At 68.5% G+C, this 57671-nt stretch carries 52 protein-coding genes (2 of these 52 cut by a window edge); 16 read left to right on the top strand and 36 right to left on the bottom strand.

The annotated features are described in order from the left end of the window. The 5 genes in view from BEP68_RS12940 to BEP68_RS12920 are tightly spaced (at most 52 nt apart) and all read left to right on the top strand, a layout consistent with a single transcriptional unit that may run on beyond the window. A protein-coding gene (locus tag BEP68_RS12940) for a glycosyltransferase (protein ID WP_187250239.1) crosses the window boundary here: on the top strand, window positions 1-650 show its 3' portion. Its footprint begins 451 nt before the window's first position; only the last 650 of its 1101 coding nucleotides appear in the window; the start codon falls outside the window, past its left edge; its stop codon occupies window positions 648-650. Further along, entirely contained in the window at window positions 647-1786 is a 1140-nt protein-coding gene (locus BEP68_RS12935) for a glycosyltransferase (RefSeq protein WP_187250238.1), read from the top strand. The genes BEP68_RS12940 and BEP68_RS12935 overlap by 4 nt, the downstream gene beginning before the upstream one ends. Then, entirely contained in the window at window positions 1783-2790 is a 1008-nt protein-coding gene (locus tag BEP68_RS12930) for a glycosyltransferase (RefSeq protein WP_187250237.1), read from the top strand. The genes BEP68_RS12935 and BEP68_RS12930 overlap by 4 nt, the downstream gene beginning before the upstream one ends. Continuing rightward, the gene (locus BEP68_RS12925) at window positions 2790-3632 is read left to right on the top strand and encodes a galactosyltransferase-related protein (RefSeq protein WP_187250236.1); all 843 of its coding nucleotides are present in this window, start codon (window positions 2790-2792) and stop codon (window positions 3630-3632) included. The genes BEP68_RS12930 and BEP68_RS12925 overlap by 1 nt, the downstream gene beginning before the upstream one ends. A gap of 52 nt (window positions 3633-3684) precedes the next feature. Then, window positions 3685-4212: a hypothetical protein gene (locus BEP68_RS12920; protein WP_233277240.1), complete on the top strand. Its 528-nt coding sequence runs from the start codon at window positions 3685-3687 to the stop codon at window positions 4210-4212. Window positions 4213-4219: 7 nt separating this feature from the next. Here BEP68_RS12920 and BEP68_RS12915 read toward each other — a convergent pair whose 3' ends face one another. Further along, a complete protein-coding gene (locus tag BEP68_RS12915) occupies window positions 4220-4822 on the bottom strand; it encodes a TetR/AcrR family transcriptional regulator (RefSeq protein WP_053097652.1) in 603 nt (200 codons plus the stop codon). Window positions 4823-4976: 154 nt separating this feature from the next. Here BEP68_RS12915 and BEP68_RS12910 point away from each other — a divergent pair, with 154 nt between their 5' ends. Beyond that, on the top strand, window positions 4977-5693 hold the full coding sequence (locus tag BEP68_RS12910) for an SDR family oxidoreductase (protein ID WP_187250235.1): 717 nt from the start codon (window positions 4977-4979) through the stop codon (window positions 5691-5693). Window positions 5694-5773: 80 nt separating this feature from the next. On the opposite strand, the gene BEP68_RS12905 is transcribed toward BEP68_RS12910, so the two are convergent. The 3 genes from BEP68_RS12905 to BEP68_RS12895 form a co-directional block, all read right to left on the bottom strand. Further along, window positions 5774-6769, bottom strand: a complete 996-nt coding sequence (locus tag BEP68_RS12905; protein WP_187250234.1) for an NADP-dependent oxidoreductase — start codon at window positions 6767-6769, stop codon at window positions 5774-5776. A gap of 87 nt (window positions 6770-6856) precedes the next feature. Beyond that, complete coding sequence (locus BEP68_RS12900) at window positions 6857-7477, bottom strand: cyclodeaminase/cyclohydrolase family protein (protein WP_053097655.1); 621 nt, start codon at window positions 7475-7477, stop codon at window positions 6857-6859. 17 nt (window positions 7478-7494) lie between these two features. Beyond that, window positions 7495-7887, bottom strand: a complete 393-nt coding sequence (locus BEP68_RS12895; RefSeq protein WP_187250233.1) for a hypothetical protein — start codon at window positions 7885-7887, stop codon at window positions 7495-7497. 109 nt (window positions 7888-7996) lie between these two features. On the opposite strand from BEP68_RS12895, the gene BEP68_RS12890 reads away from it, so the two are divergent. From BEP68_RS12890 to BEP68_RS12880, 3 genes are read left to right on the top strand one after another with little or no spacing between them, the layout of a single operon-like run. Further along, complete coding sequence (locus BEP68_RS12890; RefSeq protein WP_053097657.1) at window positions 7997-8266, top strand: hypothetical protein; 270 nt, start codon at window positions 7997-7999, stop codon at window positions 8264-8266. A 1-nt stretch (window position 8267) separates the two neighbouring features. Next, window positions 8268-8996, top strand: coding sequence for a histidine phosphatase family protein (locus BEP68_RS12885; protein ID WP_072591776.1), 729 nt, complete (start codon window positions 8268-8270; stop codon window positions 8994-8996). Beyond that, window positions 8980-9840 carry an NAD(P)H-hydrate dehydratase gene (locus BEP68_RS12880; protein WP_187250232.1) on the top strand — a complete coding sequence of 287 codons (861 nt, stop codon included), beginning with the start codon at window positions 8980-8982 and terminating at the stop codon, window positions 9838-9840. Before BEP68_RS12885 ends, BEP68_RS12880 begins: the two co-directional genes overlap by 17 nt. 36 nt (window positions 9841-9876) lie before the next feature. Here BEP68_RS12880 and BEP68_RS12875 read toward each other — a convergent pair whose 3' ends face one another. From BEP68_RS12875 to BEP68_RS12830, 10 genes are all read right to left on the bottom strand, one after another. Beyond that, window positions 9877-10677 carry an SDR family NAD(P)-dependent oxidoreductase gene (locus BEP68_RS12875; protein ID WP_187250231.1) on the bottom strand — a complete coding sequence of 267 codons (801 nt, stop codon included), beginning with the start codon at window positions 10675-10677 and terminating at the stop codon, window positions 9877-9879. A gap of 33 nt (window positions 10678-10710) precedes the next feature. Further along, entirely contained in the window at window positions 10711-11682 is a 972-nt protein-coding gene (locus BEP68_RS12870; protein ID WP_187250230.1) for a Gfo/Idh/MocA family protein, read from the bottom strand. After that, the gene (locus BEP68_RS12865; RefSeq protein ID WP_187250229.1) at window positions 11675-13114 is read right to left on the bottom strand and encodes an MFS transporter; all 1440 of its coding nucleotides are present in this window, start codon (window positions 13112-13114) and stop codon (window positions 11675-11677) included. Before BEP68_RS12865 ends, BEP68_RS12870 begins: the two co-directional genes overlap by 8 nt. A 146-nt stretch (window positions 13115-13260) precedes the next feature. Beyond that, window positions 13261-14298, bottom strand: a complete 1038-nt coding sequence (locus BEP68_RS12860) for a LacI family DNA-binding transcriptional regulator (RefSeq protein WP_187250228.1) — start codon at window positions 14296-14298, stop codon at window positions 13261-13263. Window positions 14299-14321: 23 nt separating this feature from the next. After that, a complete protein-coding gene (locus tag BEP68_RS12855; RefSeq protein ID WP_285364553.1) occupies window positions 14322-14837 on the bottom strand; it encodes a gluconokinase in 516 nt (171 codons plus the stop codon). Continuing rightward, window positions 14834-16072: a D-mannonate dehydratase ManD gene (gene manD, locus BEP68_RS12850; protein ID WP_072591781.1), complete on the bottom strand. Its 1239-nt coding sequence runs from the start codon at window positions 16070-16072 to the stop codon at window positions 14834-14836. The genes BEP68_RS12855 and manD overlap by 4 nt, the downstream gene beginning before the upstream one ends. Window positions 16073-16101: 29 nt before the next feature. Continuing rightward, a complete protein-coding gene (gene uidA, locus BEP68_RS12845; RefSeq protein WP_187250227.1) occupies window positions 16102-17895 on the bottom strand; it encodes a beta-glucuronidase in 1794 nt (597 codons plus the stop codon). A 78-nt stretch (window positions 17896-17973) separates the two neighbouring features. After that, a complete protein-coding gene (locus BEP68_RS12840; RefSeq protein WP_187250226.1) occupies window positions 17974-18801 on the bottom strand; it encodes an SDR family NAD(P)-dependent oxidoreductase in 828 nt (275 codons plus the stop codon). A gap of 27 nt (window positions 18802-18828) precedes the next feature. Continuing rightward, window positions 18829-20190 (bottom strand): MFS transporter, encoded by a 1362-nt coding sequence (locus BEP68_RS12835; protein ID WP_187250225.1) that lies wholly within the window; start codon window positions 20188-20190, stop codon window positions 18829-18831. Between the two features lie 27 nt (window positions 20191-20217). Further along, on the bottom strand, window positions 20218-21462 hold the full coding sequence (locus BEP68_RS12830; RefSeq protein ID WP_187250224.1) for a glycoside hydrolase family 1 protein: 1245 nt from the start codon (window positions 21460-21462) through the stop codon (window positions 20218-20220). A gap of 99 nt (window positions 21463-21561) precedes the next feature. Between BEP68_RS12830 and BEP68_RS12825 the strand changes: the two genes are divergently transcribed. Beyond that, window positions 21562-22176 (top strand): TetR/AcrR family transcriptional regulator, encoded by a 615-nt coding sequence (locus tag BEP68_RS12825; protein ID WP_187250223.1) that lies wholly within the window; start codon window positions 21562-21564, stop codon window positions 22174-22176. On the opposite strand, the gene BEP68_RS12820 is transcribed toward BEP68_RS12825, so the two are convergent. From BEP68_RS12820 to uxaC, 7 genes are all read right to left on the bottom strand, one after another. After that, a complete protein-coding gene (locus tag BEP68_RS12820) occupies window positions 22177-23643 on the bottom strand; it encodes a glycoside hydrolase family 43 protein (protein WP_187250222.1) in 1467 nt (488 codons plus the stop codon). After that, complete coding sequence (locus tag BEP68_RS12815) at window positions 23640-24464, bottom strand: ATP-binding cassette domain-containing protein (RefSeq protein WP_187250221.1); 825 nt, start codon at window positions 24462-24464, stop codon at window positions 23640-23642. Before BEP68_RS12815 ends, BEP68_RS12820 begins: the two co-directional genes overlap by 4 nt. Further along, the gene (locus BEP68_RS12810; protein ID WP_261987845.1) at window positions 24461-26284 is read right to left on the bottom strand and encodes a dipeptide/oligopeptide/nickel ABC transporter permease/ATP-binding protein; all 1824 of its coding nucleotides are present in this window, start codon (window positions 26282-26284) and stop codon (window positions 24461-24463) included. Before BEP68_RS12810 ends, BEP68_RS12815 begins: the two co-directional genes overlap by 4 nt. Then, on the bottom strand, window positions 26281-27222 hold the full coding sequence (locus tag BEP68_RS12805) for an ABC transporter permease (RefSeq protein WP_072591787.1): 942 nt from the start codon (window positions 27220-27222) through the stop codon (window positions 26281-26283). Before BEP68_RS12805 ends, BEP68_RS12810 begins: the two co-directional genes overlap by 4 nt. Window positions 27223-27277: 55 nt before the next feature. Continuing rightward, a complete protein-coding gene (locus BEP68_RS12800; RefSeq protein WP_187250220.1) occupies window positions 27278-28801 on the bottom strand; it encodes an ABC transporter substrate-binding protein in 1524 nt (507 codons plus the stop codon). A gap of 161 nt (window positions 28802-28962) precedes the next feature. Continuing rightward, the gene (locus BEP68_RS18385; RefSeq protein WP_187250219.1) at window positions 28963-30240 is read right to left on the bottom strand and encodes a mannitol dehydrogenase family protein; all 1278 of its coding nucleotides are present in this window, start codon (window positions 30238-30240) and stop codon (window positions 28963-28965) included. Window positions 30241-30257: 17 nt separating this feature from the next. Then, entirely contained in the window at window positions 30258-31655 is a 1398-nt protein-coding gene (gene uxaC, locus BEP68_RS12790; RefSeq protein ID WP_187250218.1) for a glucuronate isomerase, read from the bottom strand. A 141-nt stretch (window positions 31656-31796) separates the two neighbouring features. Here uxaC and BEP68_RS12785 point away from each other — a divergent pair, with 141 nt between their 5' ends. Next, window positions 31797-32840, top strand: coding sequence for a LacI family DNA-binding transcriptional regulator (locus BEP68_RS12785; RefSeq protein WP_187250217.1), 1044 nt, complete (start codon window positions 31797-31799; stop codon window positions 32838-32840). A 49-nt stretch (window positions 32841-32889) separates the two neighbouring features. Here BEP68_RS12785 and BEP68_RS12780 read toward each other — a convergent pair whose 3' ends face one another. Further along, window positions 32890-33942: an SMP-30/gluconolactonase/LRE family protein gene (locus tag BEP68_RS12780; RefSeq protein ID WP_187250216.1), complete on the bottom strand. Its 1053-nt coding sequence runs from the start codon at window positions 33940-33942 to the stop codon at window positions 32890-32892. Further along, a complete protein-coding gene (locus BEP68_RS12775) occupies window positions 33903-35747 on the bottom strand; it encodes a flavin-containing monooxygenase (RefSeq protein WP_187250215.1) in 1845 nt (614 codons plus the stop codon). Before BEP68_RS12775 ends, BEP68_RS12780 begins: the two co-directional genes overlap by 40 nt. 163 nt (window positions 35748-35910) lie before the next feature. On the opposite strand from BEP68_RS12775, the gene BEP68_RS12770 reads away from it, so the two are divergent. Continuing rightward, window positions 35911-36372, top strand: a complete 462-nt coding sequence (locus BEP68_RS12770; RefSeq protein ID WP_187250214.1) for a MarR family winged helix-turn-helix transcriptional regulator — start codon at window positions 35911-35913, stop codon at window positions 36370-36372. Window positions 36373-36381: 9 nt separating this feature from the next. Here the strand turns inward: BEP68_RS12770 and BEP68_RS12765 are convergent, their stop codons facing one another. Continuing rightward, the gene (locus tag BEP68_RS12765) at window positions 36382-39063 is read right to left on the bottom strand and encodes a family 78 glycoside hydrolase catalytic domain (RefSeq protein WP_222839406.1); all 2682 of its coding nucleotides are present in this window, start codon (window positions 39061-39063) and stop codon (window positions 36382-36384) included. 1 nt (window position 39064) lies between these two features. Then, window positions 39065-40417: an MFS transporter gene (locus BEP68_RS12760; protein ID WP_315985311.1), complete on the bottom strand. Its 1353-nt coding sequence runs from the start codon at window positions 40415-40417 to the stop codon at window positions 39065-39067. A gap of 149 nt (window positions 40418-40566) precedes the next feature. Here BEP68_RS12760 and BEP68_RS12755 point away from each other — a divergent pair, with 149 nt between their 5' ends. Further along, window positions 40567-41181: a TetR/AcrR family transcriptional regulator gene (locus BEP68_RS12755; RefSeq protein ID WP_187250213.1), complete on the top strand. Its 615-nt coding sequence runs from the start codon at window positions 40567-40569 to the stop codon at window positions 41179-41181. 3 nt (window positions 41182-41184) lie between these two features. Here BEP68_RS12755 and BEP68_RS12750 read toward each other — a convergent pair whose 3' ends face one another. The 6 genes from BEP68_RS12750 to BEP68_RS12725 form a co-directional block, all read right to left on the bottom strand. After that, entirely contained in the window at window positions 41185-42849 is a 1665-nt protein-coding gene (locus tag BEP68_RS12750; protein WP_187250212.1) for an alpha-amylase family protein, read from the bottom strand. Beyond that, window positions 42846-43811: a TIGR03885 family FMN-dependent LLM class oxidoreductase gene (locus BEP68_RS12745; protein ID WP_187250211.1), complete on the bottom strand. Its 966-nt coding sequence runs from the start codon at window positions 43809-43811 to the stop codon at window positions 42846-42848. The genes BEP68_RS12750 and BEP68_RS12745 overlap by 4 nt, the downstream gene beginning before the upstream one ends. Window positions 43812-43904: 93 nt before the next feature. Continuing rightward, the gene (locus tag BEP68_RS12740; RefSeq protein ID WP_187250210.1) at window positions 43905-44591 is read right to left on the bottom strand and encodes a response regulator; all 687 of its coding nucleotides are present in this window, start codon (window positions 44589-44591) and stop codon (window positions 43905-43907) included. After that, window positions 44588-45778 (bottom strand): sensor histidine kinase, encoded by a 1191-nt coding sequence (locus tag BEP68_RS12735; RefSeq protein ID WP_187250209.1) that lies wholly within the window; start codon window positions 45776-45778, stop codon window positions 44588-44590. The genes BEP68_RS12740 and BEP68_RS12735 overlap by 4 nt, the downstream gene beginning before the upstream one ends. After that, a complete protein-coding gene (locus tag BEP68_RS12730) occupies window positions 45775-46617 on the bottom strand; it encodes a hypothetical protein (protein WP_072591801.1) in 843 nt (280 codons plus the stop codon). Before BEP68_RS12730 ends, BEP68_RS12735 begins: the two co-directional genes overlap by 4 nt. Beyond that, window positions 46614-47546 (bottom strand): ATP-binding cassette domain-containing protein, encoded by a 933-nt coding sequence (locus tag BEP68_RS12725; RefSeq protein WP_187250208.1) that lies wholly within the window; start codon window positions 47544-47546, stop codon window positions 46614-46616. The genes BEP68_RS12730 and BEP68_RS12725 overlap by 4 nt, the downstream gene beginning before the upstream one ends. 257 nt (window positions 47547-47803) lie before the next feature. On the opposite strand from BEP68_RS12725, the gene BEP68_RS12720 reads away from it, so the two are divergent. The 3 genes from BEP68_RS12720 to BEP68_RS12710 are packed head-to-tail and all read left to right on the top strand — an operon-like array spanning window position 47804 to window position 51617. After that, complete coding sequence (locus tag BEP68_RS12720; RefSeq protein WP_187250207.1) at window positions 47804-49270, top strand: DUF2252 domain-containing protein; 1467 nt, start codon at window positions 47804-47806, stop codon at window positions 49268-49270. Then, window positions 49267-50001 carry an ion channel gene (locus tag BEP68_RS12715; RefSeq protein WP_187250206.1) on the top strand — a complete coding sequence of 245 codons (735 nt, stop codon included), beginning with the start codon at window positions 49267-49269 and terminating at the stop codon, window positions 49999-50001. Before BEP68_RS12720 ends, BEP68_RS12715 begins: the two co-directional genes overlap by 4 nt. After that, entirely contained in the window at window positions 49998-51617 is a 1620-nt protein-coding gene (locus BEP68_RS12710) for an MFS transporter (protein WP_187250205.1), read from the top strand. The genes BEP68_RS12715 and BEP68_RS12710 overlap by 4 nt, the downstream gene beginning before the upstream one ends. Window positions 51618-51654: 37 nt before the next feature. Here BEP68_RS12710 and BEP68_RS12705 read toward each other — a convergent pair whose 3' ends face one another. The 5 genes from BEP68_RS12705 to BEP68_RS12685 form a co-directional block, all read right to left on the bottom strand. Next, window positions 51655-53235: a GMC oxidoreductase gene (locus BEP68_RS12705; RefSeq protein ID WP_187250204.1), complete on the bottom strand. Its 1581-nt coding sequence runs from the start codon at window positions 53233-53235 to the stop codon at window positions 51655-51657. A gap of 25 nt (window positions 53236-53260) precedes the next feature. Next, window positions 53261-54751, bottom strand: a complete 1491-nt coding sequence (locus BEP68_RS12700; protein WP_187250203.1) for an MFS transporter — start codon at window positions 54749-54751, stop codon at window positions 53261-53263. Between the two features lie 129 nt (window positions 54752-54880). Then, window positions 54881-55858: a fumarylacetoacetate hydrolase family protein gene (locus BEP68_RS12695; protein ID WP_187250202.1), complete on the bottom strand. Its 978-nt coding sequence runs from the start codon at window positions 55856-55858 to the stop codon at window positions 54881-54883. Next, complete coding sequence (locus tag BEP68_RS12690; protein WP_187250201.1) at window positions 55855-56859, bottom strand: amidohydrolase family protein; 1005 nt, start codon at window positions 56857-56859, stop codon at window positions 55855-55857. The genes BEP68_RS12695 and BEP68_RS12690 overlap by 4 nt, the downstream gene beginning before the upstream one ends. Then, a protein-coding gene (locus BEP68_RS12685; protein ID WP_187250200.1) for an FAD-dependent monooxygenase crosses the window boundary here: on the bottom strand, window positions 56856-57671 show its 3' portion. Its footprint extends 321 nt past the window's final position; 816 of the gene's 1137 nt are visible here — the last part of the coding sequence; its start codon lies off the right edge, out of view; its stop codon occupies window positions 56856-56858. The genes BEP68_RS12690 and BEP68_RS12685 overlap by 4 nt, the downstream gene beginning before the upstream one ends.

Here is a 57671-nt window from a genome sequence, read left to right as displayed (position 1 = left end):
ACCGGAGCAGCGAGGTGCTGGCGCACCCCACTCTGCTCGACGATGCGCCGGTGATCGTGCGCTCGGGCGACGCGACCGTGCGGGTCGGCATCCACCTGCGCGACCTGCGTCCCAACATCGACGCGGAGCGTGCGGTCCGCACGGCTGTCGACGCGGCCGGACAGCTCGCCGAGGCGGGTCGCGCCGTCGACTTCGAGATCCTGCTGAACGAGCGCACGCGGGATGACGAGGCGGCAGCCCGCGTGGTCGCCGCCGCGGCCGACCACCCGTCCGTGCACGTGCGGCGCACCCCGCGGCTGAGCGACGCGGACATCGCCGCGTGGATCGGCGGCCTCGACCTCTTCGTCCTGCCGTACCTGCACGGAACCCACTCGGGATGGGTCGAGCTCTGCCACGACCTGGGGGTCCCCGTGGCCGGGACCGAGGTGGGGCACATCGGCTCGCAGCATCCCGACGACTTCTTCGTCATCGAGCTCGACGACGCGCGGACGCTGGCAGCGGCCGTGTCGCGCGCGTCGGACGCGCCGCCCCGGCCGCCGATGGACACGCGCAGGTCCGAGAGGCTGGCCGAGCGGCAGGCGGTGCGCACCGCCCATGCGCGGCTGTACGCCGAGGCATGTGCGCGCGTCACCGAGGGGGTCCGCGCATGATCGGTCGCGAGCAGCTGCGGGTGCTGGTCGTGGCGCCCGAACGTCATCCTCTTCGCCAACCGCACGCGGGCGGGCTGGAGGCCGTGGTCTGGAACCGCGTGCGCTGGCTGCGCAGCCGCGGCCACCATGTGGAGCTGTGCGCGGCGGAGGGATCGGACTTCCTCGACGCCGACACCGACCTGCACCTGCCGAGTCCGCGGTGGCACCGGGCGCGGGATGCGTCCGACACCGACTTCCCCGAGGGGCACCGCCGTCTCATGACCGACGCCTTCGCGCGGGTACGCGATCGGCTCGACGCGCCGGAGACTCGCGTCGATGTCGTCGACAATCACAGCCTCCACGGCGATCCGATCCTGTGGAGCCGCGAGATCGGGGTTCCGGTCGTCACCACGCTGCATACCCCTCCCCTCGCCGACATGGTGATCGCGTCGAATGCTCTCGACGGCTCGTCGCCGCACAGGTTCCTCGCGGTCAGCCAGTACACGGCGCGCGCGTGGTCGGCCGAGGGCGTCGAGGCGTTCGTCTTCACCAACGGCGTCGACACCGCCCAGTGGAGTCTGGGACCTGGCGGAGGGGACTGGGTGTGGTTCGGCCGGATCGTGCCCGAGAAGGCACCCCATCTCGCCATCGATGCCGCTCGACGCGCCGGCGCGCAGCTGAAGCTCGCGGGCCGCGTCGGCGACGCCGCCTATTTCGACCGCGAGGTGCGCCCGCGTCTCGGCCGGGGCATCGACTATGTCGGCGCGCTGCGACAGCCCGAGCTCGCCGCGCTCGTCGGGGCCTCATCGGTCGCCCTCGTGACACCGGTGTGGTCGGAGCCCTTCGGGCTGGTGATGGCCGAGGCGCTCATGACCGGCACGCCCGTCGCCGCGTTCGACTCGGGAGGCACCAGTGAGGTGCTCGCCGGAATCCCCGGCACCGCCGTGGTGCCGTCCGCCGACACCGAGGCGCTCGCGCGCGCCGCGACGAACCTGGTCGCGCAGTCGCGCAGCGGACTGCGCCGACGGGATGTGCGCGACGCCGCCTCCGCGCGGCATTCGCTCGACCATCGGCATCGCGAGATCGAACGGGTCCTCACCGTCGCCGCTCAGAGCGCGATGCCCGCCCACGAGTTCGTGGAGGCGGTCGGAGCATGATCGCCTGGTACGTGCACCATCACGGGTGGGGCCACCTGACGCGGATGCAGGCGATCCGCCCGCACCTCGCCGACGAGGTCACGGTGTTCTCGAGCCTGCCTGAGCCCGAGTCCCTGGCACCGCGGACGACATGGGTTCAGCTGCCCTCCGACTCCGACCCGGTCGTCGGGGCCGACGGAGTGCGCCGAGAGGCGCACGAGCTCGGCGATGTCACCGCGAACGGCAGCCTGCACTGGGCACCCCTCGGGCATCCCGGGCATCAGGCTCGCCTCTCGGTGATCGCCGACTGGGTGGCCGTCCACCCGACCGCGGCCTTCGTCGTCGACGTCAGCGTCGAGATCACGATGCTCGCCCGCCTGATGGGCGTGCCGACGATCGTCTTCGCTCAACCGGGCGAGCGCACCGACGCCCCGCACCGGCTCGGATACGACCTCGCCGACCTCATCCTGACGCCGTGGCCGCAGGGAACCATCGAGGCGACGGCGCTCGTCGGCCGCGAGCGCGTGCGAGCGGTCGGCGGCGTGTCTCGCTATGACGGCCGAGCCCGCGTCGACACCGGCGACGAGCACCCTCGTCGCGTGCTGTTCCTCGGCCGCGCTCTCGACCGTGACGCGCTCTCGGAGACCGTCGAGCTGCTCAGAGCGGACGGGTGGGACGTCGAGACCGCCGGTGTGAACGGCGACGACCGGGTCGACGACGTCTGGCCCCTGCTCTGCCGTGCCACGGTCGTGGTGAGCGCGGCGGGCCAGAACAGCATCGCCGACCTCGCCGCCGCCGATGCCCGCGCCGTCGTGATCGCCCAGGAGAGGCCCTTCGGCGAGCAGGAGGACATGGCCCGCGTGCTCGCCGCACAGGGCTTCGCCCAGAGTCTTCCGGTCGATGCGGAGCCCTCCCAGGTCGTGGACGGCATCCGCCGAGCTGCTGAGACCGCTCCCCGCTGGCACGCGTGGCAGGTGCACGGGGCTGCCGCCCGCGCCGCGAGCGCGATCGAGGAGGTGGCGTGATGAGCGTCCGCGTCGCCGTCATCACGCCGGCTTCGGTCAACCGTCTCGACCATCTGCAGCGTCAGCGGCGGTTCCTCGACGAGGTGAGCACGCCCGGCGTCGAGATCGTCCGCATCGAGGCGTGGCTGGATGCGGAGGCCCCGCCCGTGCAGCCCCCGGCCCTGTTCGTGCATGTGCCGCCGGGCGACCACGGCATGCGCGTCGGCGCGGCGCGGAACGCGGCGGCCTCGCTCGCGCTCGCTCGGGACGTCGACCTGCTGGTGTTCCTCGATGTCGACTGCCTGCCGGGACCGGGACTCGTCGAGCGATATATCGGTGCCGCGCGAACGCACCCGCAGGACCTCCTCTGCGGCCCGGTGACCTATCTCCACAGTGTGCAGCGCCCGTCGACACCGCACGATCTCGGCATCCTGACCCGTCCGCACCCCGCTCGCCCACTGCCCGCGGGCGACGCCGTCGTCGCGGCGACCGATGACGAGTTCGACCTGTTCTGGTCGCTCTCGTTCGCGGTGACCCCCGAGACCTGGACGCGTCTCGGCGGATTCGACGAGGTGTACGAGGGCTACGGCGCCGAAGACACCGACCTGGGTCGACGCGCACGGGCGCGTGGCATCGGTCTGCGCTGGGTCGGCGGCGCGCATGCCTACCACCAGTGGCATCCGGCCGGCTCTCCGCCCTGGCGCCACCTCGACGACATCCTGCGCAACGGCGCTCTGTTCGCCGAGCGATGGGGCGAGTGGCCGATGCGCGGCTGGATAGACAGCTTCATCGAGGGCGGTGCCGTGGAACCTCACGGTGACGGCTTCCGCCGCGTCGATCGCGCGAGCGCATCCCGTCGCTGAACCGCTCGACGGGAGGTTCGGATGCCGGGGAATCCGCACTACGCTCGGCAGCATGACGGCGTCTTCCCCCGATGAGCACCCGCTGCTTCGCGCGCACCGCACCCTGCGTCCGGGATTCGGCACCGAAGCGGCGGTCTACGGAACGATCCTCGTGAGCGGACTGATCGCCGTCTCGTCCGCACACGGAGAGACGTCTGCCGCGGTGCTCCTGTCGGTCGGAGTGACCGTCATCGTCTTCTGGGCGGCGCATGTCTACGCGGGTGCCGTCGCCCGGCTCGGCCGAGACGATCCCGAGCAGATGGGCGTGCGCACGGCCATCGGCCGCTCGGTGCGCCATTCACTCGGGATGCTGAGCTCGGCCGGGATCCCCGCGCTCATCCTCGTCGCCGGCACGACGCGGGTCATTCCCGACGATGCCGCGAACGACGTCGCCCTGTGGTCAGGAACCGTCATCCTGGCCTTCCTCGGCTACGTGGCCTTCCTCCGTCGGGGCAGCTCCATCCCCGTCCGCATCCTCGGGGCGCTGAGCACAGCGCTGTTCGGGGTGGCCTTCGTCGTGCTGAAGGCGTTCGTGCACTGACGTCCGGTCAGGCCGGCAGGATCACTCTGATCTGCGCGGCGACCTCGTCGACGATCTGCTCGACCGAGTGAGCGATGTTGATCGTGGCGGACATGGTCAGGAACATGACGGCCGAGACGATGCGGGCGAGCGCCGCGGCCTCGTCGGCCGAGACCCGCGTATCACGGGCGATGACGTCGGCGACCAGCTGCTCGGTCTGCCCGGTGAGGGCGAGCGCCTCACCGTGATGCGGTTCTTCGGGGTCGCCGAACACGATCTCACGCAGGTAGGTGCGGCCGTTGTCGATCTGGGTGCGGTTGCATTCGATGACCGGCCGGATCACCGCCAGCACACCCTCGAGAACACCGTCCGCGTCGGCGGCGGCGGCGCGTCCGCGCTCGAGCGCCTCGGCGTACATCGAGTTCTGCACGAGCAGCAGCAGCTCGCCCTTGGTCTTGGCGTAGAGGAAGAGCGTTCCCGTGCCGATGTCGGCGCGATCGGCGATCTCCTGCGTCGTGACGTCGTCCACCCCTCGCTCGGCGAAGAGCTCGCCGGCAGCGGTCGTGATGCGCTCGAGCTTGTCGAGCTTGTTGCGCTCACGTCGACCGAGAGGGCGGGAGTCGACAGTCATGACGTCCTTCGGAATAAATAATGATCACGCTCAGTTCTGATCATAGTCACCAGGGCGTGGGCTCGGTCCGCCCATTCTCCCACGAGCGCCTCATCGATCCACGGTGAAGCCGTGACGGCATCCGTTCGATCCCTCCCACAGAAAGCCCACCCTCATGCCTTCTCTCTCTGGAGCAGTAGTCCTCGTCACCGGCGCGAACGGAGGGATCGGCACGCACTTCGTCCGCGAGGCCCTCGCACGCGGCGCCGCGAAGGTCTACGCCTCCGCACGCACGCCCCGCGAGTGGGACGACGAGCGCATCGTGCCGCTCGCCCTCGACGTCACCGATCCGGCATCGATCGCCGCAGCCGTCGCGGCCGCACCCGACGTCACGGTGCTCATCAACAACGCCGGCGCCTCGCCCTCGAGCCCCGGCATCCTCTCGCACAGCGACGAGGAGATCCGCGCGAACGTCGAGACCAACTTCCTCGGCCCGCTGTTCCTCGCTCGCGCCTTCGCGCCGATCCTCTCGGCCCAGCCGCAGTCGGCGCTCATCGACATCCACTCGGCCTTGAGCTGGTACGCCGTCGCCGGCATCTACAGCGCGACCAAGGCGGCGCTGTGGTCGGCGACGAACTCGCTGCGCCTCGAGCTCGCCCCGGCCGGAGTGCACGTCGTCGGGGTGCACGTCGGATACGTCGACACGGCCATGGCGGCGAACGTCACCGACCCGAAGCTCGACCCGGCCGTGCTCGTGACCACAGTGCTGGATGCCACGGAGGCGGGCGAGTACGAGGTGCTCGCCGACGACACCTCGGTGCAGGTCAGGGCCGCCCTGAGCGCCCCGCTCGAGGCGCTCTACCCGCAGCTGGCGCGCACCTCGGAGCAGTAGTCCACACGGCGAAGGCCCCGGGAGCGATCGGATCGCTCCCGGGGCCTTCGTGCGTCCGGATGCTCTGCAGCGATCAGGACTCAGGCTCCCCTGATCACGACCTTGCCGCGGATTCCGCCCCGGGTCAGCGACGCGATGCCGTCGGCGGCCTCCTCGAACGGGAGCACGCGACCGACGATCGGGCGGATGGCTCCCGCGTCGACGAGTTCTGCGATTTGGCGCAGCTGTTCGCCGCTCGCCCGCATGAAGAGGAACGTGTAGGCGACGCCCAGGCGCTTCGCCTGGGCCCGGACCTTGCGGCTGAGCACAGCCATGGCCAGTCGGAGCAGTGGATTGAGGCCGGTTGCGCGGGCGAACTCGGGTGTGGGCGGACCCGAGATCCCGACCGCCCTGCCTCCCGGCCGCAGGATGCGCAGCGACTTCTCGAGGTTCTCGCCGCCGAGGCTGTCGAGCACGACGTCGTATCCACTGAGGACCTCCTCGAAGTCCTCAGACCGGTAGTCGACGACATGGTCGGCGCCGAGCATCCTCGCGAAGTCGGCGTTCGCGCCGCTCGCGGTCGTCGCCACCTCCGCGCCCAGGTGCTTCGCGAGCTGGATCGCGATCGATCCGACGCCGCCGGCTCCCGCATGGATCAGCACCTTGTGGCCCGGCCGCACCTCGCCGATCTCGACCAGGGCCTGCCAGGCCGTCAGCGCGACGAGCGGCAGCGACCCCGCCTCGTCCATCGTGATCGACGCGGGCTTCAGCGCCACGTCGCTCTCGTCGACCGCGATCCGCTCGGCGAAGGTCCCGATGCGACGATCGCGCGGACGCGCGTAGACCTCGTCGCCGATCGCGAAACGGCTCACGCCGGCGCCGACGCGGATGACCGTGCCCGCGACGTCATGCCCGAGGACGATCGGCAGACGGTACGGCAGGATCGCTCTGAACTCGCCGGCGCGGATCTTCTCATCCAGCTGGTTGACACCCGCCGCCTGCACGCGGACGAGCACGTCGCGCTCGCCCACGGAGGGCTCGGGCACGTCGGCCGCGTGCACGGCGGTGTCGTACTTCGAGAGGACGAAAGCTCTCATGCGTGATCTCCGGAATCCGTCGCAGAATAACGACTGAACTCTATTATGAGCGCACTCAGTTTTCTTGTCAACCGCGGCGAAATGTTCTCAGTCGAGTCGAGAGGACAGCTCCTCGATGATCTGCGCGACCTCGCGTCGCGCATCCGCCAACCGTTCGATCTCCGCGTCGAGGCCGGCGAGCGCGGTGTCGGACGATCCGTGACGGCGTGCGATCTGCAGGTTCGCCCGGATGTTCAGCGACGCCCCCGACAATCCGGCGCCCAGGGCCTCTGCGGCGACGGCGAGATCAACGGCGATGTGAGGGTTGCCCGCCTCGACGAGCACCCGCACGTCGCGCAGCATCCGCACGCCGATGCCACCGACCTGCGCCGCGGACTCGGCCGCCTCGACGGCCGCCTCGCGGACGCGCTCGTCGCGGGACGGGTCGTCGCTCGGCAGTGCGAGGGCAGCTCCGAAGCGTGCCGAGACGACGCCGTCCGCCTCGACCGCCCGCAGCGCCTCGACGCGTCGCCCGGTGAGCGGATCGAGGCGCTCCGATGCTCGAGGGTCGTCATCGGAGTACCCGCCCACCATGCTCATCAGCGAGGCGGCGATCGCGAGCATCACTCCCGACGCGGCGCCTCCCCCGGGAGAACCGGTCGGACGACTCAGCGCGTCGAACCAGTCGTCCATCGGGGTGGATGCGGGGATGTCGGCGGAGTCCTCCATGACCGTCACCCTACGAGCTACGACCAGAGCAGCGGGAGCAGCGACACCACGAGACCCACGAACCCGACGCCGGCGAACACGATCCCGAGGGTGAGGACGACGCGGCGTGCGTGCGGCGGCTCCCCCACCCGCGCGTGGGAGGGGTTGTTCGCGCTGACCACTCCGTCGGCCCAGCCGGCCTCCGCGGTCGCCGATTCCTGCCGGCTCAGCGGTCGCTCGTGGAAGTCTCCGCCGGCGAACCAGCGGGCGAGCAAAGCCCCGTCACGCTCGATGATGGCGATCTCTGCGGGCAGCCACGGCCCCTCGATCGTCCGGATGAGGACGCCGATCAGCAGCATCGGCAGACCGAGCCCGAGACCGACCCACGACAGCACCTCGCCGACGAGCGCGAGGGTGTCGAGCATCTGCATGATCTCATCGTAGAGAGTTCGGTTAACCCTCGTCGGCCTCTGACGCAAGGCCCTCGGCACACTCGCTTCGATCGCCTAGCGTCGGCCACACGAGAGGGAGGAGCGCACAATGAGCACGAACATCGAGATCGACGGCCGGAATTTCGTGCTGCGTGACGATCGCCCTCTGAGGCAGGTGATGGACGAGATCGAGGCCGCCGCATCCGCAGCGCCGACCTTCATCACCCTGTCGGGCGACGACCGCAGCATCAGCGTGCTCATCCGCCCCACGACGCGCGTGGTGATCTCGGTCGAGAAGGCCGCGCACGTCGATACGACCGGACGCATCGAACCGGACCACGCCTCCTGGGACCTCCCGTTCGAAGACTGGGAGATGTGACGTGCAGGAGCTGTGGCTCGTCAGGCACGGAGAGAGTGTCGGCAACGTCGCCGCGACAGCCGCGGAGACCGCCCGCGCCGAGGTGATCGACCTCGCGACCCGAGACGCCGATGTGCCGTTGTCGACCACCGGTGCCGAGCAGGCGCGAGCGCTGGCGGCCGCGTTGCATGGCGGCCCTGTCACGCCCCAGGTCGCCTGGTTGTCGCCGTACGTGCGGGCGCAGCAGACGTTCGCGCTCAGCATGGAGGGCGTGGAGGGCGTCGCCGGCGTCGAGCGGGTGCTCACCGACGAACGGCTGCGCGACAGAGAGCTCGGCATCCTCGATCTGCTGACCCGGTGGGGCGTCGCCGCCCGGCATCCCGAAGAGGCCGACCGTCGGGCGCGACTGGGCAAGTACTACCACCGGCCGCCCGGAGGAGAGTCGTGGGCCGATGTGTCCCTGCGCCTGCGGTCGTTCCTGCGAGATGCACTGGCCGACGACGCCCGCGTCGGTCTCGTCGTCGCGCATGACGCGGTCGTGATGCTGCTGGTCGCACTGCTGACCGGGATGGACGAGACGCGCCTCATGCAGTTCGCCTCGACGAACCCGGTGCTCAACGCCTCGGTGACGCGGCTGCGCCTGGACGGCCGGCAGTGGCAGCTCGAGGACTTCTCCGACGTGCGCCACCTCGCACAGCTGGGCGCCGACATCACCGTGCACCCGGGAAGCCCCGATGTCGGCCCGGGATGAGCCGACGCGGGTGACGCCGCAGCTGCTGCAGGAGTGGGGTCTGCCCGACCCCGGCGACTCGAAGAAATCCCGCGGCACGGCGATGATCATCGGCGGCTCGCCTCTCTCGGCCGGCGCGGTCGTGCTGGGCGGAGAGGCCATGCTGCGCGTCGGAGCGGGCAAGGTCGCGGTCACGACCGACGCCTCGGTCGCGGATGTCGTGCGGATCGCGTTCCCCGAGGCCGGGGTCTACGAATCGCCCGATCCGGGCGAACCGATGACCGACGACCTGCGCAGCGCCTGCGAGGGAGCGGATGCGGTGCTGGTCGGGCCCGGGCTGGACGACCCCGAGGATGCCCTCGGGTGGCTGCGGCGGCTGGCGGGCCACGACATCTCCTGCCTCGTGGTCGACGCCTTCGCCGTCGGTGCACTGCGCGATGTGCCGCGCTCGGATCTTCCGGCGTCCCTGATCGTCAACGCCAATCTCGACGAGGCCGAGCTCCTGCTGGGCCGCCCCGTCGACGACCTCTTCTCGGAGCTGCCGGGACTCGCTCAGGAGCTCGACGCCGTGATCCACTGCTACTCCGCCGTGGTCTCACCCTCGGGCGCCGCATGGCAACTCGACGACGGCGGCCCCGGCCTCGGCACGGCCGGATCGGGCGACGTCGTCGCGGGCGCCATCACCGGCTTCGCCGCCCGAGGACTCGCCCCGGAACGCGCCGCCGTCTGGGGAGCATGGGCGCACGCCCGCGCAGGAGACCGACTCGCCGAGCGCAGGGGTCTCGGCTACCTCGCCCGCGAGCTGGTGCGCGAACTCCCCGCCGCCGTGCTCGACGTCGACGGGGCTCGAGGCGGCGTCGACTGACGGCATCACCACGGCTGGGTCCCGTCGACCGGATGCTCAGGCGAGAAGACCGCTCATCTGCTTCGCGATCATGGTCGTCGCGAACTTGGGGTTGAGGCGCGACAGGCGATCCATGGCCGCAGCATCCGAACCGATGGTCGCTCGGAAGCGGTCCTTGCGGATCGCGTCGACGATCACCCGGCCGGCCTCTTGCGGCGTGGTCGTCTTGTACGCGCTGGTCTCGGCCGACGCATCGCCCCCGAGATCGACGCCCGAGTTCGCGGCGATGCCGGTGCTGATCGCGCCCGGGAAGATAACGGTGACGTGCACGTTCGTGTCGAGCAGCTCGGCGTAGAGCGCTTCGGTGAGGAGCTTCACCGCGGCTTTCGAGGCGCCGTAGACGGCCTGACCGGGCACCGGGGCATACGATCCCATGCTCGCGACGTTGAGCAGCGATGCCTGCGGCCGGGCGAGGAGATGGGGCAGGAATGCCTTGCACACGTTCATCACGCCCCAGAAGTTGACATTCATGACCTTCTCGATCTCGGAGAACGGCAGGTCGTTGACCTTGACGAACTTCTGGATCACACCGGCGATGTTCGCGACGCCGTCGACCTGGCCGTGAGCCGCGATCACGGCGCCGGGAAGCGCGTCGATCGCATTCCGGTCGGTGATGTTCACCGCGTGCTGAGTGAATCGCGTGCCGACAGCCGCGAGTGCTGCGGTCGCTTCGAGGCCTGCGGCGTTCAGGTCGACGCCGGCAACCGAGGCGCCACCGGCAAGCAGACGCAGCGTCACCTCGCGTCCGATGCCGTTTCCTGCGCCCGTGACGACGAAGACCTTGCCTGAGATGTCCATGCTGTTCCTTCTGTGAATGGGCTCCGAGCGCGATCAGCGCGACTCGGAGGAGAAGTCCGCGAGGATGCGGTCGAGGGTGTGGGTGATCGAGATCGTCGTCGCGGCGTCATGCCAGGGGTGCTCGCGCAGACCGGATTCGATCGCGACAGTCACAGCCTCGAGCATCGGGCCGTATCCGTTGCCGACCCGCGGATGCCGCACCTGCTCCGGCTCGCGGAAGATGCGCTCCGCCGACCCTGCATGAACTCGGGCGTCGCTGCCCGCCCAGAACATGGGATCGAGCGTGATCCAGCCTCGCTCGCCGCTGATCGCCGCCGAGAGATCGAGAAAGTCCACTCCTGACCACGCGAGCTGCGCGAAGGCCCCACCGGAGTGTTCGAGCGTCGCATGCCCCGACAGGTCCACTCCGTCTGAGATGACGCCACGGGCGTCGAGAGCGCGCGGCTCGCCGAGGAACCAATGGGCCAGCGTGACCGGGTAGATCCCCCTGTCGCGCAGGATGCTTCCGCCGTCTTCCGGCCGCTCTTTGCCCGGGCGCGGGAAGAACGGGGTGCCGAAGCTCGCCCGCACGTTTCCGATCGCGCCGAGCTCTCCCGCGGCGATCCGGTCGATGATCTCGACGTGCAGCGGGTTGAACCGCATCCACATCGCCTCCATGAGAAATCGGTCCACCTGAGCCGCGCGGGCGAAGAGCAATTCGGCGTCAGCGGCCGAGGTCGCGATCGGCTTCTCGACCAGCACATGCTTACCCGCGTCGAGGGCTTCGAGCGTGATCGCCATATGCGTGACGGCAGGGGTGGCGATGTAGACGACGTCGACGTCGTCGCGAGCGAACAGCGCTGCCCGATCGTCGGTCGACGTCGGGATGCCGTGCCGCGTCGCGAAGTCGGACGCGCGCTCGGCGGTTCGCCCCCAGACGGCTGAGATGTCACCGCCGATGGCGAGCAGATCGGAGACGAGGCGATCGGAGATGTCGCCGGTGCCGACGATGCCCCATCTAAGCATCGGTGGCCGTCCGCTCGCGGATCGGCGCCACGGTGAGCGTCGCGAGGGCGACGAGCACGAGTGCGGCTCCCCAGACGAGCTGATACCCGCCGGTCGCTGAGACCACGACCGCAGCGAGCGCCGGTGCCAGCGCCTGACCGAGGTTCATGGCGACGATCGCGAGACCGAGATCCCGCCCTGCGCGCGCCGGATCAGGGAGCACGTCGATGAACATCGCGTTGTCGACCGGCAGGTAGATGCCGAAGGCGAGGCCAGTGATGATCACCTGGGCGAAGAGGGCCGGGAGCGTCGGCGAGATCAGCGGGATCGCCATCGACACCGCCATGAGCAGCGACGCAACGACGATGAAGGGCTTGCGACGGCCGACACGGTCGGAGAGCCGCCCCGAGATCGCCACGGCGATGAGCGTGAAGGGGATGCCCGCGAGCCCGAGGATCGGCACCATCGCCGATGCCTCGGCGGCGCTCAGCGCGGGGCGCACGTAGCTCTGCAGCATGTAGAGATTGAGCACCGTCGACGTGCTGTAGCCGAAGAAGAAGAGCACGCGCGAGATCCACAGCCACCGGTAGTTGCGGGCTTTGAGAGCACTCGCGTAGCCGAGCAGGAACGGCTTCCAGGCGAAGGGCTCACGCTCGACATCGACGGATGACGCGTCACGGTTCCGGGTGACGAAGAGCACTGTGGCGATCGCCACGAGCAGGCCGAGGATCAGATAGAAGTCCAGCCCGACGAGTCCGAACAGTGCACCGGCGCCGATTCCACCCAGGATTCCGCCGATGATCGAGCCCATGCTCGTCCACGACGTCACGCGGCCGCGTCGGTCGCGCGGCACTCTGTCGGCGACCGTGGCCTGCAGCGGGTTTCCTGCGACGTTCAGCGCGAGTTCGGCGGCAGACCACAGCACGACGAGCACCACGAGCGAAGGCGCGTACCGGACAGCGACCAACAGAACGGCGCCGATCAGTCCGGCGTAGAGGATCCACGGCGCCCGGCGTCCGAGGCGGGAGCGTGTACGGTCGGACAGCACGCCGATCACCGGCTGGAGGATCATCACGATGATGGCGCTGGTCGTCGTGACGAGCGCCAGCCCGTTCGCTCGCGCTGCTTCGAAGTCAGAGAGCAGGGCGAGCTGTCTGGTCTGATCCGTCGTAGGAGTGACCTCGCCGGCAGCGACGGCGCGACCCAACTCGGTGAGAGCCTGCAGGTCGACGCCGGCGTCTGCCCCATTGAAGAAGGATCCGAACTCCAGCAGTTGGATCTTGTTCGGCATGAGGATGCCGTTCGTCGCCGCCCACACTGCCGAGACAGCCAGCGAGAGCAGCAGGTACCAGCGGATGTATCGGGAGAGCGGCTTCTTCGCGTCGTAGTGCACACCGATGTTCGAGGTCCACCGGGATTCCTCCCCGGTGCGATGCGTGATCTGCTCGCTCATGATCGCGGCTTCCCCAGCTGTGCTTTCGTCATCGAAGTCTCCAGACCGTCTCACTGTTGAGACAGTTACATCAAATCAGAGATCGATGGTTTCGGCAACCGATTGCCACACGTCCACAGAAAGACGCGCAGCGCAGCGCACGGCACTCAGCTCCGAGCAGCGCGCCCTGTACTTCCCCGCACCACCAGGGTCGTCGCGAGAGGATCGTCGCTGACCGGTTCGGTCGCATCGCCCAGAGCTTCGAGGACCTTACCGACCGCGCGCTCCCCTGCGAGCTGCAACTGGGCGCGCACGGTGGTCAGCGCAGGCACGATGAGTTCGCTGCCGAAGATGTCGTCGAACCCCGCGATGCTCAGTCCGTCGGGCACGAGGATGCCGGCGGCGGACGCAGCCTGGATCAGGCCGATCGCCATGAGGTCGTTGAACGCGATGACGGCGGTCGCCCGCGATGCCTGCACTCGACGAAGAGCTTCGCGACCGCCGTCGATCGTCGGCATGTGCGGGCCGATCTCGACGACTGCCAGGCCGAGGCGCTCGGCGGCGTCGAGCATAGCTTCCCACCGTCGTCGGCTGATCCACGATGTCTCGGGGCCGGAGAGATACGCGATCGACCGGTGACCGAGGTCGGCGAGATGGGCGACGAGGTCCGCGACACCCTGCTCCACCTCGGGGAGGACGCCGACCACGCCGTCGACCTGCCGGTTGATCAGGATGACGGGCTTGCGCTCCGCCAGCCGCAGGATCCGCTCGTCAGCCAGACGGGTGGTCGCCAGGATCAGCCCGTCGACGCTCGGCAGCAGCCGCGAGACCGCCTCGGCCTCCGCTTCACCGGACTCCTGCGATTCGGCGATCACCAGCGTGTATCCGGCCGCGGCTGCCGTGTGCTCCGCGCCGCGGACGATGCCGAAGATCACGGGGTTGGTGATGTCCGCGACCATCAACCCGATCGTGTGGCTGCGTCCGGTCGGCAGGGCACGCGCCATCGGGTTGAACTGGAAGTCCAGGCGGTCGGCGGCGAGACGGATCCTCTCCTCCGTCTTCTTGCTGATGCGACCGGGCTTGCTGAGCGCGCGCGACACCGTCGACGGGTTCACACCCGCGAGTTCCGCGATGTCGTAGATGGTCGCGGCGCCGCCGCGACGCCGGATGCGCTCCGCGAGTTCACCGGGCAGATCGTCGTCCATGGTTCCTCCCAGCTCCCAGCGTGTCATGACCGGTGCGATTCGAGCCATTCGACGGCGGCGCGGGCGAGTTCCGCGGGCGGGCGACCGACGTCGACGACGACCGCGACCTCGTCGGCGTCGAGCGCTTCGAGGGTGTCGAGTTGCGATCGAAGCAGGGAAGGAGGCATGAAGTGATCGGTTCGGCCGGCCGCGCGCTCGGCGAGCAGCTCGTCGCTGCCGTGCAGGTGCACGAACACGACACCCGGCACCCGCTCGCGGATCCGATCCCGATAGACCCGCCGGAGCGCCGAGCACGCGATCACTGACCCCGATGCCGACCGTGCGGCGAGTTCATCGCTGACGCGGTCGAGCCACGGCATCCGGTCCTCATCCGTCAACGGTGTGCCCGCGCTCATCTTCGCCCGGTTGGATGCGGGATGCAGGTCGTCCGCGTCGAGGAACTCGACGCCCAGATCGGTCGCGAGCAGGCGCCCCACTGTCGACTTGCCGGCGGCCGAGACCCCCATCACCACGACCGGGGGCGATGCGTGTGCGCTCACCAGTCGTGGACGGTGCCGTCGAGCAGCCGGTTGTAGGGCAGGTAGGCCTGCTCGTACGGGTACTTGCCCGCCTCGTCGACGTCGAGGTCGACACCCAGACCGGGCTTGTCGCCGGGGTGCAGGTAGCCGTCGGTCCAGGTGAACGACTGCTGGAACACCTGGTCGGTGCGCGACCCGTGCTGCATGTACTCCTGGATGCCGAAGTTGTGGATCGCGAGACCGAGGTGCATCGCCGCCGCCATGCCCACCGGCGAGATGTCGGTCGGCCCGTGCATGCCCGACTTGATCTGGTACATCGCCGCGTAGTCGAGAGTCTTCTTCAGGGCGCTGATGCCACCCATGTGGGTGACGGCTCCACGCACGTAGTCGATGAGCTGATCGCGGATGATGTCCTTGAAATCCCAGACCGTGTTGAAGATCTCGCCGATCGCCAGCGGCGTCGTGGTGTGCTGGCGCACGAGGCGCAGCGCCTCCTGGTTCTCGGCCGGAGTGCAGTCCTCGAGCCAGAACAGGTCGTAGGGCTCGAGGTCCTTGCCGAGGCGTGCGGCCTGGATCGGCGTCATCCGGTGGTGGCCGTCGTGCAGCAGCGGGATGTCAGGGCCGAACTCGTTGCGCACGGCTTCGAAGACACCCGGCAGGTGATTCAGGTAGGCGCGCGTGTCCCAGTCCTCCTCTACGGGCTTCGCGCCTCGACGCGCCGGCTCGTGGTCGTACCGGACGCTGGCATCGCCGACGTCCGCACCTTGCGCGGCGATGCCGTAGATCGCCTTGAGGGTCGGCACCCCGGTCTGCACCCGGATCGCCTTATATCCCTGTGCCTGATGCGCGCGGATCGAGTCGAACAGCTCGGGCAGCTCCTTGCCGGACGCGTGACCGTAGGCCATCAGGCCCTTCCGACTGGCTCCGCCGAGCAGCTGGTACACGGGAAGCCCGGCAACCTTGCCCTTGATGTCCCACAGCGCCATGTCGACGGCTGCGATGGCCGCCATCGTCACGGGTCCGCGACGCCAATATGCGCTGCGGTACAGGAACTGCCAGGTGTCTTCGATGCGAGACTCGTCGGCGCCGATCAGCAACGGCACCACGTGCTCGGTAAGGTAGGCGACGACCGCGAGCTCACGCCCGTTCAGCGTCGCATCACCGAGTCCGGTCACGCCGTCTGCGGTCGTGATCTTGAGCGTGACGAAGTTGCGGTCGGGACTCGTGACGATGACGTCGGCCCTGTCGATGGTCATGTGCTTCTCCTCTGCGTGAAGGCGGTAGGTCAGGCGTCCGCGCCGGGCTTGCGTCCGTCGAGCCCACGCCAGCGCTGGCGCAGAGCGAATGCGGCGGACTTCGGCCGGCGCTCGCGGGTGAAGATGCCCTTCTTGTTGCCACCGACGCGGTGCAGGCCGTTGGTCGTGGCGAAGTCGGCGAAGTTCCAGATCTGCTCACCGACGAACTGCGGGAAGCGATCGAAGACACGGTGGTACATCGCGAGCAGGTCGGTCTGGTACTCCTCGGTCCACACCTGGTCCCACACCGAATGCAGGCCCGGCATCGTGTCGGCGCCGTACTCGAGCATCATGATCGGTTTGCCCGTGCGGTCGATCCAGCCCTGGATGTCGCCCTGCAGATACATCTCGGCCGTCGCGAGGTCGCCCGCGTTGATGTACCACCCGTAGTAGCGGTTGAGGCTCACGACGTCGAACAGGTCGATGATCTGGTCGTTCTTGAAGGTCGCGAACATGACCATCGAATAGGTGATCGGGCGCGTCGGGTCGAGCTCGCGCACCAGGTTCACCAGCGGCTCGAAGTACTCGCGTGCACCGTCTTCGTTCGACGCGGGCTCGTTGGCGATGCACCACAGCACGACGGACGGGTGGTTCTTGTCGCGTCCGATCAGCTCACGCAGGTGCTGCGCGTGCGCCGCGTGCGTCTCCGCCCCGGCATACTGCTCCGAGAAGGTGGGGAACGGCGGGGTACCAGTCAATCCGCCCACGACACCCATGTTGAGCCCCACGGCCGCGGTCTCGTCGATGACCAGGATGCCGTGGCGGTCGGCGAAGTCCAGCACGTCCTCGGCGTAGGGGTAGTGCGAGGTGCGGAACGAGTTGGCGCCCGTCCACTCCATCAGCTGGAAGTCGTGCACCATGTAGGCGTCATCGTGACCCTTGCCACGGACGAACGTGTCTTCGTGCTTGCCGAATCCGGTGAAGTAGAACGGCTCGCCGTTCACGAGGAACTCCTCGCCTCGCACCGCGACCGTTCGCACACCGACTGCCACGGAGTACGTGTCGAGCACGTCGTCTCCGTCGACGGCCTCGACCGTCAGCTCGTAGAGGTACGCGGCGCCCGGCTTCCAGAGCACGACGTCGGCGATCTCGAGACGGCCCTCCGGGCCGGACGACGTCGCCACGACACTGCCCGCGGCATCCGCCAGGCTCACCCGCACGGCGGCATCGCCGACGGTCTCGACGCGGTAGTCGACGAATCCGGTCGAGCCCTCGAACGTCGTCACGACCGTGACGTCGTCGACGTGCACCTGCGGCAGCGAGTACAGCGACACCGACCGGGCGAGGCCCGCGTAGTTGTAGAAGTCGTGGAAGTAGGTCTGGGTCTTGACGCCGGTCATGCCGACCTCGATCTTGCCCGGCGGGATGGTGGTGTTGCTGAGGTCGGGGCTGACCGCGACCGTGAGCCGGAACGCGGCGCCCGGCTTCACGACATCGGTGACGTCGATGTCGAACGGCGTGTACCCGCCGACGTGTCCACCGACGAGCTGGTCGTCGACATAGACCTTCGCCGAGTGCGTCGCGGCGTCGAAACGCAGGAGGATCCGCTCCCCCGCCCAGCCGCGCGGCACCTGCACCGACCGCTGGTAATACACCCAGCCGACGTGGTCGCGGATCGCCGGATCGGTGAAGAGGTCGTTGTAGCTCGCGGGAACGGCTGCTTCGAGAGGCGTGTCGAGAGAGGCGAGCCAGGGCTCCTCCGGGAGGCGGGAGTCGATCCCGAACTTCCAGACTCCGTCGAGCTTGACGAGGTCACGGGTCGCGGTGGCGATGGGCTTGAGCATCAATGGCCTTTCGTGCGCTTCTTTGCGTTCTTGGTTTCAGTACAGCAGAGTTCGGGAGAAATGGCAACCGATTGCCAGTCAGATCGTCTCGCCAGCGTCCGCGAGCAGCGTGCTGCCGGTCATCACCACCGATAGGTCACTGACGCAGAACAGCACCACGCGCGCGATGTCGTCGGGCGTGCCCTGACGACCGATCAGACTCTGCGACATCGCCGAAGGCATGGTCGAGGGGTCGATGCCGGCTGCTGCCATCTGCTCCATCGCCGCAGCTGCCATCGCCATGTTCCCCTCGGTCGGCACGTAACTGGGAGCGACACCGAGAACGCGGATCCCCTGGGGCGCGAGCTCCAGAGCGAGCTGCTTCGTGAGCCCCCGCACCGCGTGCTTCGACGACACATAGGCCGACAGACCGGGCGCAGTCCCACGGAAGCCTGCGGTCGAGACGATATTGACGATCACGCCGCCCTGCGGCATCCGACGGGCCGCCTCGCGAGCACCGTTGCGCACACCTCGGGTGTTGACGGCGAACACCTGCTCCCAGGTCTCGTCGCTCATCTCGAGCAGGGACTGGCTGGGGAAGATTCCGGCATTGTTCACCCAGACATCCGGAGCACCGACCTCAGCCGCCGCGGCGTCGGTCGCCGCAGCCACCGACGCCGAGTCGGTCACATCCATGCGCACGCCCACCGTCCGCACCGAGAAGCGCTCGCCGATCTCGTCTGCCGCCGCTCGCGAACGGCCCTCGTCGAGGTCGGCGATCACGATGCTCGCACCGGCCTCGGCGAGCCGATCCGCGATGGCACGGCCGAGGCCCTGAGCGCCTCCCGTGATGAGCGCGGTGCGTCCTGTCAGATCGATCAGCGAGCCGAGGGGGGTCGACGAGACGTCGGGGAAGGGAAAGGACATCATTGCTCCGTTTCGAATGGGTGATGCTCAGCGGACGCTGCGCACCGAGAGGGTGATGAGGAGACCGCCGGCGAAGGCGAGCGCGGCAGCGAGGAGATACAGCGCGGTGAAGTTCTCGGCGCCGGCACCGATGGCCAGCACCGCCCCGCCGAGCACCGGCGCGAAGACGCCGGGTATCTTCTGCGCGAACAGGGCGATGGCCATGTAGCGACCCGCTTCCCTCTCGCGATCGGGCAGCACGTCGAGCAGAAGGGCTTGAGCCACAGCCGAGAAGGTGGCGATGCCGAGGGAGTTCAGCAGGGTGCCCACCATGAGCGTCGGCAGGTCGTGGGCGAACGCCGAGACGCTGCATCCCGCCGCGAAGAGAGCGGCACCCGCGAGGATGAACGGCTTGCGCCTGCCCACCCGGTCACTCAGCCATCCGCCCCCGAGGGAGCCAACGGTGGCCGTCACGATGCTCGACGCCGAGACGATCGCGAGCACTCCGGCGACATCGGGCACGCGCAGCTCGAGGCGCTGGGCGACGAAGAACACGGTGAAGCTGGTGGTGAGGGTCAGCCCGGAGAAGAAGATGAAGCGCCCGAGCCAGTTCCATGCGAAGTCCGGGGCATCACGCGGATCGAAGCCGTAGCTCCGCAGCAGTCCGCCGACGGTCAGCCGCCGCTCGATCAGCATCCCCCTGCTGTCGGGGTCGTGCACCACCGCGAGGAATGCGATCACCAGTACGACACCGATCGCCGCAGGGAGCGCGAACACGAGGATGACCTGATCGCGGAAGAGTCCGACGAGGATGATCCCGACAACGGGCGCGACCTGCATGGTGACGCCGGTGAGGCCGGACACACGGCCGCGTTGGTGCGGCGGCAGACGATCCGCCTGCCAGTTTCCGAGTGACGCAGCCGCCGTTCCCCACCCCACAGTCGAGAGCGTCCACCCGATCGTGAGAACGCTGAGATCCGGGGCGAGGGCCATGACCGGCACAGAGGCCGCGCCGATCAGCAGACCGATCACGGTGAACGGACGCCGCCGCCCCCAGCGGCTGCGCAGGCGATCACTGAGGATGCCGGTGAGCGGCGCGAGCACGAGCGTGGCCGCCGAGCCGACCGCGAGGACGATGCCGAGGGCTTCGGTGCGCCCGGGTGCCAGTTGGTCGAGCCGCACCGCCAGCGAGTAGGCCATCGGCACGATCATCGCCATGCCGGCCCCGAAGGTCGCGGCGACGAGCAGGGCGATCGACCACCCCGAGACGGATGCCTGCCCGGTCCCCGCGCGATCGTCGGGCGCGGGGACCAGGGAGGAAGGCTGCGGGAGCGCGAGGTTTCCCTCGGGAACGCGCCCCGCAGCCTCCGCAGGGCCTTCGCCCTGGGGATCGTCGACGTCGACGGTCATCTGCTCGGCCTCTGTACGCGGCTTCGGTCAGGCCAGACCGTTGCGCTTCGCGACCTCGCCCAGCCAGCCGAGGCTCGGCTTGGGCGTGCGCACGAACGTCTCCCGATCCACGGCGATCAGGCCGAAGGTCGGAGCCCAGTGACCCCACTCGAAGTTGTCGAGCAGCGTCCAGTGCAGGTAGCCGCGCACGTCGATGCCCTCGTCGATGGTGTCGGCGAGTCCGCGCAGCGCGGCATCCGTGTAGCGGATCCGCTGGGTGTCGTCGGCCGTGGCGATGCCGTTCTCGGTCACGATCACGGTGACGCCCTCGGAGACCTCCCATGCGTGGCGCACGGCCATGGCGAGCGAGTCGGGGCGGAAGGCGGTGCCGACGAGCGTGTTGTCGGGGTGCGGCGGATGCGGCACAAGACCGTCGGCATCGACCTCCTGCGACGAGTACGCCTGCACACCGACGAAGTCGTCGCCGCGGGACCCCTCCCAGTAGACGTCTTCCTTGCCGTAGCGGATCTGCTTCAGCTTCTCCTCGCCACCGGGGGCCGCGGTGAGCGCGCCTGCGGCGATGGTCCAGCCGACCTTGGCGTTCGTCTTGGCGCGCACGATCTCCCGGGCGGCATGGTGGATCTCGACGAACGCGCGGCCGATCTCGGGGTCTGCGTCCTGCAGGAAGGAGCCGTGCTGCTTCTTCTCTTCCTTCTGCTCCGCGGGTGCCTCGCTCTCGACCGCGTCCGCCTCGACCGTGGGGCTCGTCCACTGTCCGCCCTGAGCGGCCATGCGACGCATCGCCGTCATGATGGCTGCCTGCATGTTCGGCTCATTCATGGTCGCGACCCACTCGACACCGTCGAGGATCGTGGTGGCCTGGGTCACGAAGCTGAGGAAGCGGTCCTTGGCCTTGGGCGACGTCCAGCCGCCGTCGTTCGCGAACCATCGCGGCGTCGTGAAGTGCTGCAGCGTGACGAAGGGAGTGACATCGCGCGAGAGGCAGTAGTCGATCACTCGACGGTAGTGCGCGAGCTCTGCGCGAGAGAACTGGCCCTCGATCGGCTCGATGCGCGACCATTCCAGGCTGAAGCGGTAGGTGTCGAGGCCGGCATCGGCGAGCAGGTCGATGTCCTCGCGGAAGCGGTGGTAGCTGTCGACGGCGTCGCCCGAGGGCTCCATGCCGGGCATGGTCAGCTCCCGCTCCCACCAGTCGCTGTTGACGTTGTTGCCTTCGATCTGGTGTCCGGCAGTGGCGGCCCCCCAGAGGAAGCCGGTGGGGAAGTTCGTCATTGAGGGATCCTCTCGATCGGAGCAACCGTGACAACCGATTGCCAGCTAACGGTAACATAAAATAGTAAGTCCTCACTATTTTTATCGCCGGAGGTATCGATGGCCCAGTACGCCAAGACCGCAGCCGTCCGCCGCGGCATCCTGGATGCCTGCCTCACGATCTTCGGCGAATCCGGGTTTCACGGGGCTTCGATGGCCGAGATCGCTCGTCGGGCAGGCATCAGCCACACCGGGCTCCTGCATCATTTCCCCCGCAAGGAGGACCTGCTCATGGCTGTTCTCACCCTGCAGGACGAGCGCAGCGCCGACTACCTCGCACGCAACGAGGTCTTGAGCGCCGGAGCCGATCCGCTCGACGTGCTCCGCGGCATGGCCACGACGTTGATCGAGCGCGACCAGCGGGTCGGACTGGTCGAGCTGAGCGCCGTGCTCACCGGCGAGGCCACGGCGCCCGCTCACCCGGCGCACGACTACTTCGAGACGCGATACCGCAACATCCGCTCGTTCATGACTCGCCTGTTCACCCGGCTCCGAGACGAGGGGCGCCTGTCGACCGACCTGCCCCCGGCACACCTCGCAGCGATCACGATCGGCGCGATGGACGGGCTGCACACGCAGTGGCTCTTCGACCGTTCGGCGATCGACGTCGATGCGTGCGTCACGTCGCTGATGTCGACGTTCGTGCCAGAGCTGAAGCCCGACGCGCGGGACTGATCACTCCGCAGCGGCACCCGATTCGTACTCGAACCGACTGACGACGACCTGGTCTCCGAGAGCCTCGACACCGATGACCCTGCCTGTGAATCCACCGGCGACCTCGGTCGACAGATAGCGGCCGTCGAGCGTGGCGAGCTCGACGAAGCCCTCCACCGAAGAGAGACCGGCGCGCAGCAGGTCGGGACCGCGCCGCGCGCCGCGCTCGGCTTCGAACTCCGTGGCTCGAATCTCGAGCACCGCATCCGCCGGAGCCTCTGTCCGCGCGACGACGTCGCTCAGCGGACCGATGACGATCCGTGCGCGCACCTCTGCACCGACGCGCTCGACAATCAGCTGATGCGCGTCGTCCATCCGGACCGAGAGCGCGACGTCGCCTGTCGCGTGCAGGCGGGCCGACCAGAGTTCGTCTTCGGCGCGCACCGCGAGCAGCCGCTCGGCACTGGCGGCGAGCGCACCCCGCCCCCGCTCGAGGTGCAGCCCATCTGCACTCGTGCGGGCGAACGACGACGGCGAGATTCCCGGCGAGATCCACCGCGGATGCAGTTCCTCGCCTCGGAACTCTTCGACGAACGATGTCTTCGCGAGCGGGACGTCGTAGCGCTCCTCGTCGATCACCGGCCAATCATCGACCCAGTCCACCGCCGCGAGGAACGTCTCCCGCCCGTTGGTGTGCCAGCGAGGGAAGGTGCCGCGGGGCCGCGTCGCGAGGAAGACCAGTGCCCAGGATCCGTCGGCGAGCTCGACCAGATCGGAGTGCCCCGTCGACTGCACAGCCGCGCTCGTGCTGCGGTGAGTGAGGATGGGGTTCGTCGGTGCCGGCTCGAAGGGTCCGCTGATGCTCGAGGATCGCGCGATCGTCACCATATGGCCGGGCCCCGTACCGCCCTCGGCGACCAGCAGGTACCACCACTCCCCGCGACGGATCAGGTGAGGCCCTTCGGCATGCGCACCGCCGGTTCCCGCCCACAGCGACCGCGGCTCCGAGAGCACCTCACCGGTCCGCGGGTCGATGACGGCCTGCGAGATTCCGCCGCGCATCACGTCGCTCCAGGTCACGAAGCAGGTGCCGTCGTCGTCCCACGCGAGGTCGGGGTCGATGCCGATGAGACCGGCGACGTAGACGGGATCGCTCCACGGGCCGGCGGGATCCTCGGCGTGCACGAGGATGTGACCCCGCCCCACCTCGTGGATGTTCGTCGTGATCATCCAGAACCGGCCGTCGTGATGCCTCAGTGTCGGGGCGTAGATCCCCCCGCTCGCTCCCGCGAGCCCGGTACGCACGTCGAGGTGCTCGGGGCGATCGAGGATGTTGCCGACCTGCGTCCACGAGACCAGGTCCCTGGAGTGGAACAGCGGAACGCCCGGCGAGTACTCGAAGCTCGAGTTCGCGAGGTAGTAGTCGTCGCCGACGCGGCAGATCGACGGATCCGGGTGGTATCCGGGGATGATCGGATTCTGGGTCATGATGCCTCCATGATGCGGCGGCGCTCGAGTCGCCGCTCGCGCTGACGGGAGGGGTCGGCGACCGGCGCCGCGAGCAGCAGCTTCTGCGTGTAGGGATGGTCGGGGGTCGAGGTCACGTGCTCGGCCGATCCGGTCTCGACGAGGTCGCCGCGGTACAGAACGGCCACCCGGTGACTGATGTGGCGGACGACCGAGAGATCGTGCGACACGAAGAGGTAGGCGACCCCGGTCGCCCTCTGGATCTCGACGAACAGATCGAGCACGCGTGCCTGGGTCGAGAGGTCCAGAGCAGACACCGGCTCATCGCACACGATCAGGCGAGGCTCAGGAGCCAGCGCGCGCGCGATGGCTACACGCTGACGCTGACCGCCCGAGAACTCTCGGGGCAGTCGCTCGACAGCATCCGAGGGCAACCCGACCTGGTCGAGCAGGGTCTTGACCCGCGAGCGTGCATCCTTCGCCGTCGCGCCCTGGATCACCAGCGGCTCGGCGAGGATGTCGCCGATGGTCATCGACGGGTTGAGCGACGTGTACGGGTCTTGGAACACCACCTGGATGTCACGAGACAGGCGACGACGATCGCGAGGTGAGATTCCGGCGATCGACGTCCCGTCGAACCGGATGTCGCCGCCGGACGGCTTCACCAGGCCCAGCACCGCGCGTCCGATCGTGGTCTTGCCCGATCCGGATTCGCCGACAAGCCCCAGGGTCTCCCCCGGCGCGACGCTGAGCGAGACGCCGTGCAGCACCTCGACCGGCTTGGCCCGCCATCCCCGTCCGGGGAAGGCGACACGAAGCTCATCGACCTCGAGAAGGCTCATCGGTCTGTCCTTTCATCGGAGGCCGCGACGGGCGGATCGGTGCGGACCGTGCTCTCGTCGAGGATCGCACCGAGCAGCATCTTCGTGTACTCGTGCGTCGGGTGCGAGAACACCTCCGCAGCGGTGCCGGACTCGACGATCACGCCATTCTGCATGACCGCGATGCGGTCGCACAGGTCGGCGACGACACCGAAGTTGTGAGTGACCAGGAGGATCGCCATGTCGAGCTCGGACTGCAGGTCTCGCAGCAGGTCGAGGATCTCGGCCTGCACCGTGACGTCCAGTGCCGTCGTCGGCTCGTCGGCGATCAGCAGCTTCGGCCGGCTCGCGACGGCGCCCGCGATCAGCACACGCTGCGCCATGCCGCCCGAGATCTGATGGGGGTACGAGTCGAAGGTGCGCTTCGGGTCAGCGATGCCGACCCTCTCGAGCAGCGCGAGCACCCGGGCGGATGCCTCCGCGCGGGTCACGCCGAGCGCCGACCGTACGCCCTCGACGAGCTGTGCGCCGACCTTGTAGGACGGATCGAGGTTCGACATGGGTTCCTGGGGGATGTACGCGATCTCCTTGCCGCGCAGCGGACGCATCTGCGCATCCGTGAGGCCGACGAGCTCGCGCCCGTCGAAGCGGATCGACCCGCGGGTGATCACCGCCTCGTTGGGCAGCACCCCCAGTGAGGCGAAGGCTGTCTGCGATTTTCCCGACCCGGATTCGCCGACCAGCCCGACGATCTGCCCGCGGGCGATCGACAGGTCGACGCCGCGTACGACCTCGTTCAGGCCGCCACTCGGACGCGGATAGGCGATGGCGAGCTCGTTGATCTCGAGCAGCCCTGTCCGAGCAGCCGTCGCCTCTCCTGCACTGTCGAGCACGCGCTGACCGCGTCCGACCTTGGCCGGCTTCGGCATGGACCCCTCGAGAACATCGCGCAGAGCATTGCCGAGCAGCACGAGCGACGCCGTGATGACGCCGAGCAGCAGGCTCGGCCAGAGGAACTGCGTCGGGGCGATGTAGAGGTTGCGGAAGCCGGACGAGATCATCGAGCCGAAGCTCGGGATCTGCAGCGAACCGACACCGAGGAATGCGAGACCCGACTGCACGGCGATCGCAGAGCCCGCCATGAAGGCCGCGGCGATGATGATCGGCCCTCGCACCACGAAGAGCACGTGGCGCCCGAGGATACGCAGGTTGCCGAGCCCCGACACTCGGGCGGCATCGACATAGAGCTCGTTCTTCACCCCGAGCACGAGGTTGCGAACGATGCGGTAGATGCCGGGCGACAGCAGCACGCCGAAGATCAGCATCGTGAAGCGGTAGTCACCCCCGGTGACCGGCATCAGGATGATCAGCAGCAGGATGCCGGGGAAGGTCATGATGAGGTTGAACAGCCACTCGGTGGTGGCTCGCGTCACGGTTCCGAAGTAGCCGCCGATGAGGCCGGCGACCACTCCGACGAGCAGGGCGACACCGGCTCCGATCAGAGCCGAGATCGCTGCCGTGTTGATCGAGTGCAGCAGCCGCGACAGGATGTCGCGCCCGGCCTCGTCGGCACCGAGCAGGTACCCGGGGGTGCCGACCGGCGCATTGATCATCGAGAGCTCGGCGTCGTTCGGGCCGTGCGGCGCGAGCCACGGCGTGAGCAGCCCGAGCAGGAAGATCACGGCGAGAAGCCCGAGCGTCACGGCGGCCTGCGGGTCGCGCAGAATGCGGCGCCAGGTCGACGTGCGGGTCTTCGCCGCGTTCTCGAGGGTGACGAGCAGCTCGGTGCTGGGAGGTGTCACGGTGCCGGTGGTGGTCTGGGGTGGGCGTTCGTCGCTCAATGGACTCTCGCTTTCGGGTTCAGCCAACCGTTGGCCAGGTCGGTGAGGAGGTTGACGACGGTGACGAGCAGCACGCCGAAGGCGGTGATGCCCATGATCACGGGGATGTCGCCCTGCAGGGAGGCGTTGAACGCGAAGCTTCCGTAGCCCGGGAGCGCGAACACGTTCTCGATGATGAGTGCGCCGCCGAACATCTGGATGAACTCCAGCGACATCACCGTGAGCGCGGGGCTCGCGGCGTTGCGCAGAGCGTGCTTGATGACGATCGAGGTGGTCGACGATCCCCGCGTGCGCAGGGTTCGGATGTAGTCGCGACGGAGCTCGTCGATCATCCTGCCTCGCACCTGGGCCGCCATGTTGGCGACGCCGCCGATGGTCAGCACGATCACCGGGATGGTGATGCTGCGCACCCATGCCCCCGGGTCCTCGGCGAACGGCGTGAACCCGGTGGCCGGAAGCCACTTGAGCTGCACCGCGAACACGACGACGAGGACGATCGCCAGGAGGAGACCGGGAACGATGTAGCCGATGAGCGAGATCCCCTGGGCGATGCGGTCGACGATCCCGCCGCGCGATGCCGCCCAGACGCCGAGGAAGACGGAGAGGATGACCGTCAGGATCAGTGCTGGGACGATGATCGAGAGCGTGACCGCGAGCCGCTGGAGAACCGAGGGTCCGACCGGCAGCGATGTGTACACCGAGACGCCGAAGTCACCCTGCACGGCGTGGATCAGCCAGTCGAAGTACTGCACGATGACAGGGCGATCCCACCCCTTCGCTGCGATCAGATCATCGACCACATCGGGCGTCGCCGACGTGCCGAGGATGGCCTGAGCGACGTCGTTGAACGAAGTGCTGAGGAGAAGGAAGGTGATGAGGGTGACCAGAATCGCGAGCACGACGCCGGCGCCGAGTCGGCGGAGGATATAGCTGAGCATCAAGAGACTCCCGGTGTGTGGTGGGGATGCGGCGCGCCGCATCCCCACCCGTCACTCACTCGGTGACGTCGAACTGTCGGATGGTTGCGAGGGTGTTCGCCTTGCCGACGTAGGTGATCCCGTCAGCGGTCGCCCACGTCGCGCCGATATAGGCGATCGGGGCGACGAGCGCCTGATCCACGACGTACTCGTTCAGCTCCTTGTAGACCGGGAGAGCATCCGCGAAGTCGACGGTGTTGTTGATCTCGTCGAAGTAGCCATCGAGCGTCGGATCGGTGTACCCGGTCGGGTTGCCGAAGCCGGCGGCGCCGATCGTGGTCGCGAGATCTGCCGAGTCCGAGTTGAATCCGAGGATCTGGTAGTACAGCCCGTAGTCACCGGAACGGGCAGCTGCCTGCGCCTGCTGCGGCGGTACGGTGACCCACTCGAGGGTCAGACCGATGTCGGCGAACGCCTGCGTCAGCACGGGCTCGATCGTGGTGCTGAGGAAGGTGCTCGGGATCTGGAAGGTCTCGCCGGCGTAGCCCGCCTCTTCGACGAGCTCCTTGCCCTTCTCGGGGTCGTACTCGTACGCGTCGTTCAGCTTCTCGTCGTAGACCTCGCCGAACGGGCTGACCAGCTGCGTCGTGGCGATGCCCACTCCACTGAAGATGCCCTTGAGCACGCCCTCGCGGTCGATCGCCATGTTGATCGCCTGACGCACCTTCACGTCACCGAGCGCCGGGAACTTCTCGCCGGCGCGATCGAGGATGTTGAGGTACCCCACGGCCACCGCGTCGTTCACCGTGATGGTGAACTTGTTCGCGTCGAGCTGCGAGACGACCTGCGACTGCACGGTCGCCGCGTTGAGCTCGCCCGCCTGCAGTGCGTTGAGGGATGCCGTCGGGTCCTGCAGCACCTTGACGGTGAGCGTCTTGAACGGCACATTGTCGGCGTCCCAGTACTCATCGCGCTTGACGAGGACGTAGCTGCTGCCCGGGACGGTCTTGTCGACGTCGAGAGTGAACGGGCCGGATCCGATCGGGTCGGTGGCCGTGCGCTCTTCATCCATGGTCGCGGGATCGCCGATGGCACCAGGGCCCTGGGCGAGGTTGTCGAGGAACTGGGGGTCGAATGCCGAGAAGCTGATGACGACGGTCTTGTCGTCCTCTGCCACGACGTCCGCGACCGCGGCGAGGCGGCTCTGTACGGCTCCGGGCGTGGCCTTCGAACGCAGCAGGGTCGCAGCGACCGCGGCAGCATCCACCGGGTCTCCCGAGCTGAACGTCATGCCGTCGCGCAGCGTGAGGGTCAGCTGGGTGCCGTCTTCGTTGTACTCCCACTTCTCAGCGGCGCCCGGAAGCAGCTCTCCCGTCTCGGGGTCTTTGCGCAGCAGGGTGTCGAGGACCGACGACCAGACGAACATCTGCTGCCCGTCGACGATCTGGGCCGGGTCGAGCGAGTTGGGGGCGGACACCGCGGCGACCGCGAGGTCCTTCTCCACGACGGCCGACGACGAGTCGTCCGGCGCGGGCTCGCTGCCTGCGGCGCAGCCTGTCGCTACGAGCGCGGTGATGAGCAGCGCGGCGGGTAGAGCCACGCGGCGACGATGCTTACGGGTATTCCACATTGTTCATACTCCTTTGGATGAAACGACTTGATGCGCAACCGCTTGTCACTGAGGGTGAAGCGGACGAAGACGGCGGCGTCTGTTGTCAGTAAAGCAGGGTTCTAGGAAGATGACAACCGATTGCCAAGATGTTACCGAAGCGTGAGATCCCCCAGAGACCGGCGACCTGCGAGCACCGCATCGACGAACACCTCATCGGCACCGAGCGCAGGGCTGAGGTCGGCGACCGCGCGTTCCACCCCTGCATGATCCGATGCCCCGCCGTCGATTGCCAGCCACGCAGCGACGACCGCCACGCACGCAGCAGCGGTGCGGCCCGCCGCGCGTTCACGCTCGGCCACCGGAGCGATGCGCACTCGCATCTTGGTGTCTGCGTCGAGTGCGATCTGCGCGAGAAGGTGCCGGATGCGGGGATTCCGGAACCGCTCGAGCAGCGCCGTACGGTATTCGGGCAGCTCGAGCTCTGCCGGAAGATGCCGGCAGGCCTCATCCCAGTACGCGTCGACGGCACCGAGACACTCTGCGTCGGCTATCGCCTCGGAGACGGTGAGATGTCCCCGAAGCCGACCGAGCGACGCGAGCAGGGTATGAGCACCGTTCAGCAGCCAGAGCTTTCGTGCCTCCCACGGTTCGAGGTCGCCGGTGAAGCGGGCCCCCGCCGACTCCCACTGCGGTCTGCCGGCGGGGAACTCCCCGGCGATGACCCAGTCAGAGAACGGTTCTGCGACGACAGGCACACGATCCCCATAACGCTGCGAGAGCTCGGTCGTCTCCTCGTCCGAGAGCCGAGGGGTGATCCGATCCACCGAGCTCGACACGAACGACACGTGCGCATCGATCCAGTCGACGAGCCCCGGCACCTCGGTCGCGACCGAGTGGACCGCCTGGCGCAGAACGCCACCGTTCTCGGGCAGGTTGTCGCAGGACACCAGCGCAAGCGCGCCCGACCCCGCGCGGCGGCGCGCCTCGAGACCGAGCACCAGACGACCGATAGCGGTGGACGGACGGGTGTCGGAGAGATCGGTGTCCTTCGAATCTGAGAGGAGCGTCCGATCGAGGGGCAGCGCCTGATCTGCGTACGCGGCCTCGGTGATCGTGAGGCTGACGACTGCCGTCGCTGGAGCGGCGACGTCAGTCAGGAACCCGGAGATGTCGGTGCCAGGATGCGCGCGGACGATGCTGCCGATTCGCTCGGCCTCGTCCCCCGCCGTCGAGCGCACGACCAGCGTGTACAGACCGTCCTGCGCCGAGAGATCCTCTGCGAGTCCGGCGCTTCGCCCGGTGTACGCAGCGATCCCCCATTCAGACGCGTCCGACGCATGGGCCGTGTACCAGGCCAGATGAGAGCGATGGAAGGCACCGAGACCCACGTGCACGATCCGCACGGGCGGTGCCGGGGACGTACGCACCCCGAGTGTCCCCCCGCTCACAGCTTGAACACCCGCTTCGGCTGCGGGCCGACGATGTCGTCGATGATCGCGGCGGCCGATTCCTCGTCCACACGTCCTTCGACCACCAGCCGCGCGAGGAACGCGGCATCCGCTCGGCGAGCAGTGTCGTGCCGCGCGGGGATCGACAGGAACGCTCGGGTGTCGTCGATGAAACCCGACCCGCGTGAGAACCCCGCTGTCTCGGTCACCGCAGAGCGGAACCGCGCCATCGCATCGGGAGCGTCGAGGAACCACCAGGGGGCGCCGATATAGACGCTCGGATAGAAGCCGGCCAGCGGAGCGATCTCCCGCGAGTAGACGGTCTCGTCGACCGCGAACAGCACGAGGTGCAGATCGCGCTCGAGCCCGAACCGCTCGAGCAGGGGCCGCAACCCCCCGACGAAGTCTGTTCGTCGGGGGATGTCATGCCCGGTGTCGGCGCCGAAGCGTCGGAACGTCTCGCTGCTGTGATTGCGCACCACACCCGCATGCACCGTCATGACCAAGCCGTCATCGACGCTCATCCTGGCCATCTGCAGCAGCATGTGCGCCCGGAACGCCTGACGATCTGCGGCATCCGCCTGTCCCGACATCACCCGGGCGAAAAGCGTCTGTCCGTCAGCGTCGTCGAGATCGAGGGTGTCGGGTACCTCGACGCCATGGTCGGCCGATACGGCCCCGTGCTCGATGAAGTACCGCCTCCGCGCCTCCAGCGCTGCGAGGTAGCCGGCGAATGTGCTCGGCTGCCCAGTGGTCTCGAGCAGGCGCTGCACGCTGGCGGCGAACCCTGCCGCGTCCGGGTCGAGGTAGCGATCAGGCCGGAAGGTGGGAACGACTCTGCCGACCGCGCCCTCGGCGGCGAGCGCCGCATGCCCCGCGAGATCATCGAGGGGATCATCGGTGGTCGCGAGCACCTCGATGCCGAAGCTCTCGAAGAGCGCGCGCGGTCGCATGCTCGGATCGACGAGCTTCGCGGCGATGTGATCGTAGGCATCGTCTGCGGTCGCGGCCGTGAGCGGCGTCCGCAGATCGAGCACGTTCTCGAGGGACTCGCTCAGCCAGTACCCTGACGCGGTCCCCGCGAACAGGTGCCAATGCTCGGCGAACAGCCGCCACACCTCGCGCGGGTCCGCCGGCGACCCGCCGACGCCGAGCGCATCGAGTCCGACGCCCGAGGCATGCAGCAACCGGGTGACGTAGTGATCGTGCGTGATCAGCAACGACGCCGGGTCGGCGAAAGGCCGATCCTCGACGAGCCATTCGACGGGCACGTGGCCGTGCGGCGAGATGATCGGAGCAGAGGACACGCGCTCGTACAGGGATCGTGCGACGGAACGCGTCGCCGGGTCGGCAGGAAGCAGGCGGTCGCGGTCGCGGCGTTGCGGCTGGAGCATTCCCCTATCAGATCGGTTCTCGTCGATTTTGTCAATCGGTTGCCAAAGCCTTTCGACCCGCTGTGCGCCTGCACGAAGCGACTCCTGCCCTACGATCGAGGAACCGGATGCCGGTCGCCACGATGGAGGGGAAGACACTCGATGTCGCCAGACGAGACACACGCATCCCCTGAGCTTCCGAATGACGAGGAGCGCTCGGCTCGCCGACCCACCATCTACGACATCGCGCAGCGGGTCGGGCTCAACCCCTCGACCGTCTCCCGCGCCCTCAACAAGCCGGGTCGCACGAACGCGGCGACCGAGGAGAAGATCCGCGCGGCGGCCGCGGAGCTCGGCTACCGGGCCAACCCGATGGCGAGAGCACTCCCCACCGGCCGGTCGGGCACCTTCGCGATCGTGCTCCCCGACATCACGAACCCGGTGCACTTCGAGCTGATCCGCGGCGCGGAGCAGGTCGCCCGCGCCGGCGGCTTCACCCTCGTCGTGTCGGAGACCGAAGCCGCAGCCGACATCGAACGGGAGACCATCGAGGCTCTGCAGTCGTCTGTCGACGGCCTGCTCGTCGTCGCCTCGCGCCTCGACGATGCAGCCCTCGCAGACCTCGCTCGCGTGAAGCCGATCGTGGCGGCGAATCACTCGGCACCGTCCCTGCCGAGCGTGATCCCCGATCTTGCGATGGGACTGACCGCTGCTATCGACCATCTGCGAGATCTCGGGCATCGGTCGGTCGCATACCTCGGCCTGGGCGGCCTGCAGATCAACCGCTCCCGGTGGGAGCTCACGCTCGACCTTTCGATGTCGCGTGACATCTCCCTGGTGGAGATCGCCGTGGACTCCCCCACCGTCGACGCAGGTGCGGATGCGCTCCGGCGCGTGCGCGCCAGCGGCGTGACCGCCGTTCTCGCCTACAACGACCTGGTCGCTCATGGACTGCTCCGAGCGGCTCGAGGCGCCGGCCTCACGCTGCCCGAGGCATTCAGCGTGATCGGGTTCGACGACATCTTCAGCGCCGAGCTCGCCGTGCCGGCACTGACGACGCTCCACTCGCCGCTGCGTGAGATCGGCACGCGGGCCATGGAGACACTCATCGACCCCGAGCGGAACCGCGTCCCGTCGAAGGTCGTCCTACCGCTCGATCTCGTCGTGCGCGAGTCGACCGGGCGACCCGTCGGGTTACCTCAGTAGGGACGGAGCGTCCCATCCATCAGCGACGGATGGGACGCCCACAGGCCCCTCACCCGCCGTTGGACTGACGGATGCCCTCCCCGTAGGCCTCGAAGGTGTGCACGAAGCCGCCCGCTGGGCCGCTGACGACGAGATATCCGTCGGTCGTCCCCGGTGCGATGGCGATGTTCGTCGCCGACTCGAGCCCCTCGCCCGGCACGCGGATCCTGCCGATCTGCTCACCGGTCTTGGCGAAGACCACGATCTCGGCCTTCTCGTGGAACATCTGATAGATGTTGCCCTCGGCGTCGACCGCGGTCGAGTCGATGCGTCCGATCCCGCCGTCGACGTGGATCGCGGGATACGCCGAGACGACCCGGGTGCGCGTCTCATCGAGAGCGAAGTAGTCGATCCGGTTCGCGTTGTACTGCGCGACCCAGAGCCCGGCATCCGCCTCGTCGAAGACGAGGCCGTTCGGCGAGGGCAGGTCGTCCGCGAGGGTCGATGCGTGCCCGTCCGTACCGATCCTCACCACACGCCCCGGCGTCTCCCACCCCGGTCCGTCCATACCGCGGGTGTCGGTCACGAACATCGTGCCGTCGGGATGGAACGCGATGTCGTCGGGCAGCATCGCGATGCCGTCGACGCCGCCCGAGAAGTTCACCTGCGGGTCTTCTCCGTCAGCCGTGATGCTCATGACGCCACCGCCGAGGAAGTCGGTGAGGTACAGGCGACCGTCACTCGGGTGGAACTGCGCCGAGGTGAACGCGCTCGTCTCGTCGGTGAAGACCTGATCGACCGTGCGCTCCTCCACGTCGACGCGCAGCACCTTCGCCTCCCCGGCCGGCGCCATCACGTCGACCAGGAAGAGCGACCCGTCTTCGTGGAAGGTCGGCCCTTCGAGCAGCGTCCCTCCGGTGAGCTCGTGAGGCTCCGTCGCCTGGAGCAGCTGTTCCGAGATCTGCTGCGCAGGGGGCCCGTCGGATGGAGCATCGGTCTGCGCGGCATCCGGATCGGCGGGCGCACACCCCACCAAGAGAGCCACCACCCCGATCGCACCTGCCGCGGCCGCCAGCGCCGCCCTCACGCCGACACCCCGATCTCCGACGACTCGCGCACGCATTCGTCCGCATCGTCGACCACGAGCAGCTCCGCCATGTCTCCCGCACGCCACTCGCGCAGGAGTCGATGGAAGGCCACCGGCCCCGGGGAGTACGTGAGTCCGCCGATCGTGCGCGAGCCCTCACCGTTGTAGTAGCCCGGCGTGCACTGGGCCTGGAAGTCCGAGACGTCCCTCGAGGTCTCGGCAACAGTGCGGCACCAGGCATCCTCGGCCTCAGCGGTCGGCTCGATGCGGCGAGCGCCGACCCGCTCGGCCCGCTCGATCACCGCGGCGATGTGCGTCGCCTGCTCCTGCAGGATGTGCACGAAGTTCACCGAGTTCGCGTTCTGCATCGGGCCGAGTTGGAACAGATTCGGGAAGCCGTGCGTGGTGAATCCGTGCAGCGTCCGCGGGCCCATCCCCCAGGCCTCGAGAAGAGCTCGGCCTCCCCGCCCGGACACGGGCAGGGTGCCGGACACCACGCCCGACACTCCGACATCGAACCCGGTGGCGAAGATGATGCAGTCCACCTCGTACTCCGCCTCACCCACCACGATCGATGTCTCGGTGAGCGCGGTGATGCCGTGCGTGTCGGCCGTGTCGACGAGGGTCACGTTGGAGCGATTGAACGCCTGCAGGTAGAGATCACTGAACCCCGGCCGCTTGCACATGTACCGGTACCAGGGCTTGAGGGCGGCTGCGGTCGCCGAGTCGTCGACGATCTCGTCGACCCGGGCGCGCAGCGCATCCATCTTCACAGCGTCGTCGAGCTCCTCCCGCAGCAGGCGGTCCTGCTCCGATACAGAGCCGTCGACGCTGCCAGAGAGGATGCTCCGCTGCAGCCGGTTCGTCGAGGTCCACCCGTCCTGCACGAGCGATTTGACGGGCTCGCCGGCCAGCACCTCGAGGAAGTTGTCCATCCGTTCGCGCTGCCAGCCCGGCGCGAGGGTGCGCGCCCAGTCGGGATCCGTCGGACGGTTGTCGCGCACATCGACGGTCGAGGGCGTGCGCTGGAAGACCAGGAGCTCACGCGCGTGCTCGGCGAGGTGCGGAATCACCTGCAGGCCCGTCGCCCCCGTGCCGACGACCGCGACGCGCTTGTCGGCGAGCTTCGTGAGATTCCCCTCGGCGGATCCGCCGGTGTAGGCGTAGTCCCAGCGGCTGGTGTGGAAGGTGTGCCCGGTGAAACGCTCGATGCCCGGGATGCCGGGGAGCTTCGGCTGCGTGAGCGTGCCGGAGGAGGTGATCACGTACCGCGCGCGGAACACGTCACCTCGATCGGTCTCGACGACCCACTCGGATGCATCCTCGTCCCAGGTCAGCCCCGTCGCTCGGGTATGCCCGACGAAGTCGCGGTAGAGGTCGTAGTGCTCCGCGATGCGCTCGGCGTGCTGACGGATCTCCTCGCCAGGCGCATAGCGCCTGCTCGGGATGTATCCCGTCTCTTCGAGGAGCGGCATATAGACATACGATTCGATGTCGCAGTGGATGCCGGGGTAGCGGTTCCAGTACCAGGTTCCACCGACGTCGCCCGCCTCGTCCATGAGCCTCACCGAGCCGATGCCGGCGTCTCGCAGCCCCGCACCGGTGAGCAGCCCGCCGAAGCCCGCCCCGATCACCAGAGCCTCGACGCGATCCCGCAGCGGCTCTCGATCAGTGCGGGGGGTGTAAGGGTCCTTCGCGTAGTAGCCGTACTCGCCGAGAGCCGATCGATACTGGGCCGCCCCGTCGGGGCGGATGCGCCGATCGCGCTCCTGCGCGTACTTCTCCCGCAGTGCCCGCAGCCGCGCGACCTGCTCCTGGGTGGCCTGTGCCTGGTCGGTCATGGTTCCGTCCTCCTGTCGCCGGGGCTCGGGCCAGGTCGACGCGAACTGGGGACGGCGTGAACCTGAACCCGACACGACCCCGGATCGGTTCCTTCACAGAAGGTTAGCTCGAAGCTAAGTAAATATCCCTGGGAATCGCCTCGGAGCGCGTTACGGTACTGAGGTGAGCGATGACCGGAGACGTGCGGAGGCATTGGAGAACATCGATGCCCTCACGCTGGCGGTATCAGTGCGCTCACTTCCCCGCATGATCGGCTCCCTGCTGAGCACGCAGCTGACGATCCAGCAGCTCAAGGTACTCACGTCGATCGTCGTATCCGACCACAGCACGATCAGTGGCCTCGCGTCGTCGTTCGAGGTGTCGCTCGCCACGATGTCGAAGCTCGTCGAGCGCCTCGTCGACCAGCACCTCGTCGAACGACTGACGGATGCAGTCGATCAGCGTGTGCGGCGCCTGGCGCCCACGGCTCTCGGGCGTGACGTCATCGGGAAGATCATGGCGGCGCGCCCCGAGATGGGCGCCGACATCCTCGACGGGCTGACGATCGACGAGCTGGAATCCCTCGCCCTCGGCCTGCGCGCGATCAATCGGGAGCTGCAGGCCGCGGCGATGCACGACGACTGATCCACGCCGTCAGCGGGCGCCGGAGAACCCGCCCGCGCCGGCGAAGGATCCGGGTCCTGCTGCCCGCGTCGTCCCGTCGGGGAAGACCACGGTCGCGCGACTCCCTGCCGGGATGTCCGCCTCGACCACCAGCTCGTCCCCCTCGACGCGCCACTCCACGCGGATCCGCCCCTGCGGAGTGTCGAGATGCCCCTTCGCCCAGCTGACGCCGCCGCCGGGGAGCGGCGCGATCGTGAACGCCTCCCATGCTGCCGAGTCCGCATCCTGACGCAGCCCGAGGGTGTGCGTGTGGAGGAAGCGGATCACCGCACCCTTGCTGTAGTGGTTCAGCGACTCGTGGGCGACGCCCTCGTCGTCGATCCCCTCCCAGTCCTCCCAGATGGTCGTCGCTCCCCTGTCGATCATGTACATCCACGACGGAGCGCTGCGCTGAAAGAGCAATTCGTAGGCGACGTCGGCGTGCCCGCTGTCGGCGAGAACCGGCAGCAGGTCTCCCGTCGAGAGGAATCCGGTGCCGAGATGGGTGCCGGCGTCGCGGATGAGTTCGACGAGGCGCTGCGCAGCGGTGGCACGAAGCGATTCCGGGATGAGACCGAACGAGAGTGCCCGCACATAGGCGGCCTGAGTGTCCTGCACCGTACGCCCGTCGTCCGTGACGAACTCGGAACGCCACGCGTCGAGCACGCGCTCGGCGATCGCGGCATACTTCGCCGATTCACCCGTGCGACCGAGCACGGCCGCGGCATCAGCGAGGATCTGAGTGGAGCGATACAGGTAGGCCGTGCCGACCTCTCCCTTGTCGGCCATGAACCAGGCCATGGGGTTCGTCTTGATCGGATCCAGGCGCGAGCCGTCCTCCGCCTTCGCGACGGGCTCGGTCCACTCCCCCCAGTGGAACGTGCCGTCCCACAGATACTCCTCGTGCGGCAGCGGCTCGGCGGAGCGCTCGACGCGAGAATGATGCCGATTCGCGCGCGCGGCCCCGAGCTCCCACTCGACCCACCGCACCATCGCGTCCCAGTTCTCTTCGAGAACGCGAGCGTCGCCGTATGCGGTGTACATCTCCCAGGGGACGAAGGTGATCGCATCACCCCACCCGGAGGAACCCGTCATCATGGCGAACTGGTCGTCGAGCTTGTGCTTGATGCGACGGCCGTCGGGCGAGAAGTTCGCGATACGACCGTCGTCGAGCTGATCATCGCGCACCGACTGCAGCCACTTGCGAGTGAACCCGAGCACGTCGTACAGGCGCGCGGCCGTCGGCGCGAACACCTGGTAGTCGCCCGTCCAGGCCAGACGCTCGCGTGTCGGGCAGTCGGTCGGCACATCCACCGCATTGCCGCGGAAGCTCCAGTCGGCGATCTCGTGCAGGCGGTTCAGCGCGGGGTCGCTCGACTCGAAAGATGCGGTGCGACGGAGATCCGTCTGCACGACCTGCATCTGCGCGGATGCCGGCTCGAACGGAGCACCGTGGCGCGTGATCCTGGCGAACTGGAAACCGTGAACCGTATGACGCGGCTCGAAGATCTCGCCGCCACCGGCTGAGACCACTTCGTCGTGCTGCACGAAGACCACGTCAGGCTCGCCCGGCTTGGTGGAATCGAGGTGTGCGGTGCTCACGTCACCGTCGGGCCCGACGTACTCGCCGTAGTCGATCACCGTGCGCGTTCCCGCCGGGCCGAGATCGGTGAGCCGCAGCCAGCCCGACGCGTTCTGACCAAAGTCGAGCACCCACGTGTCGTCCGCGACATGATTCCCGTTCACTGCGTCGCGTGTCTCGACCACCCGGATGGGCGGAGCCGGCGACCAGGAGATCGGCGGACCTTCGACCGCGCCGACGATCACGGCTTCCGCAGACCCGGCATCCGCACGGAAGTCGGTCGTCTGCCCGTCCATCAGGTCGGCGCGGATCACTCTGGACCGAGCGCTGGTCCAGTCTCCGTCGGTGCGGATCACCTGTCGCGAGCCGTCAGAGAGCTCGAGGTGCAGTTCAGCTCGCGCTGCGAGAGTGGTGCCCCACCCGGCCGGCAGACGGAACGCCCCGACCTGCCCGCGGTACCAACCGTCGGAGAGCTCGATCTCGAGCGAGTTCGCGCCATCGGTCAGCAGGCGTGTCACGTCGGCAGCCTGGGCGTAGAGGGTGCGGTCGTAGGACGTCGACCCCGGCGACAGCTCGGCCGTGCCGACCCGCTCGCCGTTGATGCGAGCGTCGTAGACGCCGAGTGCAGTCGAGTACAGCCGCGCCGAGACGATGCCGGAGACATCGAACCGACGGGTGAGCGAATGAGCGGGGCGCGCCCCGTATCCGGGGTCATCGTGCTCGACCGGGGTGATCCAGGCGGCAGTCCAGTCAGCGTCGAGCAGTCCGCACTCGAAGGTTGCCCACTCGGACCATTCTGAGAGAGTGTCGCCGCTTGTCGCGCGCGCTCGCCATCGCACCCGCTGACCACTCGACAGCGGGAGCCACGGCCACTCGACGAAGAGGTGCGTGTCGGCGGCGAGCGGCACCTGCGCCCGACGCTCACCGTCGACGATCGCCTCGAGTTCGAACCCGGTCCACGCCGCGCCGACCGGAACCGTGAACGACAGCCGGGGCGAAGCCTCGCACACGGTGAACTCGTCGCCCCCGCTGTCAATCCGCAGGTCATACGGCGCGGTGGGCACGGATGACGGGTTCGATGCGAGCGTCATCTCAACGCACTCCCTTGACCTTGAACATGATGATCAGACCGCCGATGAGGGCGAACACCGCACCGATGAGATAGAGCAGCGTGTAGTTCTTCTCCGCTCCCACGGCGCCGATCGTGATGATCAGCGGAGCGATCAGCGGAGCGATCGCACTGGGGATCTTCTGGGCGAACGCGACGACCGCCATGTATCGACCGGATTCGGCGCGATCGGGGATGATCGCGTAGACGATCGCCTGGTCGACCGTGGCGAACACGGCGATCGCGAGTTGCATGAGCACGGCGCCGATGATGAGCTGCGGCAGCGACCAGGCGAACGCCTCGGCGAGCGCACCTCCGATGAAGATGAAGGCTGCGACGAGCACGAAGAGTCGACGCCGCTTGAGCTTGTCCGAGAGGAAGCCTCCCAGCAGCGCGCCACCGGCGGCGGCGACGACCCCGAGCATTCCGACGGTGGCGACGACACCTGCGACCTCGCGCACCGGCAGGTCAAGACGCTGGGCGTAGAAGAACGTGCCGAAGGTGGTGTTGAAGTAGAGCCCGATGAAGAACACCATGCGTCCGACCCAGTTCCAGGCGAAGTCGGGGTACTTGCGAGCGTTGAAGCCGTAGCCCGAGATGACCTTCTTGAGAGTCACCGACGAGTCGACGACCAGGTCCTTCGAGCTTCCCTCCTTCTTGAAGGTCGGGAGCAGCACGAGCAGCACGACGCCGATCACGGCGGGAACGAAGAACACCAGGAAGGTGCTGTACGACACGGCGTAGGCGATTCCGATGCCGAGCACCGGCGCGACCTGCGTCATCAGACCGGTGAGAGCTGAGACCTTGCCGCGCTGCTCCTCGGGCAGCTTGTCGGCCTGCAGGGTCTGGATCGCCGCTCCGGCGGTCGACCATCCGGTCATCGCGACGACCCAGCCGGCGCCGACGAGGAGCAGGTTCGGCGCGAAGCCGATGATGACCGCGCCGATGAGTCCGAGGGCAGCGCCGAGGAACAGGAACGGCGTGCGGCGGCCGAAGCGAGAGCGCGTCCGGTCGCTCCAGATACCGATCATCGGGCTGAGCACGAGGAAGATCAGCTGAGCGGTGCCGGTGACGTATCCGAGCACCTCCTCGTGCCCGGGAGCGAGCTCCGTGATGCGCAGCGCGAGGCCGTACGCGAGCGGCACCATCATCGCGATGGATGCACCGAAGTTGGCCAGCATCAGCCAGAAGATGTACCCGCCGCTGACCTTCGCGGTCGGCTCGGAGTCGACGGGGGTTCCCTCCAGCGGAGTGCCGTCAGGCGTGTTCCCGCCTACCGGCTGTGCCGCAGCGATCGAGTCGATCGTGTCGTTGCGGTCGAATTCACTCTTGGTCACCTGGACTCCTTCATCGTTCAGTGATCCGCGGCGCCCTCCACTGGGCGTCCCTCGCGAAATGTGATCGTCAGCAGTTTGGCAACCGATTGTCGATCCTGAGCGATAGTAACCACTTTGGTAACAGAAGGCAAAAGTGAGAAGGTGGGAACATGACGTCGTCGCTGACAGCCGAGCCCTCCCCGCGCCGCCGAGGACCAAGTGCTTCCACACCGGCGAGACGCGCCGAGATCGTCGAGGCCGCACTCGCGAGCTTCGCCGAACACGGCTACGAACGGGCGTCACTGCGCGACATCGCCAGTCGCGCCGGCCTCACCCACGCGGCGCTGCTTCGCCATTTCTCCGGCAAGGAGGAACTGCTGCCGGCAGCCCTTGCCCAGCGGGAAGAGCACGAAGAAGACCTCGCCGCACGGATCATGACCGCGCACGTGCCGGGTGAGCAGATCCTCAGCGCCGTGCTCTCCGACGAGTTCGCGCACCCCGACTTCCAGCGCAACTGGCTGGCTCTCGCCATCGCCGCGACGAACCCCGAGCATCCGGCCCACGAGTTCTTCCTCGGCCGCCGTGAACGCATGCGATCCCGTTTCAGCGACGGGCCGCTGCCGACGAGCGACAGCGAGCTGCTGACGGCCGACGAGAAGATCACGCTCGTGCTCGCCATGGTCGACGGGCTGCGGATTCAGGCCCTCCTCGACCCGTCGCGCGATGCGCTCGGCCTGCTGACGATCTTCATGAAGCTCATCGCGGCACAGCCGCCCACCGACTGAGCCTCAGGTCACGCGTCCGTCGCCCGGTCGCGAGACCCGGAGCCAGCGGTAGCCGTATGCCGGCACCTCCAGTTCGACCTCGCCGTCCGGCCCCAGCGCGATCTGGGCGGGATCGAGCAGATCGACGAGCCTCGTGCCCTCAGGCTCGTCCTCCACCCGGAACGAAGTCGTGACCGGCACCTCGGCGAAGTTGTGGAGGGCGATCATCCTGCCCACGTCCGCGGCGAGCGAGTGCGCGAGAAGCGAGGCGGCCGGCTGGTCGATGATCTCGAGCGTTCCCCAGCCGAGTTCCGGCGAGATCCGGTACGCCGAGGTGAGCGCCCGAACGAAATACAGCATCGACTCGCGGTCACCCAGCTGCGCGGCCACGTTCACGTGCTCCGGCGCGTACCCGTCGGACGGTGGCCGAGCGACGAGCCGGCTGGGCGCGGCATCCGAGAATCCCCCGTTCTTGTCGACCGACCACTGCATCGGCGTACGCACCGCTTCGCGGCCGGGGATCTCGATGTTCTCGCCCATGCCGATCTCCTCGCCGTAGAACAGCACCGGGGTGCCGGGCAGGGTGAAGAGCAGGCTGTAGGCCATGCGGATGCGACGGGGGTCGCCCCCGAGCATCGGAGGAAGGCGGCGGGTGATGCCCCGCCCGAACACGCGCTGGCGCTCATCGGGCGCGAAGGCGTCGAACACCTCCTGACGCTCGCTGTCGCTGAGCTTGTCGAGGGTCAGCTCGTCGTGGTTGCGCAGGAAGTTCGCCCACTGCACCTCGGATCCGAGCACGGGTCGAGCCCGCAGCGCCTCGATCAGCGGAGCGGGGTCCTTGCGGGCGAACGACAGGTACAGCGACTGCATCCCGACGAAGTCGAACTGCATGGTGAGCTCGTCCTCATCATCACCGCCGAAGTACTGCACCTGCTGGTCGTAGGGCAGGTTGACCTCGCCGAGCAGGATCGCCTCGCTCGACCGGCGCTGCAGGAAGCGGCGGATGTCGCGCAGCAGATCGTGGGGCTCGGGGATGCCGGAGCCCTCGGGGATCTCGAGCAGGAAGGGCACCGCATCGACGCGGAAGCCGGAGATGCCCAGCTGCAACCAGAAGCCGATGACCTTCGCTATCTCGTCACGCACCCGGGGGTTGGCGATGTTCAGGTCGGGCTGGTGCTCGTAGAAGCTGTGCTGGTACCACTGCCCCGACTTCTCGTCCTTGCCCCAGATGCCGTTCGCCTGCCCGGGGAAGACGGCGTTCTTCTGTCCCTTCGGAGGCGCGTCGTCGCGCCACACGTAGTAGTCGCGATACGGCGAATCCACACTCCGTTTCGCGGCGAGGAACCACGGATGCCGGTCGGAGGTGTGGTTGATGACCAGGTCGACGATCACTCGCATCCCGCGGTCCCGTGCAGTGCGGATGACCTCGACGAAGTCGCCGTGGGTGCCGAGTCGCGAGTCGATCCCGTAGAAGTCGCTGACGTCGTAGCCGTCGTCGCGGTCGGGCGTCGGATAGAACGGCATCAGCCACAGGCAGGTGACGCCGAGCTGCGAGAGGTAGTCGATGCGCTGGGAAAGGCCCTGCAGATCGCCGACGCCGTCGCCGTTCGAGTCGAGGAACGTCTCGACGTCGAGGCAGTAGATGACTGCGGTCTTCCACCAGAGGTCGCTCGTGTCGGTGATCTTCACAGTCGCTCCTTCAAGGCGGGGATGAGCTCGGCTGCTGCGGCGTCGAGGTATCGGGACTGCTCGGAGCCGACGTGATGCAGGTAGACGCGGTCGAACCCGATCTGAACCAGATCCGCGATGCGGTCGGCCAGTGCGGTCGCGTCGTGGTCGATGAGGACGGCCTTGCGGAGCCCCTCCTCATCGATCCCGACCAGCGCCGCCTCGAAGTCCTCCGGCTGCTCGAGATCCCAGGTGACCGGAGGCGCGAGCAGTCCGTTCCGCCACTGCTCGCGCGCGATCGCGAACGCCGCATCGTCGCTCTCGGCCAGGCTGAGATGCACCTGCAGGATGCAGGGACCCGTGCCTCCTGCACCCCGGTAGGCATCGACGACGCGCTGCAGTGCGGCCGGTTCCTGCGCGACCGTCGCGAGGCCCTGCGCCCACGAGGCCGCCCACTCCGCCGTCTCGGCGCTCACAGCGGTCGCGAACAGCGGCGGCGGTTCAGCCGGTCGGCTCCAGACCCGCGCGCGATGCGCGCGCACGAGACCGTCGTGGTCCACCTCCTCTCCCCCGATCAGCCGGCGGATCACGTCGACGCTCTCGCGCAGTCGGTCGTTGCGGATGCTCTTGTCGGGCCATCCGTCGCCCGTCACGTGCTCGTTGACCGCTTCGCCGCTGCCCATCGCCGCCCAGAAGCGGCCGGGGAACATCTCCTCCAGCGTCGCGAACGCCTGCGCGATCATCACCGGGTGATACCGCTGACCCGGAGCATTGACCATGCCGATCGAGAAGCGGGTGCGGGCGAGCGCGGCGGCGATCCAGCTCAGGGCGAAACCCGACTCGCCCTGAGTCGTGGTCCACGGTGCGAGGTGGTCGGAGCACATCGCCCCGTCGAACCCTGCGCGCTCCGCCTCGACCACGGCCTCGAGCAGGGCGCTCGGGGGGATCTGCTCGTGCGATGCATGAAAACCGATGAACACCATGCGCCGAGTCTGGCAACGAACAGCGCGCGGCGGCAGTGGTGGACACTCCGGAACGAGTCTGGCAAGATGCGACGCCCGGACCGGCCCGCGGTCTCAGCTGCCCGGGCTCACGATCCCGAGTTCGTAGGCCAGGATCACCGCCTGGACGCGACTGGGTAGATCGAGCTTCACCAGGATGCGGCCGAAATGCGCCTTGACCGTCGACTCGCTCAGATGCAGCGTCTGCGCGATCTCGCTGTTGGTGAGGCCGCGCGCGACCTGCAGGAAGACGTCACGTTCCCGCTCGGTCAGCGCCGAGAGCGCGCCCTCACGGGCCCCGGGGTTCGGCGGCGCGAGGTGCGGCAGGGCGACCTCGATGAGCTTCGCGGTGATGCGGGGTGCGACCACCGCATCCCCGGTGGCGACCGTGCGGATCGCGGCGACGAGCTCGGCCGGTCTCGTGTTCTTGAGCAGGAACCCGGCGGCCCCGGCCTGCAGGGCTCCGAAGGCGAACTCGTCGAGATCGTACGTGGTCAGCACCAGCACCCTGGTCCGCGGCAGACGCGCGGCCAGGTCCTGCGTGGCCCGGATTCCGTCGATCCCCGGCATCCGCACGTCCATCAGGATGACGTCGGGGACCAGCGCGATCGCGGCCTCGACGGCGGAGGCGCCGTCGGCCGCTTCGCCGACCACGTGCACGTCGTCCTCCGCCTCGAGCACGAGACGGAGGCCGTAGCGGACGAGCTCCTGGTCGTCGGCGATCAGCACGCGGATCCGATCGGTGGGTGCGTCCGGGGTCATCCCGCTGCCTCCGTCTGAAGTCGCACGAACACGCGCCAGCCACCGCCCGGTCGGGGCCCCGCCTCGACGTGTCCGTCATAGAACGCGGCGCGCTCGCGGATGCCGACCAGACCGCGGCCCGGATCGGCGATCGGCACCACCGGCGCTGATCGATCCTCCACGAGGATCGACAGTCCCTCGTCGGCGACGCTGATCCTCACCAGCACGTCCTGCACCTCGCGCGCGTGCCGGAGGACGTTGGTCAGCGCCTCCTGCACGACGCGGTACACCGTGAGCCCGACCATGGCATCGGGGTCGATGGCACCGACCTGCTCGAACCTGACCGGCAGTCCTGCGCTGCGCGATTCGGCGACGAGGGCGGGGATGCGCTCCATGCTGGCCTGCACCCGCTGGCGGTCGACGGCGTCGGTCTCACCGCGGACGGAGGTGAGCAGGCGACGCATCTCGACGAGGGTGCGGCGCCCGGTCTCGGCGACACGTCCGATCGCACGACGCGATTCCTCGGGGCGCGATTCCGCGGATGCCTGCGCACCGTCGGCGACGGCGATCATCACGGCGAGGCTGTGGGCGATCACGTCATGCATCTCCCGCGAGATCCTCTCGCGCTCGAGGACGGCGGCGATGTGCGCCTCCTGGTCCCGCTCTCGGCGCATCTGCTCCGCGCGCTCCACGAGTGCCTGCAGCTCGCGACGCCGATGGCCGACATCGAGTCCGACGAGGGTGGCGATCAGTGCGACGGCGATCACGACCGCGCTGATCCCGAGCCAGTCCAGTGGCCAGGCGTCCACGTCGACCCGCGGCGCCAGCCCGAGCAGGGGCGGGCCGACGCGCACCCGGATCGCGAGCACCAGTGCAGCGATCGTCCCGGTCGCCGCCGCGGCGGCGAATGCCAGCCACGCCCGCTGCGGGCGGGCGACGACGCCGCTGCGGTACAGCGCGCCGACGACCAGCACCGCTTCGGCACCGGAGCCGCCGGCGAACGACAGGGGCAGGAGCACGAGCACGACGATGAAGGCTGCCAGCGGATGCCGTCGCGACACGAGAACCGCTGCGACGCCGGCGACGAAGAGCGCCACCAGCGCCCACGCCGGAGTCGTCAGCGAGGACTCGACAGACAGATAGCCGAGCACCAGCGACACGGCCGCGTAGACCCCGAGCATCGCGAGGTCTGATCTCCGCCCACTCATACGTCTCTCGTGCGCAGAGCGAGCGCACCCGCGGCGAGCGCGACCGCTGCCCAGATCGACGCGATGAGCCAGCCAGCGCCGACGCTGATGTGTCCGGCCCACAGATCGAGGAACGGTCCGCCCTCCGCGCCGACACGACTCATCGCGTCGCCCGCGTTGCCCAGCTGTCCGATCCGCAGGATGCGGGAGATCAGGCCGTAGGGAAGCAGCGACGTGAGCACGGGAAGCAGCAGAGTGGCGAGGAAGACGATGATCGCGCCTGCGGTCGTCGACCGCACCAGTGCCCCGATTCCCACACCGAACAGAGCGCAGAGTCCGAGGTACGCGGCCGAGCTGAGCAGGGCGAGCACGACTCCCGGCGCGGCGAGCGGTGCCGCGAGGCCGAACTGCGCGTAGATCGGTGTGGTGAGCGCCCACGCGCTGAACACCGTGATCAGGGCGACAGCCGTGACAGCGGTAGATGCGACGAGCGCTTTCGCGCGCAGTATCCGCAGCCGGTCGGGCACGGCGACGAAGGTGGGCTGAATGGAGCCCGATGCGTATTCGGCCCCGATCAGCATGACTCCGAGGATACCGGCGATGATCTGCCCCAGAACGACGGTCGGCACGGTGACGTCGGCCATGGTGCGTTCGATCGACGGCACCGACGGCGCCCCCGACGATTCCAGCGTCACGCCGAGGAAGAGGCTGCCGCCGATGCCGATCAGGAAGATTCCGATCAGGGCGAGCGCGGCGGAGGGAAGACTGAACAGCTTGATCCACTCCGAGCGCAGCACGTGTCGGAACGCGGGGCGGCGAGTGCGGGCATCCGCTCGTCGGGGACTCGTCGTGATGGTCATCGTCGTGCTCCTTCTTCGGCGTGCCGCGCACCCGCGCGGTATTCGGTGTCGGTCGCGGTGAGGGCGAGGTAGGCGTCCTCGAGCGACCCCTCGATGGTGGCGATCTCATGCAGCACGATCCCCGCGTCGGCTGCCCTGCGAGCGATGTCCTCCGCGGCGAGGTTCTCGATCTCGAGCGCGCCGTCGACCTGCGACGCGACCGTCGCCTCCGGCCCCGCCAGGAGGGCCGCCAGTCGGTCCGCCTCCCGCGTCCGGACGCGCACCACAGAGCGCGTCGCACCGGCGACCACCTCGTGCAGAGGTCCGTCGGCGAGGATCGATCCTCGCCCGATCACGAGCAGATGGTCTGCCGTCTGGGTCATCTCGCTCATCAGATGCGACGACAGCAGCACCGTCTTCCCCTCCCCCGCCAGCTGCCGCAGCAGAGCCCTGATCCACAGGATGCCGTCGGGGTCGAGACCGTTCACCGGCTCGTCGAGGATGATCGTCTGCGGATCCCCCAGCAGGGCGGCGGCGATGCCCAGCCGCTGGTTCATGCCGAGTGAGAATCCCCCGACTCGCCTGTCGGCCACGGCATCCAGACCCGCGATCCCGATCACCTCCCGCACTCGGGCCGCACCGATCGCGTGCGTGGCGGCGATCGCGAGCAGATGCTTGTAGGCGGTACGGCGTCTGTGGGCCGACCGGGCGTCGAGCAGGACGCCCACCTCGCGCAGCGGCGCGGGCAGATCCGCATAGGGGCGACCGTTCACCTCCGCCGTGCCGGCCGTCGGCCTGTCCAGACCCACGATCATTCGCATGGTCGTGGACTTGCCGGCCCCGTTCGGCCCCAGGAATCCGGTGACCGTACCCGGTTCGACCGTGAAGTCGACTCCGTTCACCGCCACCCGCTCGCCATAGTGCTTGGTCAGAGACTGAACTCGGATCATGTCGCGCCTTTCGTCATCTTCGACGCTACGAACGGCCGCACACGGGCACATCGGGCTGCGGTCCTGAACAGGGCGAGCGGGCAGTACCTGGGTCTACAGAGGGATGCCATCGGTGATCCCGCCCGAATCGGCCTCACCCGCTTCGGATGAGCCGATCGCACATTCTCTGGCCGACCGGTGCGCGCACTGCGATACTGAGCGCAGAATCTCGATGACCGTCTTCTCACGTGCCGGTTCCACCCGAGATGAGGAGCGAGATGGCGAAGACCCGTTCGTCCGACGCACCGGGAGCACCTGCAGCACCGCACCCGGTCGCACCTGATTTCGTCCTGCGGCGCAGCCGAGGAAGGGATGCCCGGATCCGCGCCCCCAGATCGGGCCAGGGGCCGTGGATCACACCGACGGATCGCGCCGATCCGATCGGGCTGCTGGAGGGCCAGGCGGCCTCACGGGTCGAAGAGCTCGTGCCTGTGCGGCACTCGCGGATGGCGGCTTCTCCGTTCGCCTTCTTCCGCGGCAGCGCGCTGCTCATGGCCGCGGATCTCTCGACGACACCCCACAGCGGTGTGATCGCACAGACCTGCGGTGACGCGCACCTGTCGAACTTCGGGCTGTTCGGCACGCCGGAGCGGCAGCTCATCTTCGACATGAACGATTTCGACGAGACGCTGCCCGGGCCGTTCGAGTGGGACATCAAACGACTGGCGACGAGCTTCGCCGTGGCCGGACGCCAACGGCGCTTCACTGCCGCGCAGATCCACGACTGCGTCGAAGCCGCGGTGCGCGGATATCGGATCGCCATGAGCCGCGCTGCCGACGCGTCGGTCCTCGACGCCTGGTACGACCGATTCGACGCGGACCGCGCGCAGCGGCGCATCCGTTCCGCGAGGCGGAAGGGGCGGTCCGACGACGAGACGGTCGATCGGCTCGACGCCGCACTCGCCAGAGCGCGGAAGCGCGATCACGCGAAGTCGTTCTCGAAGCTCGTGGACCGCGAGGACGGCCAGCTGCGGATCCGAGGGAATCCGCCCCTGATCGTGCCCGTGGACGAGCTCGCCGCAGGCTACGACGGATTCGACGACGTGAGCGCGATGCGGGAACTGCTCGAGGAGTACCGACGGACTCTGCCCGGCGGTCGCCATCCCCTCTCCGAGTACCGCTACCGGCATATGGCGCGCAAGGTGGTCGGGGTGGGCAGCGTGGGCACCCGCGCGTGGGTGATCCTCCTCAGCGGACGCGACGACGACGATCCGCTGCTCCTGCAGGCGAAAGAGGCGCAGCCGTCGGTGCTGGAGCAGTTCCTCGGTCCCAGCGAATTCGATCACGCCGGCGAACGAGTCGTTCGCGGGCAGCGACTGATGCAGGCGGCCTCGGACATCTTCCTCGGATGGCAGCGCGTCACCAGCCTCGACGGCGTCACCAGGGACTTCTACATCCGCCAGCTCCAGGACTGGAAGGGCGGGATCGATCCCGAGGCGATGACTCCCGGAGGCGCCGCGCTCTACGCACGGGTGTGCGGTGAGACCCTCGCCCGGGCCCACGCCCGCAGTGGCGACCGCCTCGAGATCGCCGGATATCTCGGGCGCGGCCGAGGATTCGAGGGCGCCATCATCGCGTTCGCCGACACCTACGCCGACCAGAACGAACGGGACTTCGCCTCGTTCCGCGCCGCGTTGGATTCCGGGCGACTCGCCGCCGCCGATCTCGAACGACCCGCGCCATGAGCGCTCCGCTTCAGACGAGGCGCCCGGTCGCTGCGCATGCCGCGGGACGCAGAGCCCTGCGCGGCAGGCACGGCGTCCCCGGCTACGTGGCCGCCCTTGTGCTGCTGACCCTCTCCTACTGGCTCTGCGCCGTCCAGCGCACCACGAACCCGAGTCCGTCCGCCTTCCTGCTCATCCTCGCCACGGTCGCCGTCGTCTTCCACATCACCGCCGTGCGAGCCGTCATCCAGCACGTCGCGTGGATCGTGCTGGCCACCGCCGGCATCGCGACGATCGTCGCCACGCTCGTCGGGGCGGAAGGGCGGATCCTGGACGTCATGTTCTCGGCCGCATCCATCGCCGCTCTTCTGGTCGCTCCGGCCGCGATCGTGGCTCACCAGGCGCGGCGGCGTGGATTCAATCTCGAAGCACTGATGGCGACGATCACCGCCTACCTCCTCGTCGGCATGCTGTTCACCTTCGTCTTCAACCTCGTGTCGCTCGTGTCGAGCGCTCCGATGTTCGGCGACGGGAGCGAGGACTCGCTGTCGAATCAGCTCTTCTTCTCCTTCACGACGCTGACGACGACGGGATACGGCAACCTCGCACCGGTGACATCGGGCAGCCAGGCGGTCGCCGTCGCCGAGGCGATCACGGGCCAGCTGTTCCTCATCACCGCGGTCGCGCGCATCATGCGCGGCAGCAGTCTTCGACCGGCCATCCGGCCCGACTCTCGCCAGGAGGCGTCATGAAGAGGTGGAACGTCGTCATCGTGCTCGGCAGCGCGCAGTTCGTGATGGTGCTCGACGGCACCGTCATGAACGTGTCGATCTCGACGGTCGTGGACGACCTCGACACCACCGTGGCCGCGATGCAGGGCGCGATCACGTTCTACACCCTGACGATGGCGGCCTTCATGCTGCTCGGAGCGAAGCTCGGCGATGTGTGGGGTCGGCGGCGAGCCTTCGTGATCGGATCCTGCGTGTACGCGGTCGGCTCGCTGGTCACGGCGGTGAGCCCGAACGTGCAGACCCTGTTCCTCGGCTGGTCGGTCATCGAGGGGCTCGGCGCCGTGCTGGTGATACCCGCCATCGCCGCGCTCGTCGCCGACAACTATCAGGGACGCGAACGGGTCACCGCGTTCGCCGTCATCGGCGCGGTCTCCGGGGCCGCGGTGGCCGCCGGTCCGCTCATCGGGGGCTTCGTCACGACGTACTTCGACTGGCGCTACGTGTTCGCTGCAGAGGTGGTGATCATGATCGGGGTGGTGCTGTGCGCCCGGATCATCACCGATGCCACCGAGCGGGTCCGCATCCGCATCGACCTCCTGAGCGTCGCGCTGTCGTCAGCGGGCCTCGTCGCCGTGGTCTTCGGGATGCTGCAGAGCAAGGTGTGGGGATGGATCGTGCCCCTGCGCATCCCCGTCATCGGGGGCGTGCCGGTCGCGCCGCTCGGCATCTCGCTCGCGGCGTGGCTCATCGTCGTCGGCGTGCTGCTCGTCGCGCTGTTCATCGCCAGGCAGCGGATGCTCGTGCGCGTCGGGCGTCAGCCCCTCGTCACCGTCGAGATGTTCCGGATCAGCTCTCTTCGCAGCGGTCTCTCGGTGCTCGGCGCGCAGTACGCCGTGACGGCGGGACTCTTCTTCATGGTGCCGGTGTACCTGCAGATGACACTCGGGCTGGATGCCCTTCAGACCGGTATCAGGATCTTCCCGCTCTCGGTGGCCCTGGTGCTGTTCTCCATCGTCGGCACCGCCCTCACGAAGCGGATGTCCCCTCGCACCATCGTGCGGATCGGTCAGCTCCTTCTGGTCTTCAGCGCGCTGGTGCTGCTCGGATCGGCGACGAGCGACCTGCGCAGCGGCCTCTTCGCCGTCGGCATGTTCCTCTCGGGTGCGGCTCTCGGGCTGCTCGCCTCGCAGCTGGGCAACGTCAACATGTCGAGCGTGAGCGCGAAGGAGACGAGCGAGGTGGGCGGTCTGCAGGGGGTCTTCCAGAATCTGGGATCATCGCTCGGCACCGCACTCATCGGGTCGATCCTGATCGGGGCCCTGTCGACCTCGTTCGCCTCCGGAGTCGCCGCGAGCGACCTCTCCGCGACGACCCGCGCCTCGGTGGCCGCGTCGACCGAGCACGGCGTCACGATCGTCCCCGCGTCGGCCGTTCCCGCGATCGCCGAGGAGGCGGGGCTCAGCGCCGACGACGCAGAAGCACTGGCCGAGATCTACCGCGAATCCCAGCTGTCCTCGCTGCGTGTCGCGTTCTTCGGACTCATCGTCATCAGCCTCTTGGCGCTGTTCTTCTCGCGCGGCATCCCTCAGGAGATCGAGGTCCGTCGACGACGCGAAGACAGGGTCGTCGACGGATGAGCGGGCGGTCCTCAGACCGCACGGTCATCGCCGGCGCTCAGAGCCGCGACGCCGCCTCCCGCGCACCGCGCACCGCGATCGCGACGCTGGTGAGGGTCGGATTCATGGTGTTGGCGGTGGGGATGAGAGCGTTGCCGCCGACCACGAGGTTGTCGAAGCCCCACACCCTCGAATACGGATCCGCGACGCTGGTGCCGTCGTCGTCGGTGCCCGCTCGCATGGTTCCCATGTAGTGCAGGCTCGACCCGTTCGGCAGCAGCCGCGGCTCGGCGATGAACGTGCCCAGGGCCGCACCGGCGCGACGCAGATGCGCCGTGGCATCCGAGATCTCCGCCTCCTCGACGTCGGTGAGGGCGTACTCGATCGTCATGTTCGGCAGACCGCGGTAATCGAGCTCGTCGTCGTCGAAGCGCACCCCGTCCTCGATCCGCGGATGCTTGCGCACTCCGTACCCCATGTTGACGTATCCCCAGCGGTTGCCTGCGTGCGGGTGCGACGCGTCGAGCGGGAAGGGCGGGTTCTCGGCATACATCACCTGCAGCGAGAAGGGATGGTCGGGCTCCGAGAACGGGATGCGGTTCACGGCGGCGACGGGATCCGCCGGGTTCGTCGCGCGGCGGGCGAGCTCGCGCTCGAGCTCGTCGTCCGTCACGAGGTCGGCCATCCGGTCGCCGTCGAGCGACACGGTCGAGATCACCACGTGGTGCTCGGTGAGATAGCGGCCGAGGGCCGTGGGGCGGATGCCCGATGCCCACAGCAGCTGCGGGGAACGGAAGGCGTCGGCGGCCACCACGACGAGGTCCGCGGGAAAGGACGACGTCTGCCGGGTGCGCAGGTCCTCGACCACGACTCCGGTCGCGCGACTCCCGTCGTGCTCGATCCGCCGCACCAGCGAGAGGTCGCGCAGTGCGAAACGGGCGCTCTCGTCCGTGCCCGGCTCGATGAGCGGACCGAGCACCATGTCGGCGCCCGCCCACACCATCGTGCCGTCGGGCTGGGGGTCGCCGGCGATGGGCAGAGTGCTCACGCCGTATCCGTCGGGGAGCTCGGCGGCGAACTCACCCTCGAGCAGTGCGCGGATGGCACCGCCGATCGGCGAGTCGGCGAAGGCCGCACCCTGGTGATGCAGCAGCTCCTCGGCCGTCGTGATCAGCTCTTCCCACTCCTCGTCGTCGATGAACGGGAGCTTCTCGCTGAATGCCGGACGCGGGATCGCGCAGGTCCAGTGCGATCCCTGGCCCCCGACATTCGTCGCCGCCGCGACAGCCGGGAACGTCGGGGCGTGGGCTGATCCCTCTCCGCCGAAGTCGAGCAAGTGGGTCCCCTGCCGCGCCGTGAACATGCCCTCGACGACGACTCCGGCGGGGATGCCCAGAGACTCGCGGAAGGCGCCCGCCTGCGGACCCTGCGCCATCTCACGCGCGCGAGCCTTCTCCTCGGGATCGGCGATGTTGCGGACGCTGGCGCCCGGCCGCTCGGTGATCTGCGGTCCTGCTTCGAACATCACGACCCGCGCGGTCGGATGACTCTGCAGGATCACGCGCGCGTAGGCGGAGCCGATGGGTCCGCTGCCCACGATCGCGACGGTCGGATGCTCGGAGGCGGTGTTCTCAGACATGGTTGTTCTCCCGGTGCGTGCGGATTCAGGCGGTGACGGATTCGACGGAGGCGATGGGGTCGTGCTCGTCGGCCAGACGTCCTCGGGGCATGAGCAGCGCGACGACGAATCCGATGGCGTAGGCGACGGCGAGCGCGGCGAACACCGGTGCGAAGACATCGTGGTAGATGCCGGCGACCTCGATCTGCAGGGCCGGGTCCGACACCTGCACCAGCTGCGGGGTCAGCGCTGTCGCGTCGAGCCCCGACGGCAGGAACGCGGCGACGCCGAAGCCGACGACGCCGCCGATGACGGCGGTGGTCACAGTCGCGCCGACCTGTCGCACGATGTTGACGGTCGCCGTGAGGGTGCCGGTCGCGCTGCGCGGTGCGGCGCTCTGCACGACCGTGACGATCAGGCTCATGAACGCGCCGGTGCCGATGCCGACCACGAACATGACGGCCATCGGCGCCCACAGCGGCAGGCCGACCGGCAGCAGCGCCATGACGGTCAGGCCGGCGGCGCCCAGAGCGGTGCCGACGATCGGGTAGACCCGGTAGCGGCCGGTGCGGCTCGCGAGGAAGCCGGATGCCAGGTTGCTCAGCAGCATCCCGAACACGGTCGCGATGGGCACGAGCCCTGAGACGGTCGCCGTCGCCTGGTACGCCATCTGCACGTAGGTCGGCAGGTAGGCGGTGATCGAGAAGAGGCCGACGCCGATGATCGCCGAGAGCGCTGTGCCGACCGCGATCGTCCGATTCGCGAAGAAGCGCAGCGGCACGATCGGCTCCTCCGCCCGCAGCTCGGCGAGCAGGAACGCGGCGAAGGCGACGAGGGCCGCGGCGAAGGCGACGACCGTGGCGGTGCGCAGCCCCGGGTCGGCCACCCACGAGACGGCGAGCACGAGGGCCACGAGCGCGGTCGTGAAAGAGACGGCGCCGGCGATGTCGAACCGGCGCAGCGCGCCCGGTGCGATGCGCGGCACCGCGACGAGAGCGAGCGCGAGGGCCGCCACACCGACGGGGATGTTGACCCAGAAGACCCACTGCCAGCCCCAGAAATCGGTGATGAGCCCGCCGAGGACGGGACCCACGAGGATCGCGATGGGGAAGGCGGCCCCGATGACCGCCATGTACTTCGGACGCTCCCGCGGCGAGGTCACCTGGGCGATGATCGTCTGCGACATCAGTTGCAGACCGGCGGAGCTCATGCCCTGCAGCACTCGTGCCCCGATCAGCCAGGGCATCGTCTGCGCGAAGCCGCAGGCGAGTGAGGCGAGGAGGAACACGACGAGCGAGGTGAGGAACACCGCTCGGGGGCCGACCACGTCGCCGAGCTTGCCGAGCACCGGAAGCAGCACGGTGCTCGCGAGCGTGTACCCGACCACCACCCACCCCATGTGCTCGAGGGCGCCCAGCTCACCGGCGATGGTGGCGAGGGACGTGGAGACGATCGTGTGGTCGAGCGCACCGAGGAAGGACACGGTGAGCAGCGAGACGACGAGGAGACGCAGACGCAGCGTCGAGAGTGGAGGCATGACCGATGACCCGATCGATCGGGCAGTCGACGCGACTTCGTGTGCCCCGCTCGCAACGTCACGAGCGGGAACGGGTTCGAGGAACCCCGGCGCCGAGTTCAGCATACGGGATCTTTAGTCGGTTTTCAACTAAAGTGCACGCCGACGCGCACGGGATCGGCTCCTGGCACGCGGCACCGCGGGCGCGGTGACGGGCGCGCCCACTCTCCCGACGAGTTCACCGATCCCCTCCACCACCATGCGCACCACGTCGCCCTCGACGAGCGGAGGTGGCGTGAGCGCGCCGTTGCGCCCCCACAGCTCGCCCAGGCACCCGCCGTTGCCGACCGTGCCGCTGCCCAGGACGTCGCCCGGCACGACCCGCGAGTTCCGCGAGGCATAGGCGACGAACTCGGGAAACGGCCAGCCGGCGTTCGAGACGAGGTCCTCGCCGATCAGCTCGTCGTTCACGAAGACCTCGGCGCGGATCGCGAGGAAACCGTCGTCGTCGAGATACGGCTCGAGCTCATCGGCCGTGACGATCCACGGCCCTAGGCTCATCCCGAAGTCCTTGCCCTTCGACGGACCGAGGCGCACCTTCATCTCGCGGGCCTGCAGGTCGCGGGCCGACCAGTCGTTCATGATCGTGTACCCGAAGATCAGCGAGGCCGCCGCCCCGGCGTCGAGATTCGACTCCCCGACCCCCGGGGCGCCTCCGATCACGACCGCGACCTCCAGTTCGAAGTCGAGTCGTTCGGTCACCGGCGGATGCAGCACATCCGCAGGCCCCAGGATCGTGTGCGGGTTGCCGAAATAGAAGGTCGGCGCGTCGTACCACTCCGGCGCCACGTCGCTCTTGCCCTCGACGCCGGCGCTCACTCCCTCGACGTGCTCCTCGAAGGCCACGAAATCGCGCACCGACGCGGGCGCGACCGGAGCGAGCAGGGTCACCTCGGCGAGCGCCGCTCCCGTCTCGCCCTCGACCTCGCGGTGCAGGTCGCGCACGGCGTCCAGCCCGAGCGCGAGCACATCGGCCACACGCAGCCGGCGCGGGAAGGAGACCACCCGATCGCCCTCGACGAAGCCCTCGCCGACCTCGCCGTCGACGCTCCAGCGGGCGATCCTCATGCCCGCACCCGCCGCCCGAGCAGCTGTGCGGCGTTCTCCTCGAGGATGCGGTCGACGACCGCGGCTTCGAGCCCCGACCCCCGCACGAACTCGACCGGGTCGTCGAGCCCCATGTCGAACGGATAGTCGCTGCCCAGCAGCACGCGCGACTCCCCCGCGACCTCGATGAGACGCCGCAGCGCGTCGGGGTCGTGCACCACGGTGTCGAACCAGATCTTCGAGAGATATGTCGAGGGCGCGTGCGCGCACCGCTGAGCCTCGGGACGCACCGTCCATGCGCGGTCCGAGCGCCCGATCGACAGCGGCAGGTAGCCGCCGCCGTGGGCCGCGACGATCGTCAGCTGCGGATGCCGGTCGAGCACACCCGCGAAGATCAGGTGCGAGAGCGCGACGGCGTTCTCGGCCGGCTGCCCGACGGTGTTCGACAGGTAGAACCGATCGAGTCGTTCGTCGAGGCTGCAGCCGAACGGATGCAGGAAGACGACGGCGCCCAGTTCGGCAGCCCGCGCCCAGAAGGGCTCCAGTTGCTCATCCGAGAGCTCCACGTCGCCGGCGAACGACGAGATCTCGACACCGGCGAGACCCCGGCCGAGCACCGCGTCATCGAGGCACTCGACGATGCGCTCCGGGTGCTGCAGCGGAACGAGTCCGAGACCGATGAGCCGCTCGGGCGCCTGCGCCACGTGCTCGGCGACCAGTCGGTTGGCCTCGTTCGCCGCCCACACGGCCAGTCCCTCGGGAGCCCAGGGGTAGAAGTGGTTGGGTGAGGCGCTGACCCACTGCACGTCGACGCCCTGCGCATCCATGTCGGCGAGACGCACCGGCACGGACGTGAGCTGGGGGATGCGCGCGCCCACCATCGGGCCCGAGACAGCCAGGCTCTCGGCACCGTTCCGAGTCAGCTCGAGTGCGGCGGCCTCGCGCACGAGGTCGGGCACGCGTCGCTCGACCTCGGCCTGCAGCGACGGCAGCAGGACGTGAGCATGGACGTCGGTGGTCATGCCGGTGCCGCCATCTTCTGCGCGATGCCGAAGATGAGTCCGCCAGCGTCAGCGTCGCGATCGTGCTCGAGCTGCCAGCGACCGAGCTGCACCGAGGCCTCGACGACGGCCTGCGCGCGAGGCAGGCGACGCGCGTGGAACTCGTCGAACAGCGAGTCGTCCACGGCATCCCCCGTCGTCAGCAGCTCGGTGAGCACGAAGGCGTCTTCGAGACCCTGCGCAGCGCCCTGGGCGATCGTGGGAGGGCAGGAGTGCGCGGCGTCGCCGATCACGATCACCCGCCCGCGGTTCCACGGCGCGGGCACGACGTGCTGGGTGAACCAGGTGTAGTTGGCGACGGCGCCCGCCTCGAGATCGGCGCGGATCGAGTTCCACGGACCGTCGTAGGCACGCGACGCCTCGAGCATGATCTGCGTGGCCTCCTCGCCGGAGACCCCGAAGCGATCCTGCGCGTCCTCCACGAGGAACGCGTACATCGTGTCCTCACCGGTCGGCGTGTACCCCGCGATGTACATGGGCCCGCCGTAGTAGAGCTCGGACCGTTCGACGTCGGCGGGGCGCGAGACGAACGCGCGCCAGATGCCCATCCCGGTCGGCTCCGGCTTGGTCTCGATCCCGACGAGGTCCCGCACGGCGGAGTGCAGCCCGTCCGCGCCGATCAGCAGGTCGTACTCGCCTGCCGACCCTCCGTTCACGACGACCTCGACGGAGTCGGGACCATGCTGCTCGACTCCGGTGACCTTCGCACCGAAGCGCACGTCGGCTCCGGCCGCGCGCGCGTGCTCGAGCAGGATGCTCGTCAGTTCGGCGCG

This window comes from Microbacterium sp. 4-7, from assembly GCF_014332665.1.
Classification (GTDB): domain Bacteria; phylum Actinomycetota; class Actinomycetes; order Actinomycetales; family Microbacteriaceae; genus Microbacterium.
The sequence above is the reverse complement of the archived record's forward strand: the minus strand, read 5'-3'. Positions and strand labels throughout refer to the sequence as shown.

Coding starts and splice junctions, on each gene's coding strand:
- BEP68_RS12690 (WP_187250201.1), bottom strand. CDS start 56,859: ATGACCACCGACGTCCATGCTCACGTCCTGCTGCCGTCGCTGCAGGCC.
- BEP68_RS12910 (WP_187250235.1), top strand. CDS start 4,977: ATGCCTTCTCTCTCTGGAGCAGTAGTCCTCGTCACCGGCGCGAACGGA.
- BEP68_RS12825 (WP_187250223.1), top strand. CDS start 21,562: ATGGCCCAGTACGCCAAGACCGCAGCCGTCCGCCGCGGCATCCTGGAT.
- BEP68_RS12890 (WP_053097657.1), top strand. CDS start 7,997: ATGAGCACGAACATCGAGATCGACGGCCGGAATTTCGTGCTGCGTGAC.
- BEP68_RS12780 (WP_187250216.1), bottom strand. CDS start 33,942: ATGCGTGCGCGAGTCGTCGGAGATCGGGGTGTCGGCGTGAGGGCGGCG.
- BEP68_RS12775 (WP_187250215.1), bottom strand. CDS start 35,747: ATGACCGACCAGGCACAGGCCACCCAGGAGCAGGTCGCGCGGCTGCGG.
- BEP68_RS12740 (WP_187250210.1), bottom strand. CDS start 44,591: ATGACCCCGGACGCACCCACCGATCGGATCCGCGTGCTGATCGCCGAC.
- BEP68_RS12870 (WP_187250230.1), bottom strand. CDS start 11,682: ATGCTTAGATGGGGCATCGTCGGCACCGGCGACATCTCCGATCGCCTC.
- BEP68_RS12755 (WP_187250213.1), top strand. CDS start 40,567: ATGACGTCGTCGCTGACAGCCGAGCCCTCCCCGCGCCGCCGAGGACCA.
- manD (WP_072591781.1), bottom strand. CDS start 16,072: ATGACCATCGACAGGGCCGACGTCATCGTCACGAGTCCCGACCGCAAC.
- BEP68_RS12700 (WP_187250203.1), bottom strand. CDS start 54,751: ATGCCTCCACTCTCGACGCTGCGTCTGCGTCTCCTCGTCGTCTCGCTG.
- BEP68_RS12840 (WP_187250226.1), bottom strand. CDS start 18,801: ATGTCCTTTCCCTTCCCCGACGTCTCGTCGACCCCCCTCGGCTCGCTG.
- BEP68_RS12875 (WP_187250231.1), bottom strand. CDS start 10,677: ATGGACATCTCAGGCAAGGTCTTCGTCGTCACGGGCGCAGGAAACGGC.
- BEP68_RS12725 (WP_187250208.1), bottom strand. CDS start 47,546: ATGATCCGAGTTCAGTCTCTGACCAAGCACTATGGCGAGCGGGTGGCG.
- BEP68_RS12865 (WP_187250229.1), bottom strand. CDS start 13,114: ATGAGCGAGCAGATCACGCATCGCACCGGGGAGGAATCCCGGTGGACC.
- BEP68_RS12695 (WP_187250202.1), bottom strand. CDS start 55,858: ATGAGGATCGCCCGCTGGAGCGTCGACGGCGAGGTCGGCGAGGGCTTC.
- BEP68_RS12705 (WP_187250204.1), bottom strand. CDS start 53,235: ATGTCTGAGAACACCGCCTCCGAGCATCCGACCGTCGCGATCGTGGGC.
- BEP68_RS12805 (WP_072591787.1), bottom strand. CDS start 27,222: ATGCTCAGCTATATCCTCCGCCGACTCGGCGCCGGCGTCGTGCTCGCG.
- BEP68_RS12715 (WP_187250206.1), top strand. CDS start 49,267: ATGAGCGCTCCGCTTCAGACGAGGCGCCCGGTCGCTGCGCATGCCGCG.
- BEP68_RS12880 (WP_187250232.1), top strand. CDS start 8,980: ATGTCGGCCCGGGATGAGCCGACGCGGGTGACGCCGCAGCTGCTGCAG.
- BEP68_RS12815 (WP_187250221.1), bottom strand. CDS start 24,464: ATGAGCCTTCTCGAGGTCGATGAGCTTCGTGTCGCCTTCCCCGGACGG.
- BEP68_RS12905 (WP_187250234.1), bottom strand. CDS start 6,769: ATGAGAGCTTTCGTCCTCTCGAAGTACGACACCGCCGTGCACGCGGCC.
- BEP68_RS12745 (WP_187250211.1), bottom strand. CDS start 43,811: ATGGTGTTCATCGGTTTTCATGCATCGCACGAGCAGATCCCCCCGAGC.
- BEP68_RS12765 (WP_222839406.1), bottom strand. CDS start 39,063: ATGACGCTCGCATCGAACCCGTCATCCGTGCCCACCGCGCCGTATGAC.
- uidA (WP_187250227.1), bottom strand. CDS start 17,895: ATGCTCAAGCCCATCGCCACCGCGACCCGTGACCTCGTCAAGCTCGAC.
- BEP68_RS12830 (WP_187250224.1), bottom strand. CDS start 21,462: ATGACGAACTTCCCCACCGGCTTCCTCTGGGGGGCCGCCACTGCCGGA.
- BEP68_RS12785 (WP_187250217.1), top strand. CDS start 31,797: ATGTCGCCAGACGAGACACACGCATCCCCTGAGCTTCCGAATGACGAG.
- BEP68_RS12925 (WP_187250236.1), top strand. CDS start 2,790: ATGAGCGTCCGCGTCGCCGTCATCACGCCGGCTTCGGTCAACCGTCTC.
- BEP68_RS12820 (WP_187250222.1), bottom strand. CDS start 23,643: ATGACCCAGAATCCGATCATCCCCGGATACCACCCGGATCCGTCGATC.
- BEP68_RS12720 (WP_187250207.1), top strand. CDS start 47,804: ATGGCGAAGACCCGTTCGTCCGACGCACCGGGAGCACCTGCAGCACCG.
- BEP68_RS12920 (WP_233277240.1), top strand. CDS start 3,685: ATGACGGCGTCTTCCCCCGATGAGCACCCGCTGCTTCGCGCGCACCGC.
- uxaC (WP_187250218.1), bottom strand. CDS start 31,655: ATGCTCCAGCCGCAACGCCGCGACCGCGACCGCCTGCTTCCTGCCGAC.
- BEP68_RS12835 (WP_187250225.1), bottom strand. CDS start 20,190: ATGACCGTCGACGTCGACGATCCCCAGGGCGAAGGCCCTGCGGAGGCT.
- BEP68_RS12860 (WP_187250228.1), bottom strand. CDS start 14,298: ATGGACGACGATCTGCCCGGTGAACTCGCGGAGCGCATCCGGCGTCGC.
- BEP68_RS12895 (WP_187250233.1), bottom strand. CDS start 7,887: ATGCAGATGCTCGACACCCTCGCGCTCGTCGGCGAGGTGCTGTCGTGG.
- BEP68_RS12900 (WP_053097655.1), bottom strand. CDS start 7,477: ATGGAGGACTCCGCCGACATCCCCGCATCCACCCCGATGGACGACTGG.
- BEP68_RS12730 (WP_072591801.1), bottom strand. CDS start 46,617: ATGACCATCACGACGAGTCCCCGACGAGCGGATGCCCGCACTCGCCGC.
- BEP68_RS12935 (WP_187250238.1), top strand. CDS start 647: ATGATCGGTCGCGAGCAGCTGCGGGTGCTGGTCGTGGCGCCCGAACGT.
- BEP68_RS12735 (WP_187250209.1), bottom strand. CDS start 45,778: ATGAGTGGGCGGAGATCAGACCTCGCGATGCTCGGGGTCTACGCGGCC.
- BEP68_RS12710 (WP_187250205.1), top strand. CDS start 49,998: ATGAAGAGGTGGAACGTCGTCATCGTGCTCGGCAGCGCGCAGTTCGTG.
- BEP68_RS12915 (WP_053097652.1), bottom strand. CDS start 4,822: ATGACTGTCGACTCCCGCCCTCTCGGTCGACGTGAGCGCAACAAGCTC.
- BEP68_RS12930 (WP_187250237.1), top strand. CDS start 1,783: ATGATCGCCTGGTACGTGCACCATCACGGGTGGGGCCACCTGACGCGG.